Genomic DNA, 56,004 nt, shown 5'->3' with positions numbered 1-56,004 from the left:
ACGACGCTGAGCCCTGTTCAGCAAACGTTGTCGAACGCACTTCAAAGCCAGACCCGCCCCGCCATCAGTGCCCAGGAATGGTACGAGATCGCCCGGCAGGGCTTGCGCAGCATCGCCAACATGCAGCAGGAACTGCTGCGCAGCTCGCGGGACCGTCTCGATCTGGAGCTTGCTCAGTCACGGCGTTCGGTGTTCCTGTGGAGCATTCTTCTGCTCTGCGGTTTCGGGGCCGTTCTCGCCAGTGCTCTCGTCGTGCGCCTGCGGGTCGTCCGGCCGCTGGAGGCTCTGAGCAGCGCCATGCTGCGGCTGGCGGAGAACGACCTGTCGGCTCCGCTGCCTCGCCAGACCCGGTCCGACGAGATCGGGGAGATGAGCGATGCCCTGCGCGTCTTCAAGGCCAATGCGATCCGGCGGCAGCGCTCTCAGCAGGACAAGCAGATGCTGCACGCCCGCCTGAAGGACGCCTACCGTCAGCTGCGAAAGGACCTCGAGGCGGCGGCCGTGATTCAGACGACGATGCTGCCGCCTCCTTCGACCCTGGGAGACGTTCGGTATTGCGGTCTGTTCCGGCCATCGAGCCTGGTTGCCGGCGACACCTACAATGTCGTGCGGCGCAGCGACGGCGGAATCGGCTTCTTCCAGATCGACGTGGCGGGGCATGGAGCGCCCGCGGCTCTCGTCTCCGTCGCGTCGCATCAGATCCTGTCCCAGGCGATCCTGACGAGGCCCGACGGAATGCGCTTGGAGACTCTGGTGGAGCGGATCAATGCCGACTGGCCGGAGGGGCTGCCGTATTTCACCATGGTCGTCGGCGAGATCGACGTTGGCGCGCAACGCGCGGCGATCATTCAGGCCGGACATCCGGCCCCGCTCCTCCTTCGGGCGGACGGGATCGTGGAACCGATCGGCGACGGCGGGTTTCCCGTCGGCATGATCTCTTCGGCCACATACGAGACGCTGGAATTCGACTTCCGGCCCGGCGACCGCCTCCTGGTCTATTCGGACGGCCTCGTGGAGGCCGAGAACCGGGAGGGGGAGCAGTTCTCGGAAGAGCGGCTGCGCGGGCTTGTTCACGAGCATGCCGAAGGGTCGACGGGCATTCTCCTCGACAGCCTCGACCGGGTCTTGCGGAAATGGCGCGGCTCTGAAAGGCTCGATGACGATCTGAGCGTTCTGATGCTGGAACGGTTAAGCGAAAGGACGAATGTCGATGCTCACCTCTGAGCTCCGGAACAATGTGCTTGTCGTCCACGTCACCGAGAAGCGCGTCGACGCCAGCAAGGCACCGCTTTTCAAGGACGAGATGACGAGGTGCATCGACGACGGGCACCATCAACTCGTTCTCGATCTCAGCGGCGTCGACTTCGTCGACAGCTCCGGCCTCGGTGCCATCGTGTCCTGTCTCAAGCGCCTCGGTCCGAGGGGAAGTCTTGCCGTGGCCGGCGCCAAGGGGGCGGTCAGCCGCCTCTTCACCCTCACGCGCATGGACAAGGTCTTCGCCCTGCACGACACGGTCGATGCCGCCGTCGAGCAGCTTTCGGCCTGATGCCTATGTGAGCCGAGAAACCGGAATGGCCCCATCCATCAGCCTTCTGATCGACAGCGATCTCGACAAGGTGGCGCATATCGCTCGCGCCGTCCGCGGAGTCTGCACCGGCCTCCTTGCTGCGGAGGAGGCGGATGCGGTCGAACTCAGCGTCGTGGAGGCGATCAACAACGTCATCAAGCACGGCTACCATGGGCAGCCGGGCCAGGACGTCCAGGTGATCGTCGGCCTTCATCCGGACCGGGTCGTGATCGAGATCGTCGATCACGCGCCGCCGATGCAGGCGGGCCTCATCGAGCAGGCCTCGGAGGACCTGTTCTCGTTCGACGCAACCAATCTCGACGATGTTCCCGAGGGAGGAATGGGGCTGGCGCTCATCCGCATGAACATGGACGAGGTCGAATACAGCGCGGGCAGCGGCGAGAACCGGCTGCGCATGGTCAAGCGGGTCGAGGCGCCCGCAGGTTGAGGCGTTCCCGGGCGCTATGAGGCGGGCGAAAGACGCGCGATGCGGTCCTGCAGCGACGGGAAGGTTGCAGCCGCTAGGCCCAGCGCCGAAACGAGCGAGGCGCTCGATTCGCCACGGTTCTGCTCCATCTCGTCGAGGATCCTCTGGACCTGGGAGAGGGCATCGCCCGGCTCCATCACGCCCAGTTGCACGGCGGCAGCGAAAGACGTGAGCAGTCCGGCCCTGGCCTCGTCGGCGCGGGGCTCCCGCGCGTAGACCTCTTCGGACCGGCGCAGGGCCGACCGGACCGCCGCCTGAAGAGCCGGAGGGGCGGATGCCGAAGCCGCATCGCGTTGCGCCAGTTCGGCGGCGACCCGCGCCTGGATCCGCTGTTCCGTGTCCAAAGCCTCGAGATAGATGATGATGCCAGTGGAAATCGCCAGCGCCAGAACGAAGGTGATCTGTCCGCGCGCCTTGAGAAGACCGTCCTTGAAAGTCACCGTATCGTCTCCACCGGAAGGAGGCTCCGGAAGCCAGGGCAGGGAATTCGGCTGGGATCCCGCAGGCCTTGCCGCCGCTGCGGGGTGGGTAGCATGGCGGAATCGATGTCTCCAGGGTCCGTGACTGGGAAAAGCTCCTGCCGGATCACGATGTTGCTCCCTCCACGATTGCGGCTTCGTAGACCGGGTCCGGCTGCCAGAAGGCGGCTTTGATCATTGGAACCATCGCCAGCGCGTTGCTGATGCCCCATACGGTGTTGGCGATCATGGCCCCGAGCGAATAGCCCTCCCGTCCGGCGGCGAACGCGCTCCAGCCCCAGATCAGGCCGGTCAGGGTCAGCACGACCACCGCGATCTGCCATTTCACGAGGCGGGGATAGCTTCCCACCTGCCGATCCTTGGGCGTGACCGGGAACGAGATCTTCTTGCCCCGGACTACCGTCCACAGAGCCTGGAGGTTCAGCGGGAACATGGCGAGATACCAGGCCCGCCCCTTGGCGTTGGAATTGCCCCACAGCGCCACGAGCTGGGAGAGCTCGTTCAACAGCAGGAACGGCGCGATGTGGATGAAGAAGTCGAGGGAGTAGCCGGAGACGGGCGGGACGCCGGAGAAAAGAAAGACGATCGGCGAGAACAGGAAGACCACGTTCCACAGCGGCGACAGGTACGAGTAGAACGTCGAACCGTACATGAGCCGCTGCGGAAGCGACAGGCCCCCGCGCCGGAACAGCGGGTTGTCGTGGGCCATGATGTCGAGGGTGCCGCCCGCATATTTGAAGCGCTGGATGGTCCAGCTCAGAAGGTCGTTGGGCGACAGCATCCTGGCCTGCACCTTCGGATGCAGGACCGACTTCCACCCGCGCTCGCGGTCGGCGTGGAGCACGATGGAGGTGTAGATGTCCTCCGATACGTGGAACTTGTAGGGCTGGAATTCCTCCTCCAGCGCACCCTGCCAGCGCATCGTGTCGCGGATGGAATCGGCGATGGCCTCCTCGCCGGTCAGGCGGCGGGCGGCGGCCTCGTTGCGTCCCGCGGCTGCGGTGACCTGATCCGACCACTGTCGGAGAGCCGCCTCCATGACGGCTTCGCGCCGATGGATCGATCCGGCCCCGCAGCAGAAGCTGGCATTGGCCCAGTTCCGCCGGCGCAGGATCACGTCGAAGAAGAGCTGAGGGTCGTTGGCGAAGGGGTCCTCTCCGATCTGAACCGGACCGAAGATGCGCTCGAAACCCTTCCCCAGGACGCGTCCGGCGCCGCCCAGCCACCGTTCGAGGGCGGCGGGAAGCGGCACCCCGGGCGGAACGTCGTAGAACCATTGTGGGGTCTGCACCCAGGCCACCTTCGGATCGCGGAAATAGCCGAGGGTCTCTTCCAGGAAGGTCGGAAAGGGCCGCATGTCGGCATCGCAGATCAGGATGAAGTCGCCCGAGGTCGAGGCCATGGCGTTCCTCAGGTTGCCGGCCTTGAACCCCACATTGTCGGAGCGGGTGAGGTAGTTCACACCCTCCTCTTCGGCGACGGCCTGCATGGCGGGCCGCTTTCCGTCGTCCAAAACGTGGATCTGGATGTCGATGGGGTGAGGGTAGGTGAAGGCCTTGGCATCGTGCAGCCCCAGGCGCACCAGCTCGGGATCCTCGCTATAGGTGGCGAAGAACACGTCCACCGTCACCGGCCGGTCGGGCATGTCGGGGTCGTCCGTACAGTCCCGGATGCTCGCGGGCAGAGGGCCGGGCGCCGGAGACTTCGCGGACCACAGGTTGATGGTGAACAGGACAAGGCCCAGGAAGGCCCCTGTCTCCGCGATCAGGAGCGGCACCGAGAACCACAGCGCATCGAAGTTGATCGACCCGAGCCACCGCCATCCGATGTACCAGGTGCCGAACACCAGGCTCGCCGTCGCCAGGAACTGCCACAGGGTTTCGTGCCAGGGCGAATAGGGGAGGGGCGTCCACGGGGTCTGTGTCTGGAAACGCGAGGCGGGGCGGGACAAGCAACAGGTCTCCGGAAAGCGAAAATTCACGAGAGGCCGCCCTCTCCAACGAAGAGGGATATAGGCGCTCTTCAGGTTATGGAAGAAATCTGTCTGGACCAATCGGCAGGGAGAACTAAATTTTACCTGTTATAAGCGCCAATTCCAGATAACTGGAAATCCAGACCTTCCTTCTGCTTCGCGATTCGAGATCCCGATCTATGTTTCCATGTAGGCCCGCCCTTCGCACCCGAATCGCGTGCCTGCTCGTGCTTCTGGGGTTGGGGCTCACGGCTTCCCCGGTCTTCGCGCAGTCTCCCGAGGAGATCGTGGAGGACGCGCGCAGGGCCGCCGGCACGAACGACAACAGGGAGGCCGCCCGGCTTTTCGAGCAGGCCATCGGCCTCGCTCCCGGGCGTCGCGGCGAGTGGCTTGTCGAATATGCGGATCAGCTGGCCTATTCGGGCCGGCCCGCCGAGGCGGTTCCCCTGTACCGGGAGCGCCTGGCCGATCAGGCCCTCGACCAGGACACGCGGCGGAGAATCGAGAAAAGCCTGGCTTTTGCCCTCCTCTGGAGCAGCCAGTTCGAGGAGGCCGTCGAGGCGTGGGAGCGGATCGCCGCCGCCAATCCGGGCGATGCGGAGGCGCGCACCGCCTTGGTGGACGCCGTCATCGGAGCGGCCCGCGCGGCTGCGGAGCGGGGCGAGAGCGGAGAGGCCGTGGCGTCGTTCCGCCGTGCGCTCGAACTCGATCCTGCCAGGCGACAGCAGATCGGCCGCGAATATGCCGACCAGCTCGCTTATTCCGGCGAGCCGCAGCAGGCCGTTCCGATCTATCGTGAAATCCTCGGCAGGCCCGATCTGCCGCCCGAGGAACGGCAGCGCACGACGCGCAATCTCGCCTTCGCGCTCCTGTGGAGCAGTCAGTTCGAGGAGGCGATCCGCGCCTGGGAGCAGATCGTGCAGGCCGCTCCCGGCGACGCCGAGGCGCGCAAGGCGCTGTCGGATGCCTTCGTCGGCGCGGCGCGTCAGGCAGCGGAGCGTTCCCGCAATGCGGACGCCGCCGGATCTTTCCGGCGTGCCATCGACACGGCGCCGCAGCGTCGGCCGGAGCTGCTTCCCGAATACGCGGATCAACTGGCCTATGCCGGCCAGCCGGCTCAGGCGGTGCCGCTCTACCGGGAGGCCCTGTCCCAGGGCAGCCGGTCCGAGCAGGAGCTGCGGCGGATCCGGCGGGGTCTTGCCTTCGCCCTCCTCTGGAGCGGCCAGTTCCCGGAGGCCGCCGCCGCCTTCGAGGAGGTGGTGCGGCAGGCACCCGACGACCCGGAGGCTCGGAAAGGTCTGGCGGATGCGCAGGCGGGGGCGGCGCGACCGCCCGCCACTGCCGGCGGCGGCACCGGGCCGGCTCCGGCAGGTTCCGGAACGCCGGGCGCGACAGCCGACGCGGCGCGAACGCCGTCTCCCGCGCAGCCGACGCCTGCCGAGGCCGCCATTGCCGCCGCACGGGCGGCCGCGGGCCGCGGCGCCAACAAGGAGGCCGTGTCGCAGTTCGAGCGGGCCATCGCCCTCGATCCTTCGAAGCGGCGCGAAATCGCGCGGGAATATGCCGATCAGCTCGCGTATTCCGGCGAGCCGGGCAAGGCGGTCCCGGTCTACCGGGACGTGCTGTCCCGCGGGGATCTCTCGTCCGAAGAGCGTCGGCGGACGACCCGCGCGCTGGCCTTCGCGCTCCTGTGGAGCAGCCCGTTTCAGGAGGCGATCGAGGCCTGGAACGACATTCTGCGCGCGAACCGCGACGATGCCGAAGCGCGCAAGGCGCTTTCCGACGCCTATGTGGGCGCGGCGCGGCAGGCGGCCGAGCGCTCCCGCAATGCCCAGGCGGCGGACTTCTTCCACAGCGCCATCGATACGGCGCCGCAACGCCGGCAGGAATTGCTGCCGGAATACGCGGATCAGATCGCCTATTCCGGGGAGCCCGCCAGGGCCGTGCCGCTGTACCGCGAGGCGCTGCGCTCCGGCGATCGCAGTCCGCAGGAAAATCAGCGCCTGCGGCGCGGTCTCGCATTCGCCCTTCTGTGGAGCAACCAATACCGCGAGGCGATCCCGGCCTGGCAGGCGATCCTGCGTCAGAACCCGCGGGACAGCGAGGCCCGCAAGGCCCTGTCCGACGCTCTCGTCGGGGCGGCCCGGCAGACGGCGGGGCAGGGGCGCAGTGCCGAGGCCGCGACCCTGTTCGAGCGCGCCTTCGCGGTCCTGCCGGCGCGCCGGCAGGAGCTGCTGCGGGAATATGCCGAACAGGTGCTCTATGCCGGTCAGCCGGTGCGAGCCATCCCGCTGTTCCAGGAAATCCTGCAGCGACCGAATCTGGATCCCAAGGAGAGGCGCGACGCGCAGCTCGGTCTTGCCCGTGCTCTTGCCTGGAGCGGCCAGCAGGCTGCGGCGATTCCAGTGTTCACCGAGATCCTCCAGGCCTTCCCGAACGATGTGGAAGCCCTGATCGGCCGGGGCAATGCCCTCAACGACATCACGGAGCACAAGCCGGCGCTGGCGGATTTCGAGGCCGTGCTGCGCCTCCAGCCGGCGAACGCGGATGCGCTCCGCGGCGCTGCGACCGCGGAGCGGTCCATGGGCCGCCCACGGGCTGCCCTGGCGCGCATCGAGCCTCTCCTGGCGGCGGGGGGATCGCAATCCCGCGACGCTCATGATCGCCGCCCAGGCGCGGCGCGAGATGGGGCGTCCGGACCTGTCGCAGAGCTATGCGGAAGCGCTTCTCGCGCGTAAGCCCGGCGACGAGGGTGCCCAGAGACTGCTCGAACAGCTCTTCCTCGAACGCCGCCCGCTGACCACCATCGAGGCATGGCACGCGCGCCGTTCGGACGACCTCGCGATCTCGACCCTGCTGCTCTCTCACGAGCTGACCTTCAACAACGGCCTGACGAAGTTCGGGCCGCAGGGGCGAATCATGCACTTCGAGGGCGGGGACTTTCCCACCGTCGATATCTACAGCATCGGACTGGCCGGGCGGCATCGGTTCGACGATTTCCTCGAGTTCAAGTCGTCGTTCTTCCTGAACCTGGAGGACGAGTCCGACGATCAGGACGTGACGTTCACGCACGAGACGACCTTCAGCCTGATCCCGTCCGATGCCCTCCGGCTCGACATCAACCTGGCCCGGCGCTACCCGGACGAGAACTCGCGTTCCATCGTCAACGACGTGTTTGCGGACGATTTCGAGTTCGCCGTCGACTACACCCCCGACAACGCGTTCCGCGTCAGCGGCCGCGGCATCTACAGCCATTATTCCGACGGCAACGAGCGCCTCTGGGGGCAGGCGGAAATCGCCAAGCGCCTCAGCGCCGATCCCTACCTGTGGATCGGCGCCCGCTACACGGCTTTCGACTTCGCGAAGGTGCTCGACAACGGCTACTGGAATCCGGACCGGTACCAAGCCCTCGAAGCGAGCATTCAGCTCTACGGCACATTGGCGGAGCGCTGGACGTACGATCTTCAAGGGGCGGCCGGCTATGGCTGGAGCGAACCCGGGACCGGAGGTTTCGTCTCGTATGCATCGGCGCGCCTCGCCTACGAATTCGCTCCGCAGGCGTCGTTCGCGCTCTATGCCAACCACACCCTGTCCTATGCCCGCTCCTCGGACAACGACGCTTTCGCCCCGGCGCAGGACGATGAGCCGTGGAGCCGGTTCGCGGTCGGCGCCCAGTTGCGGCTGCGCTGGTAGCGGGAGGCTTGACAGCCCCGTGGCCGCCTGGATGCTAGCCGACTTCGATCACCCGAGGCGGCAGGTCCCATCGTCATGACGAGCGTCAGAGAGCGACTCGAAGAGATTCTCGCGCGGTTGAACCGGCGCGCGTCCGAGGAGCGGGTCTTCCTGCGCATCTACGACGAGGTCGCACGCATTGCCGCCGATGCCGCCGACGCCCGCAGGAGGGCCGGGCTGTCCCTCGGTCCGCTCGATGGCGCCATCGTCTCGATCAAGGATCTGTTCGACGTGGCGGGCGAGGCCACCACGGCCGGATCGATCGTTCTGAAGGACGCCCCTCCCGCGCAGCGGGATGCGGCCATTGTCCGGAGATTGCGGCAGGCCGGCGCGGTGATCATCGGCAAGACCAACATGGTCGAGTTCGCCTTCTCCGGTCTCGGCCTCAACCCGCATTACGGCACGCCCGGCAACGCGGCGGATCCCGACCGGATTCCCGGCGGTTCGTCCTCCGGCGCCGGCGTGAGCGTGGCCGAGGGGACGAGTGACATCTCCATCGGCAGCGACACGGGCGGTTCTGTCCGGATCCCGGCGGCGCTCAACGGCGTGGTCGGCTTCAAGCCGACGGCCCGGCGGGTGCCGCTGGACGGCGCCTTTCCGCTCTCGCCCAGCCTCGACTCCATCGGGCCGCTGGCGCGAAATGTTCAGGATTGCGCCGATGCCGACGCGATCATGGCCGGCGAGGAGCCTCGGACCGTCAAGGCCTTTCCGCTCGCGGGGCTCCGAATCGGCGTGCCGCGCGGCAGGCTCTTCGACGAGCAGGAGCCGATGGTCGGGGATGCCTTCGAGGCGAGCCTGCAGCACCTCGCAAGGGCGGGCGCGAGAATCGTCGAGCACGGCATCGAGGATCTGCTCGCAGCCATGGCGGAGACCACGGTTCACGCCTCGATCGCCTCCATCGAGGCGGCGGAGGTCCATGCCGACTGGCTCGACGAGAGGGCCGAGATGATCGATCCGCGGGTGCGGTGGTGGATTGCCCGAAGCGGCAAGGTCCCGGCGCCCGTCTACATTCGCATGATCCGGCGCCGGCGCGCCCTTGCCGCCGCCATGGACGAGCGGCTCGCTTCCATCGATGTGCTGGCCCTGCCGACGACCACCATCTCGGCTCCTCTGACGGCACCGCTTCTGGATAACGACAAGCTCTACAACCACACCGACTGGCTGGTCCTGCGCAACACGATGTTCGGCAACCAGTTCGATCTGACCGGCATCTCGCTGCCGATCCAGGGCCATGCGCGGCCGGTCGGTCTCATGCTCGTGGCCCGGCATGGCCATGACCATCGGCTGCTGGACATCGCGGCAGGCGTCGAGCGCGAATTGCAGGGCTGATCCGGAGAGACGGGCGCCCGTCGGCCCGGCCCTCCGTTGCTTTTGCTAATGCGTGCGTTCGAGAGCACGGATGATCCCGCGCAGCTCGGCCAGTCCCTTGAGACGGCCGATGGCGGTATAGCCCGGATTGACGCGCCGGTTCGGGTCGAGATCGTCGAGCATGCGATGTCCGTGATCGGGACGGAAGGGCAGGGTCTCGTTTTCCGGCCGGCGACGGTCCTCCGCGAGAAGCGCCTCGATCACCGCCACCATGTCCACGTCGCCGTCGAGATGGTCGGCCTCGTGGAAGCTCAGGCCGTCCGCATCGCGGCGCGTCGCCCGCAGGTGCACGAAGTGAATGCGCTCCGCGAACTGACGCACCATGGCGGGCAGATCGTTGTCGGCGCGCACGCCGAGGCTGCCGGTGCAGAAGCACATGCCGTTCGAGGTGGATGGGACCGCCCGGAACAGCTGGTCGTAATCATCCGCCGTGGAGGCGATCCTGGGCAGCCCGAAGAGCGGGCGCGGCGGGTCGTCAGGGTGCAGGGTCAGCTTCACCCCCAGCCGCTCCGCCGTGGGCGTCACGGCCTCCAGGAAGCCGATCAGATGAGCGCGAAGCCGGTCCGGCGTGATGTCGCCATAAGAGGCGAGGCGGTCGCGGAAGCCGTCGAGGTCGAGAACGTCCGTCGTCCGTCCCGGCAAGCCCGCCGCCATGGTGCTGGTGAGCGTTTCCGCCTCGTCGTCGGTCAGGGCATCGGCGATGACCTTTGCCCGGGCCCGGGTGGCCTCGTCGTAATCCGCCTCGGCGCCTGCGCGCTTCAGGATATGGAGGTCGAAGGCGGCAAGACGGGCCTGATCGAAGCGGAGGGCCGTCGCACCGGTCGGAAGCGGCCAGTCGAGGTCGGTGCGCGTCCAGTCGAGCACCGGCATGAAGTTGTAGCAGACGATCTTCAGCCCGGCGGCTGCCACGGCCTCGAGGCTGGCGATCCAGGTCTCGATGGAGCGGGTGGCGTTTCTGCCCTGGCGCTTCACGTCGTCGGGCACGGGAATGCTTTCGACGACGCTCCAGGTGAGCTTCGTGCGTCCCTGCGGCGTGGCCTCGATCAGGTCGCGGTGGCGTTCGACCTCGGCGCGGGTCCACGCCTCTCCCGGAGGAAGATGGTGCAGGGCCGAGACGATGTCCGTGGCGCCTGCCTGCCGGATGTAGTCGAGTTTCACCGGATCGTCCGATCCGAACCAACGCCATGCCTGCCGCATCGTATCCTCCTTTGTTCACCGGGTTGTTAGCACAGCCTTATTGACTTCCCAAAACGTTTCGGCTGCACTGAAGGCAGGAGATCTGCTCACAGTGTCGAAGCTGAAGCAACTTGCGCAAACGCTGGGTCTGTCGATCACGACTGTGTCGCGGGCGCTCGACGGCTATTCCGATGTGGCTCCCGCCACTCGCGAGCGTGTGCGCGCTGCGGCGCAGGCGATCAACTACCGGCCGAATTCCGCGGCCCGCAGCCTGAGGCGGCGCAGGGCCGAGGCCATCGCGGTCACTCTGCCGCTGGAGCCGGGCCGGTTCGGGCCGGCGGTCTTTCTGAACATGCTCGCAGCCTGCAGCCAGCGTCTGGCGGAGGAGGGGCTCGACCTGATGCTCCTGCCCACGGCGAGCCGCGCGGCGGAGATGGAGACTTACCGACGGCTGATCGAGGGCGGACGCGCGGATGCGGTCATCGTCGTGCGTACCCGTCTCGACGACGAGCGCGTCGCCTTCCTGAAGGAGCGCGGCATTCCTTTCGTCACCCACGGGCGCACGGGCCGTTCCGAGGAACATGCCTATATCGACGGCGACGGCGCGGCCGGGTTCCGCGAGGCGACCCGCCTGCTCGCATCCATGGGGCATCGCCGCATCGCCCATATCGCGGCGCCGCAGGATCTCACCTTCGCTCACCTGCGCCGCAGCGGATGGCTCGCCGGTCTTGCCGAGGAAGGACTGACGGATGCGCTCGAACGCGCCTCCCAGCCGACCGAGGCCGGCGGCTACGAGGCGACCCTGTGGCTTCTGGACCAGCCGACGCCGCCGACGAGCATCCTTTGCGCCACCGACAGCATCGCCATCGGCGCCTTGAGTGCGCTCAAGGACAGGGGCCTCGCCGCCGGACGCGATATCGCCGTGATCGGCCACGACAATCTGCCGTCGGCCGCATTCACGGATCCGCCGCTCTCCACCATGGAGATCGCCACTCCCGATGTGGGGCGGCAGCTCGCCGAAATGCTGATCGCCCGTCTGGGCGGCCGCGACCCGCGCGAGCTTCAGACGATTCTGCCGGTTCGGCAGGTTCCGCGGGCAACCCACGGAACACCGAACTGACGTGAGAGGCTCTCGGCCTCCCGGACCCGGGCCGAGCGCTGCAACGAAGGGGCCGACGGAGGAAACACATGACGCATCAGGTGCCTTTACGCGCCATCGCCGTCGCGGCTGCCTTTCTCGGAGGGCTCGCCGCCGCGCAGGCGCAGGAAACGATCTTCTACTCGACCCAGCTTCGTCCGATCGAGGAAGCCACCAAGGTGCGCGAGGTGCTCCTGGAGGGCCTTTCCGGCAACGTCACCTATGTGGTGGACGAGCCTCCGGCCTTTGCCGTGCGCATGAAGGCCGAGACGCAGGCGGGCAAGCGCACCGCCAGCGTGGTGGGCGCCCTGCACGGCGAGCTCCAGCCGCATGTTCCGGACGACATCCAGCCCATCGACGATGTGGTCGCGAAGGTGGCCGGCCGCGGCATCCCCGCGAGCCTCATGGATCTCGGCAAGCTCGGGACGGGCAAGCAGCAATACATCCCGTGGATGCAGGCGACCTACGTGATGGTCGCCAACAAGCAGGCCCTGCAGTACCTGCCGCAGGGCGCGGATGTGAATACGCTCACCTACGAGCAGCTCCAGCAATGGGCCAAGAACATCGCCGACAAGACCGGACAGCGCCGCCTGGGCTTCCCGGCCGGCCCGACGGGGCTCATGCCGCGTTTCTTCCAGGGATATCTCTATCCGTCCTTCACCGGCGGCGTCGTCACGACCTTCAAGTCGCCCGAGGCCGAGGCGGCCTGGAACGCCATGAAGGAGCTGTGGGCGGTGTCGAACCCCAACTCCACCAACTACAATTTCATGCAGGAGCCCCTGCTCGCGGGCGAGGTCTGGATCGCCTGGGACCACATCGCCCGCGTGAAGGAGGCGCTCACCCTGCAGCCCGACCAATACGTGGCGTTCCCGGCCCCTGCCGGCCCGAAGGGGCGCGGCTACATGCCCGTGATCGCAGGTCTGGCGATCCCGAAGGACTCGCCGAACCGTGAAGGCGCGGTGGCCGTGATCGACCACATGACCAAGCCGGAAACGCAGATCCTGACCGCGACCGAGGTCGGCTTCTTCCCCGTGGTGAAGGCGGAACTGCCGGCCGATCTCGCTCCCGGCATCAAGCAGCTCGCCGCAGCGGTGGACGCGACGCAGAACGCCAAGGACGCGCTCGTCTCCCTGTTGCCCGTCGGCCTCGGCGCCAAGGGCGGCGAGTTCAACAAGGTCTATTCCGACACGTTCCAGCGCATCGTACTGCGCAACGAGCCGGTCCGGACCGTGCTGCAGGAGCAGGCGAAGACGCTCGAAACACTCATGAAGGAGACCGGCGCACCGTGCTGGGCGCCGGACAAGCCGAGCCAGGGCGCCTGCCCCGTCAACTGATCAGCCTCCGGCCCTGGCGGATGCCAATCCGCCGGGGCTTCACCCTGCGGTCGGAGCGGATTCATGCCTGCGCGCACGTCCTGGATACCCTATGCCCTCATCGCGCCGTCGGTCGTCTTTCTCGGCGCGTTTTTTCTCATCCCGCTCGTCCAGACCATATGGCTGTCGTTCTCGGCGGGCGATGAGCTGTCGCTCGCCAATTACGAGCGCATGGTGAACGACCTGAACTTTTCGCTGGCCGTGCGCAACACGTTCCTGCTGACGCTCGTGGTCGTCCCCGTCCAGGTCGTGCTCGCCCTGGCCATGGCGACGATGGTGTCCAAGCTGGAAAAGGGGCGCGACATCGCGCTCTGGATCCTCACCATTCCTTTGGGCATCTCCGATCTGGCGGCGGGCCTCGCCTGGCTCGCGCTTCTGCAGAACACGGGCTACCTGAATTCCGCGCTCTATGCCCTGGGGCTCATTCCCGGACCGGTGGGCTGGCTCTCCCAGGAGACGCCCTGGAGCCTCTTCTTCGCCATCGCGGCCGCCGAAGTCTGGCGCGCGACCGCCATCGTTCTCGTGATCCTGATTGCCGGTCTCCAGCTCATTCCGAAGGAATTCTCCGAGGCCGCCGAAATCTTCGGGGCAAGACCCTGGACGCGCTTTCGCAGGATCACGCTGCCGCTCCTGAAGCCCAGCCTGCAATCGGCGCTCATCCTGCGCACCGTGCTCGCCTTCGAGGTCTTCGCCGTCGTCTACGCCCTCGGCGGGCGCAATTTCCCCGTTCTCGCCGGCGAGGCCTATACCTGGCAGAACGAGAACCAGAACTACGGCGTTGCGGCCGCCTATGCGGTCCTCATCATGGCGATCTCGCTGGCCGCGACCGCCGTCTACCTGCGCGTCCTGCGCACCCGTCCGGAGCAGCTGCCATGACAGCCACCACATCCGAACTTCGGCAGCCCGCATCGGCCCGGGGCGCGACGCTCCCCTCGGCGCGGCGCCTGCTCCTCTGGACCGGGATGGCCGTGCTCCTGGCATGGGTCCTCGTGCCGATCTACTTCGTGGCGCTCGGCGCCTTCGGCGGCAGGCTCGGGGTCTTCCGGTGGCCGAAGACTATCTTCCCGGCCGATTTTTCCGTCGCCTCCATGATGCAGTTCCTCGCCATCGAGGGCGTCCTCAACGCGCTGATCAACTCGCTCATCGCGGCGGGACTGACGGTGCTCTTCTCGGTGCTCCTCGGTGCGCCGGCAGGTTACGCGCTCGCGCGCTACAGCTTCCGCGGTCAGAACGCCTACCGGCTTCTCGTCCTGCTCACCCGCGCCTTTCCCTTGGCGATCCTGGCGCTGCCGCTCACGGTGTCCTTCATCCGTCTCGGCCTGTACGACACGCCTTTCGGCGTTTCCCTCATCCACACGGTGCTGGCGCTGCCCTTCGCGGCCCTGGTGACCCAGAGCCTGTTCATGGGCATTCCGCGCGAATACGAGGAGGCGGCCTGGGTCTTCGGCTGCACGCGGTTCCAGGCCTTCCTGAAGGTGGTGCTGCCGCTGGCCCTTCCCGGGCTCGCCGCCACGGCGATCTTCGCCTTCGTGATCTCCTGGAACGAGGTCTTCGCCGCGTCGATCCTGACCGTGCGCGAACGGACATTGACCGCCTATCTCCTGAGGATCCTCGCCGAGAGCCCGCTGCATTACCGCTTCGCGGGCGGCTTCATTCTCATCATCCCATCCGTGCTCTTCATCTTCGCGGTCAGGAAATACCTGTTCGCGGTGTGGGGCATCGCGAGCAAGTAACGGAGCCTCTCATGGCCGACATCGTCATCGACCGCGTCGTGAAGGAATTCGGCTCCTTCCGCGCGCTTCAGGAAGTCTCCCTCACCGTCCGCGACGGCGAGTTCGTCGCCCTGCTCGGCCCATCGGGCTGCGGCAAGACCACCCTTCTGCGCATCATTGCCGGGCTGGAGAAGCAGAATGCCGGCCGCGTCGTGATCGGCGGGCGCGACGTGAGCGACCTGGCGCCGCGCAGGCGCGGCCTTGCCATGGTGTTCCAGAACTACGCCGTTTTCCCGCACATGACCGTGTTCGAGAACGTGGCTTTCGGCTTGCGCATGCAGAAGGCGCCGCAGGCGGAGGTGAAACGCAAGGTGGAGCGGGCTGCTTCGCTGCTGCATATCGACAGCTACCTCGACCGCTATCCGGCGAAGCTCTCCGGCGGACAGCGCCAGCGCGTGGCGGTGGCCCGCGCCCTCGCCGTCGAGCCCGCGGTGCTGCTCATGGACGAGCCGTTGTCGAACCTCGATGCCCTGCTGCGGCTCGAAATGCGTACGGAGCTGAAGGCCGTCCTGCGCGAGGCCGGCACGACCACGATCTACGTGACCCACGACCAGACCGAGGCCATGGGCCTCGCCGACCGGATCGCGGTGATGTACGGCGGCAAGATCGATCAGATCGGCACGCCCCTCGAAGTCTATGCGACGCCGGCAACCCGGTTCGTCGGAGGCTTCCTCGGCAGTCCGCCGATGAACTTCATCAAGGTGCGCTGTGCGCAGGGAATGGCGCGGATCGGCGAGGCCGCCGTGCCGTGCCCGCCTGCGGACGGAGAGCTGGAACTCGGCCTGCGCGGCGAGGATGCAAGCCTCGACCCAGGCGGCTCGGGCATTCCCTTCGATGTCCGGGTGGTGGAGCCCATGGGGTCGCATCTGCTCCTGACCGGCTCCATCGACGGGCAGCTCGCCCGGATCGTTGCGCCCCCCACCGCCCACGTAACCGCCGGGGAGCGCGTCGCCCTGACCGTCGACCCCTCCCGCCTGACCTGGATCGACGGCGCAACGGGCCGCGCCCTCGCCCGAGCATGAATGGAACGACCATGGACGATATGATCAAGCTCGACAGGGACGAGGCCGCAAGGGCGATCCTCACCCGCAACGATCGCGGCGGCTACACGGTCCCCACCGACCGGCTCTACCCCTTCCAGTGGAACTGGGACTCCGCCTTCGTGGCCATGGGCTTCGCCACCTTCGACGTCGACCGCGCCTATCGCGAGCTGGAGCGGCTGATCGAGGGGCAGTGGGACGACGGGATGATCCCGCATATCGTGTTCCACGCGCCGAGCGACACCTATTTCCCCGGCCCCGAGGTGTGGGGCACGCGGCACCGGATCGCGACCTCGGGCATCACGCAGCCGCCGGTCTTCGGCATGGCGCTTCGCCATGTGCACGAAGCGGCGGTCGAGGCGGGTCTGCCGAATGCGGCGGAGCGCACCCGCAATCTCTTCCAGGCCGCCCTGCGCTCCCACCGCTGGTGGCTGCGCGCGCGCGACCCGGACGGTCTCGGGCTCGTGGCGATTCTTCATCCATGGGAGAGCGGCAGCGACAACTCGCCCGCCTGGGATGCGGCCCTCGCGCGGGTTCCCACCAGCACGACCACGGCCATCCGGCGCAAGGATACCGGCCATGTGGACGCCGCCATGCGGCCCCGGGACGAGGACTACCAGCGCTTCATCCATCTGGTCGATACCTACCGCGAATGCGGCTGGGACCCGCAGCGGCAATGGGCGGTCGCACCCTTCAAGATCGCCGATGTGCAGATGACCGCCATCCTCGCCCGGGCGACCGCCGATCTGATTCATCTGGCCGAAGATTTCGGATGGGAAGCGGAGCGCGCGGAGCTGTCGGAGATGCATGACAGGCTCACTGCAGGCCTCGCCCGCCGCTGGCGGTCCCATCTCTCCCGCTTCGTCTCGCTCGATCTCGTCTCAGGCGAGGATGTGGAGGCTCCGACCCAGGCCTGCTTCATGCCGCTCGTGGCACTGCGGATCGACGATGCGCAGCGCCAGGCCGTTCAGGCCGAGATCGAGCGCTGGCACGAGGGCATGGTCGTGGGCCTGCCCTCGACCGCTCCCTTCTCGCCGGCCTTCGAGCCGAAGCGCTACTGGCGCGGGCCGGTCTGGGCGGTGGTCAACTGGCTCATTGCCGATGGCCTGCGCATGAACGGTCTCGAGAACCTCGCCCAGCGGATCGAGCAGACAACCGTCCGGGCCATCGAGCGGGCCGGCTTCTGCGAATATTTCGATCCCACCACGGGCGAGGGTCTCGGAGGCGACACGTTCTCCTGGACGGCCGCCGCCTATCTCGTGCTGGGCCGGCGCGCGAAGGCGTCCGCCTCGGGAGCGCGCCGATGACGGTCCATGCCCGCCTGAAGGGCCGCTTCGCGCTGATCACCGGTGCGTCCCGAGGGATCGGTCGTGCGGTGGCGGAGCGCTTCGCCGCCGAGGGCGCGACGGTGGCCATCAACCATGTCCGCGACGCAGCCGAAGCCGAGGCCGCCCTCGAAGCCTGCCGGGCGGCTTCGAACGATGCCGGTCATGGGGAGCGGCCCCACGCATTGATCGAGGCCGATGTGAGCTCGGCGACGGCCGTGGATGGAATGATCGAGCGGGCCATCCGCGGCTTCGGGCGTCTCGACATCCTGGTGAACAACGCCGGCATTCAGTCCGAGACCCCCGGCGAGGCCTATGATCCGGCGGTCCTGGAGCGGATCATCGCGGTCAATCTGCTCGGCGCGGCTCACTGCGCCCGGGCTGCCATCCGCCATTTCCTCTCCCGGCCCGGGGGCGGGGTCGTCATCAACACGTCGAGCGCGCACGAGGTCATCCCCAAGCCGGGCTTCCTCGCCTATTCCATGAGCAAGGGCGGCCTGGGCAATCTCACCCGCACGCTGGCTCTTGAATTCGCCGATCGCGGCATCCGCGTGAACGGCGTCGGCCCCGGTGCGACCCTCACGAGCCTCAATGACGCCTGGCGCAACGATCCGGCGCGCCTGAAGAGCGTCGAGAGACACATCCCGATGGGCTATGCGGCGGCGACGGAGGCAATCGCACCGGTCTTCGCCTTCCTGGCCTCGGATGAGGCCGCCTATGTGACAGGCCAGACCCTGTTCGTGGATGGCGGCCTGACGCTTTACGGGGACTTCAAGGAAAACTGGTCGTCGTGATCGGGCCGGTCAGCCTTTATTGACGTTGACACCTCCGGCCCCTGGGCGAAGCTGGTGCGGCTGCGGAGAGCGGGCCGGAACGTTCTCGACGGCTCTGTCGGCCCGGCCTGCCGCTCTTGGCGTTCGCGGTCATTCAGCCAGCGAGGAGACAGCCATGCCGAAATTCGTCATCGAACGTGAAATGCCCGAGGTCGGCCATTTGTCGGACGCGGACTTCAAAGGCGCGGCCCAGAAATCCTGCGACGTGCTGCAGGCCATGGGCCCGGAGGTGCAGTGGATCCAGAGCTTCGTCACCGAGAACAAGATCTACTGCGTCTACCACGCGGCCGACGAGAGCCTCATCCGCGAGCACGCGGAGCGCAGCGGCTTCCCGGCCAGCAAGATCAGCAAGGTCGAGCGCGTGATCGATCCGGCCACCGCCGAGGCTTGACCCAGGGTGGCGGCAGGCCTCTCCCCACGATGGTAGGGGGATCGGAGCGCACCTGCGAACGGAATGCGGCACCTGGTAACGGTGCCGCAACCGCAGTCTCGCAATTTCAGGCGTGACCCCCAACCGCTGCGGCAACCGGAATTGATGCGCGGGCGAAACTGTCCATCTTCGGCTTCGTCTCCACGTCCGTCATCTCCTGTCTGACGCAACGAGAGGAAGGTGCCTCTCAAGTTCCGCAAAAATAGGTGTAGGTGGGTTTCGCAGCGATTCCGCCGACCCTGTGCGAGGTCGGGTGCTTCTGAAAGTCGAACAGGAAAGGTCAGGAAGCCTGCGTGGAACCCTTGCCGACGCCGTTTTGGCCAGATCTTGCGCCGCTGTCGTCGGCTTAGACTGTTCGGCCTAATTGTTGCGCCGCTCGGGATTGGTACATTCGGCCGAACGTAGTTTCTTTCCGAAATAGTTTTCCTGGACGCGCTATGAAGCAGATCATCCTTTCCGGGCGACCGGTTAATCTGCCGTTTGTGCTCGATATGGTTGAGCGTGCAATTGCTGCGGCATTCTTCGGCTTCTTTGCTCTACGATTGCTGAATGCCTATCTGGAAACCGAGACGCCGATTTATCTCCTGTTGCTGTTCTCGGAGTGCCTTGTCGTCGGATTTCTTCTTGTAAGGCGGACGACCAGCGACGTTTCACTGCGCCCTTCCGACTGGTGTGTCGCTGTGGCTGGAACCACCCTTCCACTGCTCGTCACTGCGGGGGGCGAGCCGCTTGTGGACGGCAGCATCTCTGCCGTTTTCATGCTCATTGGGTTGGGCCTCAATATCTGGGCCAAGCTTTCGCTCCGGCGCAGCTTTGGAATAGTCGCAGCGAATAGAGGGGTGAAGACGCGGGGGCCTTACAGCTTCATACGTCACCCGATGTATTTTGGATATGTGGTGACCCAGGTCGGATTCCTCCTTTTCAATCCGACACTCTGGAACCTCATGATCTATGCAGCGGCTTTCATGCTCCAAGTCCTTCGGATCTCGGCGGAAGAGCGTACCCTCTCCCGTGATCCGCAATACGAGGCCTATGCTGAATCGGTCCGATACAGGCTGATCCCCGGCGTTTTCTGAAGGCAGCCTCCATGGAATACCTTCCCGATCTGAAGCGCCTCCTGCTCTTGGTTGTCGTGTTCGTTCCGGCAGAGCGCCTCCTCGCCCTTCGACCAGGGCAGAAGCTCTTTCGGCGCGGCTGGGCGAATGACTTGCTCTACTACGTCGCCAATGGGCCCATCATCGGTCTTGGCATCTCAATCGTTGTTCTCGGCACCATCGTGATGGCCGAGTGGTTGGTTCCTGAATCGATCAGGGAAGCGGTCGCCAGTCAGCCGTACTGGGTCCAGACCCTCGAGGTCATTCTTCTGGCGGATGTGGGCTTTTACGTCGCTCACTTTGCCTTTCACAAAATTCCCTGGCTTTGGAGATTTCACGCAGTTCACCACAGCATCGAGGAGCTGGACTGGCTCGCAGCCCACCGGGTGCACCCGGTCGATCAGATCATCACCAAGGGTGTGTCTCTCCTTCCAATCTTCGCCCTTGGGTTCTCTGGCGTCGCCATCGCCATCTTTGGGCTGATATACGGCTGGCACTCCATTCTGCTTCACGCGAACGTCAAAATTAAATTTGGACCTCTCCGCTGGCTGATCGCCTCTCCGGAATTTCATCACTGGCATCACGCCAACCACCGCGAGGCATACGACAAGAACTTCGCCGGGCAGCTCTCTATCCTCGATGTCGTGTTTCGCACGGCCTATATGCCGAAGGGCAGAATGCCGAGCCGGTACGGAACTGATGATCCGGTACCACATCACTACCTTTCCCAGCTGATCTACCCGTTCGTTCGACGCAAGCCACGCAAGCCGAGCGAGAATATGTCTCCGGTCATCTCGGGCAACAGCCTGCAGCCGGTGAAGGAGTAATCGCGAGGTCTCATGCGTCTGCACGGCAGCATAGGAATGAACGAGGGGCACAGATTGCTTCATCAAGAGTCAATTGAGACTGCTCCTCCTCGCGTCTCATGGGGCGGTAAGCTGCGGTCTCAGCCGTTTTGGCGCGAGTTGCATCGTGAGGTCATGTCGGACCGATGGCTCTATGTGACGATCCTGCTCTACTTCATAGCTGCGCAGCTTCTAGCCGTCGCAACCGGAAATCCCCACAGACTGCGCCCGCTCATGTATTTGACAGGATGGCTGACGACAGTTCTTTCATGCTTGGCGCTGTACCTCCTGGGCTACAGAATCCCGAAGGCGCTCTTGGCTGACCCGCGCCGTCCTTTGAGGGCCATTCTCAATACAGTATCGAGCCTCATGGCGCCCCGTCTGCTCGCTGGCGGGCTGCTCTTGGTCTCCCTCGGAGTGTTCTTCGGCACCTTCACATCGGTCAAGAATCTTCTGCCGGAGATCGTTCCGTTCTGGTCTGATCCTCTCCTTGCCGATATTGACGAAGCTCTACATGGAGGGACAGCGCCCTGGCTCTTGCTCCATCCGTTGATTGGTGATCCTGAAACAACAAGAGCCATCGAGCTGACCTACATGCTTCCCTGGAGCGTTATGATGGCAGGGACCCAGGTTCTGCTTGCCATACATCCGAAGCTGTCCCAGCTCAGGGGGCAATACTACTCGACATACCTGGGGGCCTGGATCCTTCTCGGCAGCGGCCTGGCATGTATCGGCATGTCGGCCGGACCCGTCTATTATGGCGACGTGACTGGCGATAACCACCGTTTCTCAGCCTTGGTGGAGTATCTGTCGTTCAGCGACGGCCTGATCTCCTCGGCTGCGGGGATCCGGAATTATCTCTGGAACGCTTATCAGTCCAAGGATACGTGGCTCTCATCCGGTATTTCCGCCTTTCCAAGCATGCATGTGGCGACCACAACGTTGTTGGCTCTGGCGGGTTGGGTCCTGAATCGGTGGCTGGGTTTCGCTCTGGCGGCATTCTGGCTCGTCATTCTGGTGTCGTCAGTCCATCTGGGCTGGCACTATGCCATCGACGGGTACGTCTCGACCCTCTGCACGATAGCAATTTGGATGGTGGCCGGCCGGTTCTACAGAGGTTCGGAACCCCAAGCAAAAGGTCGTGATCTCTGGTCGCATGCCTAAGTCAAGAGACTGTCGGCCTACCGGCAAAGAAGGATAGTCTGGGTTACGGCTGTAATAGAACCGCGCGAAAGACCGCCTCTTGCTCAAGCGCCGCAGATTTTCAGTGAGTATGGCTATGCTAGAACTGTATCTCCGCTGAATGAGGCGGAAAGACTGAGGCAATCAAAATTATTGTGAAGGATCAACCACTTGAGGCTTGGTGGAGCTGAGGGGATTCGAACCCCTGACCTCTGCAGTGCGATTGCAGCGCTCTCCCATCTGAGCTACAGCCCCGGCCGGTTGTAAACGACCAAGCGGCGGCGTTTTTAGGCCCGCGGGGTTCGGTCTGTCAATCGGAATGCGGTGCATCCGGTCATTCTTTTGCGAGCGGAGCGGTTCGGCTTCATTCCTGGGTTGTTCGGGCCTGCCAGTAACGCTACATGAGCACGGTCCGATCCTGACAGGTTTCCCATGCGCGCACTGCTCGAAGTCATCCTGCTGGCCCTGCAGCTCTACGTCTACCTGATCGTCGCCTCGGCGATCCTGAGCTGGCTGGTCGCCTTCAACGTCGTCAACACCCGCAATGATTTCGTCCGGTCGATCTGGAACTTCCTGGATGCGGTGACGGAACCGGCCCTGAGGCCGATCCGGCAGATCCTGCCCAATCTCGGCGGCGTCGACATCTCTCCGGTCATTCTGATCCTGCTGATCATCTTCATCCAGAAGCTGATCGTGGATTACCTGCTGCCGGCGGCCTTCTGAGGCCTGCCGTGCCTTGGCGGGTGCGCCCGGACGGGCTCGAGCTGCGCGTGCGGGTCACGCCCCGGGGCGGCAGGGACGCCGTCGATGGGGTCGAGACCCTCTCCGACGGAAAGAGGGTTCTGAAGGTCCGGGTGCGGGCCGTGCCGGAGGACGGGGCCGCCAACGAGGCGGTCCGGCGCTTGCTGGCCAAGGCGCTCGGCTGCTCCGCTTCGGCCGTGAGCCTGGAGGCGGGTGCCACGGCCCGGGTGAAGACATTTGCGATTTCAGGCGATGCCCGGGCCCTGACCGGGAGGGTCGCCCTCTTGACGGGACAGGACCCATGAGCGCCACGATCATCGACGGAAAAGCCTATGCGGCGGGCCTGCGGGCCCGGATCGCCGAGGCGGTGGAGGATTTGACGCGCCGGGGCGTGACCCCGGGATTGGCCGTCGTGATCGTCGGCGAGGATCCGGCGAGCCAGCTCTACGTGAAGAACAAGGCGCGTCAGACCGTCGAGGTGGGAATGCGCTCGTTCGAGCACGTGCTGCCGGCCTCCACCGGCGAGGCGGAGCTTCTCGCGCTCGTGGCCCGGCTCAATGCCGATCCGGCGGTGGACGGCATCCTCGTCCAGTTGCCCCTGCCGAAGCAGATCGACGCCCAGAAGGTGATCGAGGCCATCGATCCGGCCAAGGACGTGGACGGCTTCCATCCCATCAATGCCGGCAAGCTGATGACCGGCGTGCCCGGCCTGGTCTCCTGCACGCCGCTCGGGTGCCTTTTGCTCCTCCAGTCCGTGCGCCGGGACCTCGCCGGGCTCGACGCGGTGGTCCTCGGGCGGTCCAACATCGTCGGCAAGCCCATGGCACAGCTCCTCATCGGGCAGAGCTGCACCGTGACGGTGGCCCATTCGAGGACGCGGGATCTGGTCGAGGTCTGCCGCCGGGCGGATGTCCTCGTGGCGGCCGTCGGGCGGCCCGAGATGGTCCGGGGCGACTGGATCAAGCCCGGCGCCATCGTGATCGACGTCGGCATCAACCGGGTGCCCAACCCGGCCGCGGGCGAGGGCAAGACCAAGGTGGTCGGCGACGTGGCTTATGCCGAGGCGGCTGAAATCGCCTCGGCCATCACGCCGGTCCCGGGCGGCGTCGGGCCCATGACCATCGCGTGCCTGCTGCGCAACACCCTTGAGGCGGCTTGCGTCAGGCGCGGCCTGGAGATGCCGTCGCTGGACGTGCGAGCGGCCTGATCGTCAGGCCCCCTTCCGTAAATGCTCCACGAGCTGCCGGGCCGACGGCGGCAGGTCTTTGAGCGAACGGATGCACAGGGTCAGGTCGCGGGCGGCCCAGGGATCCTCCAGGGCGATGGTCGCGATCGCCATGGTCCGGGCGGCGCGCTGGGCCGTGGTCTCGGGCACGATGCCGAGGCCCACGCCTGCCTCCACCATCCGGCAGACCGCATCGAAGCTGCGCAGCTGCACCCGCAGGCGTAAGGGGCGACCGGTGCGGCCCGCCTTTCCGGCGAGAAAGCGCTGCAGGGCGCTTGCCCTGTCGAGGCCGACGAAATCGTGGCCCAGCACCTCGTCGAAGGCGATGGCGGAACTCGCCGCAAGGGGATGGCTCTGTGGCGCGACCAGGACGAACCGGTCGCTGCGGAACGGGTAGGTCTCGAGCCGCCCCGTATCGACCGTGCCGGCCACGATGCCGAGATCGCCCACGCCCTCCGCGATCAGGCCGACGATCTCGTCGCTGAGGCGCTCCTCCAGATCGATGCTGACCTGGGGATGCTCGGCCAGGAAGGCGCTGAGCGCCTCCGGCAGGAACTCGGTGAGGGCATTGGTGTTGGAGAGGATGCGGATCTGCCCGGCCAGTCCGCCCGTATAGGTGCCGAGATCCTCCCGCAGGCGCTCGGCCTGGGTCAACAGGACGCGCGCGTGCTGGAGCAGGGTCCGGCCGGCGGGCGTCGGCACGACACCCTGGCGATTGCGCAGGAGAAGGGGGGCTCCTAGGGATTTCTCCATGTTGCGGATGCGGGTGCTGGCCGCCGCCAGCGCCAGATGGGCGCGCTCCGCCCCATGGGTAATGCTCCCGGCCTCCACCACGTGGCGGAACAGACTGAGGTCGGTCAGGTCGAACTGCATGAATGATCCTTCGTCATCCGCGAAGGTAGATGAGAATAATTACAAATTGCGCAAGGTGCGAGCTTAAAGCACATTTCGCGGCTGACGAAGTGTGTCTGTTGTATCGGATGATCGCAGAACGCCCGTTGCGGCGACGCCGCGCTTCAGATACGAACCGTTCCAAACAAGGCGCAGCCTGCGCCGGCGATCAGGAGCTCATCCCATGGCTGAGGCGAAAGTGGCCCCGAGGCCCTTGTCCCCGCATCTTCAAATCTACCGGTGGTCATGGACCATGGCCATGTCCATCTTCCATCGCGCCACGGGCAGCGCCCTCTATCTCGGCATCGCCCTCTTCGCCGTCTGGCTCGTGGCGCTCGCCTCGGGTCCCGGGCCGTTCGAGACCGTGCAGTGGTTCTTCGGCTCCCCGATCGGGATCCTGATCCTCTTCGGCTATACCTGGGTGCTCATGCACCACATGCTGGGCGGCGTGCGCCATCTGGTCTGGGACTTCGGCCACGGCATGGAGCCGGCCCAGCGGATCAACATGGCCCGCTTCACCCTCATCGGCTCGATCGCGCTCACGGTGCTGATCTGGGTCGTCGCTTTCATCGCTTTCTGAGGAGGCCCGGACCATGGCCGACAACAGGGCTGACACCCGCGTTTCCATGCGCACCCCGCTCGCCCGCGTGAAGGGCCTAGGCGCCTCCGGGCACGGGGTCGAGCATTGGTGGATCCACCGCATGACGGCGGTGTCGAACGTTCCTCTCATCGTCGCCTTCGTGATCATCGTGGCGGCGCTCGCCGGCAGCGACTACCCGCAGGCGCTCGCCATCATTTCCCATCCGCTCACCGCGATCATCCTCATCCTGGCGGTCATCTCGGTGGCGAACCACATGCGGCTGGGAATGCAGATCATCATCGAGGACTACGTCCACGACAAAGGCCTGAAGATTGCAGCCCTCATCGCGAACAATTTCTACGCGGTCATCATTGCAGTCGCCTGCCTCTACGCGATCCTGAAGGTCAGCCTCGCGCGGATCCTGGTTTAGAGCGAAACAGAACGGAAAGAGGAGCACGAGCCCATCGGGGCCTGCTTCGAAGGAGTTTTCACATGGCCCAAGGAACGAACGGCGCCGCCGTCAACGGCAAGGCCTATCAGATCGTCGACCACACCTTCGACGTGGTGGTGGTGGGCGCGGGCGGCGCGGGGCTTCGCGCCACCGTCGGCTGCTCCCAGGCCGGTCTTCGCACCGCATGCATCACCAAGGTGTTCCCGACCCGCTCGCACACCGTCGCCGCGCAGGGCGGCATCTCCGCCTCCCTCGGCAACATGGGGCCGGACGACTGGCGCTGGCACATGTACGACACCGTGAAGGGGTCCGACTGGCTCGGCGACCAGGACGCCATCGAGTATCTCTGCCGCAATGCGCCTGCCGCGGTCTACGAGCTGGAGCACTGGGGCGTGCCCTTCTCCCGCACGGAGGAAGGCAAGATCTACCAGCGCCCCTTCGGCGGCATGACGACCGATTACGGCAAGGGCACCGCCCAGCGCACCTGCGCGGCGGCCGACCGCACGGGCCACGCGATCCTGCATACCCTCTACGGGCAGGCGGTCCGCAACCAGACCAACTTCTTCATCGAGTATTTCGCCCTCGACCTGATGATGGACTCGGACGGCCGCTGCATCGGCGTCGTGGCCCTCAACCAGTCGACCGGCGAAATCCATCGCTTCCGCGCCCACATGACCATCCTGGCCACGGGCGGCTACGGACGCGCCTATTTCTCGGCCACCTCGGCCCATACCTGCACGGGCGACGGCAACGCCATGGTGCTGCGCGCCGGCCTGCCGCTGCAGGACATGGAGTTCGTGCAGTTCCACCCGACCGGCATCTACGGCGCGGGCTGCCTCATCACGGAGGGCGCGCGCGGCGAAGGCGGCTATCTCACCAATTCCGAGGGTGAGCGCTTCATGGAGCGCTATGCGCCCTCGGCCAAGGACCTCGCCTCCCGCGACGTGGTCTCCCGCGCCATGACCATGGAGATCCGCGCCGGACGCGGCGTGGGCAAGAACAAGGACCACATCTACCTCCATCTCGACCACCTCGACCCGAAGATCCTGCACGAGCGCCTGCCCGGCATCTCGGAGAGCGCGAAGATCTTCGCGGGCGTTGACGTGACGAAGGAGCCGATCCCGGTCCTGCCGACCGTGCACTACAACATGGGCGGCATCCCGACGAATTATCACGGCGAGGTGCTGACCCTGAAGAACGGCAACCCGGACACGGTGGTGCCCGGCCTCATGGCTCTCGGCGAGGCGGCCTGCGTCTCCGTGCACGGCGCCAACCGCCTCGGCTCCAACTCGCTCATCGACCTCGTGGTGTTCGGCCGCGCGGCCGGCCTGCGCTGCGCCGAGATCCTGGAGCCGAATGCGCGGCATGCGGATCTGCCGAAGAATGCCGACGAGCTCGCGCTCTCGCGCCTCGACAAGTTCCGCTACGCCAACGGCTCGACCTCGACCGCCGAGCTGCGCCTCCAGATGCAGAAGACCATGCAGAACAACTGCGCGGTGTTCCGCACCGGCGAGGTTCTGGCCGAGGGTCAGAAACTCATCCACCAGGTCTGGAACGGCGCCGCCGACATCAAGGTCACGGACCGCTCGCTGATCTGGAACACCGACCTCCTGGAGACGCTCGAGTTCGACAACCTGATCGGACAGGCGGTCGTCACCATGGAGGGCGCGCTCAACCGTCAGGAATCCCGCGGCGCCCACGCCCGCGAGGACTTCTCCGAGCGCGACGACAAGAACTGGATGAAGCACACCCTCGCCTGGCTCGACGACGCCTCCCACAAGGTGACCCTCGATTACCGGCCCGTGCACACCTACACGATGTCGAACGACATCCAGTACATCGAGCCGAAGGCTCGCGTGTACTAAGGAAGAACGTAAGATGGCTCAGTTCACGCTTCCCAAGAACTCCAAATACACCGAGGGCAAGGCCTGGCCGAAGCCTTCGGCATCCGGCAACGTCCAGGAATTCCGCATCTACCGCTGGAATCCGGACGACGGCGCCAATCCCCGCATCGACACCTACTATGTCGACCGGGACGATTGCGGCCCGATGGTTCTCGATGCCCTCATCTGGATCAAGAACAACGTCGACTCGACCCTGACCTTCCGCCGCTCCTGCCGCGAGGGCATCTGCGGTTCCTGCGCCATGAACATCATGGGCAAGAACACGCTGGCCTGCACCCTCGGCATGGACGATTGCGACGGGGACACCATCAAGATCTATCCCCTGCCGCACATGCCGGTGCTGAAGGACCTCGTGCCTGACCTCACGAGCTTCTTCGCCCAGCACGCCGCAATCGAGCCCTGGCTGCAGACGGAGACCGCCGAGCCCGAGACCGAATGGCGCCAGACTCCCGAGGAGCGCTCCAAGCTCGACGGCCTGTACGAGTGCATTCTCTGCGCCTGCTGCACCACCTCGTGCCCGAGCTACTGGTGGAACGGCGACCGGTTCCTGGGCCCCGCGGCCCTGCTCCAGGCCTATCGCTGGCTCATCGATTCCCGCGACGAATCCACGGGCGAGCGCCTGGACAACCTTCATGACCCGTTCCGGCTCTACCGCTGCCACACGATCATGAACTGCGCCAACACCTGCCCCAAGGGCCTGAACCCGGCCAAGGCCATCGCCGAGATCAAGAAGATGATGGTCGCGCGGGCGGTGTGACGCTTCCTCGCAACACTTCATCGAAAAGGCGCCTCCGGCGCCTTTATTTTTTGGCCTGCCTCCATACTTTGAGGTCCCGGCGCGGACCCGGCTCCTAGGCACACCCTCCAACCTGTGCTTGAAACGTGTCCGCCCATGGGCAATGTCACATACGGCCAAGCATGAGGACGATGATGAAGAGCACCACCTGGATCATGACCGCAACGCTATGCTCCGCATTGGCGCTCGGCGCATGCTCCTCGGCCCGGATCGGCGGCTTCGGATCGTCGCCCGTCCGCAGCGCGAACGCAGCGCCCGTCATGACGCCCGATCCCGTCGAGGCCGTCCCCTCGGGGCCGATCACGTCCTCTCCGCTGCCGCCCATCGACGGCCAGCCGCTGCCTCCTCCGGAAGGCGCGCCCGGAACCATGATGCCCGGCGGGACCGACGTGGCGGGCCTGCCGCCCGCCGCGGCGCCGGCTCCCGCGCCGGCCGCTCCCGCGAGCCGCACTTCCATGGTCGGCGGCTGGACCGCCCGGGACGCCTCCGGCGGAACCTGCCGCGTCCAGCTTTCGAGCACGCCCGCCCTGGATCTCTACCGGGCCTCCACGTCAGGATGCTCCAACCAGGATCTAGCGCGGATCAACGCGTGGGACTACCGGGACGGTGAGGTCTATCTCTACCAGACCGGCGGCTCCGTCGCGGCGCGCCTGCGCGGCTCGTCGGGTTCGCTGAGCGGCGTTCTGGCGAAATCCGGCGCTCCCCTGTCCTTGGGACGATAAGGCATTTGCCCTTGGGGCATGACGGCGGTAACGGTCGTCTTGTGAACGACACCCAGCACCCATCGCCCAGCTCCATCACGGCGCGCTACGAGGCTCTCGTGGCCGCCGAAGCCATCGAGCGCGACCCCGCCCAGGTCGCGCTGCTGCGGCATTTCGAGGCGCTCGCGCAGAGCCTCGAAGGGATGCGGCTGGCGCGCAAGCCCAGCGCCCTGGGCCGCCTCTTCGGCAAGCGCAGTCCGCCGCCCCCTAGGGGCCTCTATGTCTGGGGCTCGGTCGGGCGCGGCAAGACCATGCTCATGGACCTCTTCTTCGAGGCGCTGCCGGTCAGGCGCAAGCGCCGGGTCCACTTCCACGCCTTCATGGCCGACGTCCACGAGCGCATCCATCTCTGGCGGCAGAAGCTCAAGTCGGGCGAGGTGAGGGGGGACGACCCCATCGGGCCCGTGGCCGAGGTCCTTGCCAACGAGGCCTGGGTCCTGTGCTTCGACGAGTTCACCGTCACCGACATCGCCGACGCCATGATCCTGGGACGCCTCTTCACGGCGCTTTTCGCCCATGGGGTGGTGGTCGTCGCCACCTCCAACGTGGAGCCGGACCGGCTCTACGAGGGCGGCTTGAACCGCACTCTGTTCCTGCCCTTCATCGCGCTGCTGAAGGAGCGGATGGAGATCGTCCGCCTCGATGCCCGCACGGATTTCCGCTTGGAAAAGCTGGCCGGAAGCCCGGTCTACTACACCCCCGCCGATGCCCGCTCCCACGAGGCGCTGACCCTGGCCTTCCGCCGGCTCACCGGCCGCCCGCAAGGCGAGCCCGTGACCCTCACCGTGAAGGGGCACCCGGTCGAGGTTCCCCAGGCCGCGGGCGGCGTCGCACGCTTCGGCTTTGCGGATCTCTGCTCCAAACCCCTCGGTGCCGCCGACTACCTGACCATCGCCAACGAGTTCCACACGGTCATCCTCGAGGACATCCCCCGCATGGGGTTCGAGCGGCGCAACGAAGCCAAGCGGTTCATCACGCTCATCGATGCTCTGTACGATGCCCATGTGAAGCTTCTCGCCTCCGCCGAGGCCGAGGCGCCGGACCTCTACAAGGCTGAGACCGGACGCGAGGTGTTCGAGTTCGACAGGACCGTCTCGCGTCTCATCGAGATGCGCTCGGAGGAGTATCTCGGCCAGCCGCACGGTCGCTCGGATACCGGGCACTCGACCGGACTCGTCGAGACATGAAGCGGCCGAGGGGCGGCTCCGCGCGCCTCGCCGAGGCGGCCACCCCGCCCGACAGCCGCCTGCTCGCCATCGCGGCCGATCATCTGAAGCGCTTCGGCCCGCGGCAGATCACCGTGGTCGATATCGCCGACGCCGCCGGCATGACTCATGCCAACGTCTATCGTTACTTCACCTCCAAGGCCGCCCTCATCGATGCGGTCGCCGGGCAGTGGCTCAAATCCCTTGAGGCCCTGATCGCCGGCATCGCCGATGCGCCCGATCCGGCCGACGACAAGCTGGAGCGCCTCATCCATGCCTGGTCCCAGATGCACCGGGACCTCCTGATCGAAAACCGCCACCTTTTCGACGTCTATTGCACCGCCACGGAGACCTCCCGCCCCCTCGTGCGCAAGCACCGGGCGCGGATGCGCCAGCTCATCGAGCGGGTGATCGACGAAGGAATTGCCACGGGCAAGTTCGAGCCGCGCGACCGGGAGCGCGCCATCGGCTTCGTCAGCGACGCCGCTTATCGCTTCATCAATCCCTTGAACGTCAGGCTGGACGTCGACGTCCCGAAGGACATCCTCGACCTGCGTCTGGCGGCCGTCGTGCGGGTCGTCCAGCGGACCCTGTCGCATGGTATCTTGTGACGCGAATGACAAATTAAGGAAATTGTAACACATTAATCCCGACGTGGTTACGATCCCTAACCCCTTGCCTTGCCACGGGAAATTGCCGCGCTCTGCCCGTTCGAAGGGGCCCAGGGGGCGCAAGTCCTTGCGCTTTAACCTTTTGTTGGCTTGAAGCAGACCCATTTCTGAGTCAAACAGCGCCACCCAAACGAGGCTCGCGCCTTCCCCCTACCCAAGGATAAATCCATGGCTCGTCACAAGATCGCGCTCATCGGTGCTGGCCAGATCGGCGGTACTCTCGCCCATCTCGCTGGCTTGAAGGAACTCGGCGACGTCGTCCTGTTCGACATCGCAGAGGGCATTCCCCAGGGCAAAGGTCTCGACATCGCCGAATCCGCTCCCGTCGACGGGTTCGACGCGAAGTACAAAGGCGCGAACGACTATTCGGCCATCGAAGGCGCGGACGTGATCATCGTCACCGCCGGCGTGCCCCGCAAGCCCGGCATGAGCCGCGACGACCTGATCGGGATCAACCTCAAGGTCATGGAAGCGGTCGGCAACGGCATCAAGCAATATGCTCCCAACGCCTTCGTGATCTGCATCACGAACCCGCTCGACGCCATGGTGTGGGCGCTGCAGAAGTTCTCGGGCCTGAAGCCCGAAAAGATCGTCGGCATGGCCGGCGTCCTGGACTCGGCCCGCTTCCGCCACTTCCTGGCTGAGGAGTTCAACGTTTCGGTCAAGGACGTCACGGCCTTCGTGCTCGGCGGCCACGGCGACGACATGGTGCCGCTGGTGCGCTACTCCACCGTGGCCGGCATTCCGCTGCCCGACCTCGTGAAGATGGGCTGGACCACCCAGGAGAAGCTCGACGCCATGGTCGAGCGCACCCGCAAGGGCGGCGGCGAGATCGTCAACCTGCTCAAGACCGGCTCCGCCTTCTACGCCCCGGCGGCTTCCGCCATCGCCATGGCCGAGAGCTACCTCAAGGACAAGAAGCGCGTTCTGCCCTGCGCGGCCTATCTCAACGGCCAGTACGGCGTGAAGGACATGTTCGTCGGCGTGCCGATCGTGATCGGCGAGAACGGCGTCGAGCGCATCGTCGAGGTCGAGTTCTCCGGCGAGGAGAAGGCGATGTTCGAGAAGTCCGTCGCATCGGTGCAGGGCCTCGTGGACGCCTGCAAGCAGATCAACTCGGCGCTGGCCTAAGAGCCTACACTGATAACGGTCCCCGTTTGCCTCGGGCTCTCGCGGGACGACGGAAGAGAAAAGCTCATGAACATCCATGAATACCAAGGCAAAGCCATCCTGAAGGAGTTCGGTCTGCCGGTCTCCGCTGGCCGGGCCATCTTCTCCCCCGACGAGGCCGAGGCTGCAGCCAAGGAACTCGGCGGCCCGCTCTGGGTCGTGAAGTCCCAGATCCATGCGGGCGGCCGCGGCAAGGGCAAGTTCAAGGAAGCCGATGCCGGCGAGAAGGGCGGCGTGCGCCTCGCCAAGTCCGTGGACGAGGTGAAGCTCTTCGCCCAGCAGATGCTCGGCAAGACGCTCGTCACCATCCAGACGGGCGAGGCCGGCAAGCAGGTCAACCGCCTCTACATCGAGGACGGCTCGGACATCGAGACCGAGCTCTATCTCTCCATGCTCGTCGACCGCGCCACGGGACAGGTCGCCTTCGTCGTCTCGACGGAAGGCGGCATGGACATCGAGCAGGTCGCCCACGACACCCCTGAGAAAATCCTGACCTTCTCGGTCGATCCGGCCACCGGCGTCATGCCCCATCACGGCCGCACGGTCGCCAAGGCGCTCGGCCTCAAGGGCTCGCTGGCGAAGGAAGCCGAGGATCTGGTCACGAAGCTCTACACGGCCTTCATCGCGAAGGACATGGAGATGCTCGAGATCAACCCGCTCATCGTCACCAAGGACGGGCACCTGAAGTGCCTCGACGCGAAAATCTCGTTCGACGGCAACGCCCTCTACCGTCACCCGGACGTCCAGGAACTCCGCGACATCACCGAGGAGGACGAGAAGGAGATCGAGGCGTCCAAGTACGACCTCGCCTACATCGCTCTCGACGGCACCATCGGGTGCATGGTCAACGGCGCCGGTCTCGCCATGGCGACCCTCGACATCATCAAGCTCTACGGCGAGGAGCCGGCGAACTTCCTCGATGTCGGCGGCGGCGCATCGGAGGAGAAGGTCACGGCGGCGTTCAAGATCATCACGGCCGATCCGAACGTGAAGGGCATCCTCGTCAACATCTTCGGCGGCATCATGAAGTGCGACGTCATCGCCCGCGGCGTGCTCGCGGCCGTGAAGGCGGTCGGCCTGCAGGTTCCGCTGGTGGTGCGCCTCGAGGGCACCAATGTCGAGGAAGGCAAGAAGATCATCCGCGAGTCCGGTCTCAACGTCATCCCGGCGGACGACCTCGACGACGCCGCCCAGAAGATCGTCAACGCCGTGCGCGGCGGGAAGTAAGGTTTCGAGCTGATGTCCATCCTGATCGACAAGAACACCAAGGTCATCTGCCAGGGCTTCACCGGCAAGAACGGCACCTTCCACTCCGAGCAGGCCATCGCCTACGGCACCAAGATGGTCGGCGGCACCTCGCCGGGCAAAGGCGGCTCGACGCACCTGAACCTGCCCGTCTTCGACACGGTCATGGAAGCGCGCGAGAAGACCGGCGCCGACGCCTCGGTCGTCTACGTGCCGCCTCCGGGCGCCGCGGATGCGATCTGCGAGGCCATCCAGGCCGAGATCCCGCTCATCGTCTGCATCACCGAGGGCATTCCGGTGCTCGACATGGTGCGCGTGAAGCGTGCGCTCGAGGGTTCCAAGTCGCGCCTCATCGGCCCGAACTGCCCCGGCATCGTCACGGCGGGTGAATCGAAGATCGGCATCATGCCGGCCAACATCTTCAAGCCCGGCTCCGTCGGCATCGTGTCGCGCTCCGGCACGCTCACCTACGAGGCCGTGTTCCAGACCACCAACGAAGGCCTCGGCCAGACGACGGCGGTAGGCATCGGCGGCGACCCGGTGAAGGGCACCGAATTCATCGACGTCCTCGACATGTTCCTGTCCGACCCCAAGACCGAGTCGATCGTCATGATCGGCGAGATCGGCGGATCGGCCGAGGAAGAGGCGGCCGAGTTCATCGCCCGCGAGGCCAAGAAGGGCCGCAAGAAGCCGATGGTCGGCTTCATCGCGGGCCGCACCGCTCCTCCCGGCCGCCGCATGGGCCATGCCGGCGCCATCATCTCGGGCGGCAAGGGCGGCGCGGAAGACAAGATCGCAGCCATGGAGGCCGCGGGCATCCGCGTCTCCCCGTCCCCGGCACGCCTTGGAAAAACCTTGGTTGAGGTGCTGAAGGGCCGATAAGGAAAATAGGCCGCCCCGCAAGGCCGAGGCGGCCAATTCGCACATTTGAATCGAGCATTGCCATGGCACGCCAGGACGCCAACGAAACGTTCCTCAACACCGCTTTCCTCTATGGGGCGAACGCGCCCTACATCGAGGATCTCTATGCCCGCTACGAGAAGGATCCATCTTCGGTGGACGCCGAGTGGCAGGCTTTCTTCGGCGCATTGAAGGACGACAAGCAGGCGGTCGAGAAGAACGCCCGCGGCGCGTCCTGGAAGCGGCCCAACTGGCCCATCCCGGCCAACGGCGAGCTCGTCTCCGCCCTCGACGGCAATTGGGCCCAGGTCGAGAAGGCGGTCGGCGACAAGATCAAGGCGAAGGCTCAGGCCAAGGGCGCCGAGATCAGCCAGGCCGACGTGCAGCAGGCGACCCGCGACTCCGTGCGTGCCATCATGCTGATCCGCGCCTATCGCGTGCGCGGCCACCTGCACGCCAAGCTCGACCCGCTCGACATCAATCCGCGCCCGAACGATCAGGAGCTGCATCCGTCCCATTACGGCTTCACGGAGGCCGACTGGGACCGCAAGATCTTCCTCGACAACGTGCTCGGCCTCGAATTCGGCACGATCCGCGAGATCGTCGGAATCCTGGAGCGCACCTACTGCCACACCCTCGGCGTCGAGTTCATGCACATCTCCGACCCCGTCGAGAAGGCGTGGCTCCAGGAGCGCATCGAGGGGCCGGACAAGGAGATCACCTTCACGAAGGAGGGCAAGCGCGCCATCCTCAACAAGCTCGTGGAGGCCGAAGGCTTCGAGAAGTTCCTCGACCTGAAATACACCGGCACCAAGCGCTTCGGCCTCGACGGCGGCGAGTCGCTGATTCCGGCGCTCGAGCAGATCATCAAGCGCGGCGGCAATCTCGGCGTGAAGGAGATCGTGCTCGGCATGGCCCATCGCGGCCGCCTCAACGTGCTGACCCAGGTCATGGGCAAGCCGCACCGCGCCCTGTTCCACGAGTTCAAGGGCGGTTCCTTCGCGCCCGACGACGTGGAGGGCTCCGGCGACGTGAAGTACCATCTGGGCGCGTCCTCCGACCGCACCTTCGACGGCAACAACGTCCACCTCTCGCTCACCGCCAACCCGTCGCACCTCGAGATCGTCGACCCGGTGGTGCTCGGAAAGGTCCGCGCCAAGCAGGACCAGCACGGCTGCACGCCGGAGAACCGCACCCCGGTCATGCCGCTGCTCATCCACGGCGACGCGGCCTTCGCGGGCCAGGGCGTGGTCGCCGAGTGCCTCGGGCTTTCGGGCCTGCGCGGGCACCGCACGGGCGGCTCGATCCACTTCATCATCAACAACCAGATCGGCTTCACCACCGATCCGCGCTTCTCCCGTTCCTCGCCCTATCCGTCGGACGTGGCGAAGATGGTCGAGGCGCCGATCTTCCACGTGAACGGCGACGATCCGGAGGCCGTGGTCTTCGCCGCGAAGGTCGCGACCGAGTATCGGCAGAAGTTCCAGAAGCCTGTCGTGATCGACATGTTCTGCTACCGTCGCTTCGGCCATAACGAGGGCGACGAGCCGTCCTTCACCCAGCCGCTCATGTACCGCAAGATCCGGTCGCACCCGTCGATCGTGGAGCTCTATTCCCAGAAGCTCCTCGCCGACGGAACCGTGACGCAGGCCGAGTTCGACGAGATGAGGAGCGCCTGGCGCTCCAAGCTCGACACCGAGTTCGACATCGCTTCCAGCTACAAGCCCAACAAGGCGGACTGGCTCGACGGCCGCTGGGCCGGCCTCAAGGCGGTGCGCGAGGACATGGACGATCCGCGTCGCGGCCAGACCGGCGTTTCCGTCGAGACCCTGAAGGACATCGCGAAGGCGCTCACCTCCGTGCCGGAGGGCTTCCACGTCCACCGCACGATCCAGCGCTTCCTCGACAACCGCAAGAAGATGATGGAGACCGGCGAGGGGCTCGACTGGGCCATGGCCGAGGCGCTCGCCTTCGGCTCGCTCCTGCTGGAAGGGCACCGGGTCCGCCTGTCCGGCCAGGACGTGGAGCGCGGCACCTTCTCGCAGCGCCACTCGGTCCTTACCGACCAGGAGAACGAGGAGCGCTACACGCCTCTCAACCACATCCGCGAGGATCAGGCCCGCTACGAGGTCATCAACTCGATGCTCTCCGAGGAGGCGGTGCTCGGCTTCGAGTACGGCTACACCCTCTCCGAGCCGAATGCCCTGACCCTGTGGGAAGCCCAGTTCGGCGACTTCGCCAACGGCGCCCAGGTGGTGTTCGACCAGTTCATCTCGTCGGGCGAGCGCAAGTGGCTGCGCATGTCGGGCCTCGTCTGCCTCCTGCCGCACGGCTACGAAGGCCAGGGTCCCGAGCACTCCTCGGCCCGCCTCGAGCGCTGGCTGCAGATGTGCGCCGAGGACAACATGCAGGTCGCCTACTGCTCGACCCCGTCGAACTACTTCCACGTCCTGCGCCGTCAGCTCAAGCGCGAGTTCCGCAAGCCGCTGATCCTGATGACGCCGAAGTCGCTGCTGCGCCACAAGCGCTGCGTCTCGCGCCTCGACGATATCGCGGAGGGCACCTCGTTCCACCGGGTTCTGCACGACGATGCGCAGCGCCAGGCCGAGGGCGTCAAGCTCGTCAAGGACGACAAGATCCGGCGCGTGGTGATCTGCACGGGCAAGGTCTATTACGACCTGTTCGAGGAACGCGAGAAGCGCGGCATCGACGACGTCTACCTGATGCGCGTCGAGCAGCTCTATCCGTTCCCGGCGAAGTCGCTGGCGGCGGAGCTCGCCCGCTTCAAGAAGGCCGACGTGGTGTGGTGCCAGGAAGAGCCGAAGAACATGGGCTCCTGGACCTTCGTCGAGCCCTATCTCGAATGGGTTCTCAAGACCGCAGGCAGCAAGGTGGACCGTCCCCGCTACGTGGGCCGCGCCGCCTCCGCCGCCACCGCCACCGGCCTGATGTCCAAGCACCAGGCTCAGCTCCAGGCATTCCTCGACGAGGCGTTCGCGGCCTGAACGCCGCGAATTGCCTCAAACCTTTTCAACGGGCGAAAGCCCCCGAAGCGATAAGACGATCATGGCGACCGAAATCCGCGTACCCACCCTTGGTGAATCCGTCTCAGAGGCCACCATCGGCCGCTGGTTCAAGAAGCCCGGCGAAGCCGTCAAGGCCGACGAGCCCGTTCTCGAGCTCGAAACCGACAAGGTGACCCTCGAGGTGAACGCCCCGGCGAGCGGCACCCTCGGCGATATCCTGGCCAAGGACGGCGAGACGGTCACCCCCGGCGCCGTGCTGGGCTCCATCGTGGAAGGCGGCGCTGCCGCTGCCCCGGCGGCTGCCCCCAAGGCGGATGCTCCGAAGACCGAAGCGCCCAAGGCCGCTCCTGCCCCGGCTCCCGCAGCTCCGGGCGCCGCGAAGGACCACGGTCCCGCCGTCGGCCGCATCGCGGCCGAGAGCGGCGTCGATCCCTCGCAGGTCCCCGGCACCGGCAAGGACGGCCGCGTGACCAAGGGCGACATGCTGGCGGCCATCGCCACCGGCGGCGCGGCGGCCCAGGCCCCGAGCGCTCCGGCCCAGATGCGCGCACCCTCCGCCCCGACCGACGCGGAGCGTGAAGAGCGCGTGCGCATGACCAAGCTGCGCCAGACCATCGCGCGCCGCCTGAAGGACGCGCAGAACACCGCCGCCATGCTCACCACGTTCAACGACGTGGACATGAGCGCGGTCATGTCGCTGCGCAGCCAGTACAAGGACGTGTTCGAGAAGAAGCACGGCACCAAGCTCGGTTTCATGGGCTTCTTCACCAAGGCGGTGATCCAGGCGCTCAAGGACGTTCCGGCGGTCAACGCCGAGATCGACGGTCAGGACATCGTCTACAAGAACTACTACCACATCGGCATCGCCGTCGGCACCGAGAAGGGCCTCGTGGTTCCGGTGGTGCGGGACGCGGACGACCTCTCGGTCGCCGGCATCGAGAAGAAGATCGCCGATTTCGGCCGCCGCGCCCGTGACGGCAAGCTCTCCATCGACGAGATGCAGGGCGGCACCTTCACCATCACCAACGGCGGCATCTACGGCTCGCTGATGTCGACGCCGATCCTGAACGCTCCCCAGTCGGGCATCCTGGGCATGCACCGCATCGAGGACCGTCCGGTGGTCAAGAACGGCCAGATCGTGGTGCGCCCGATGATGTATCTGGCGCTGTCCTACGATCACCGCATCGTCGACGGCAAGGAGGCCGTGACCTTCCTGGTCCGCGTGAAGGAGGCGCTGGAAGATCCGGCGCGCCTCGTCCTGGACCTGTAAGCCCGACCATCAATTTTCGCGTCGCGGCCGGGCTCCTCCCGGCCCTCCACGCCTTCGAACCCAGAGCCAAGACGTGGATGCCCGGATCAAGTCCGGGCATGACGTTAAGTGGAGACAAGAAATGTCCTACGATCTCATCGTCATCGGCACCGGCCCCGGCGGCTATGTCTGCGCCATCCGCGCCGCCCAGCTCGGCCTCAAGACGGCCGTCGTCGAGAAGCGCAAGACCCATGGCGGCACCTGCCTGAATGTGGGCTGCATCCCCTCCAAGGCGCTCCTGCACGCCTCGCACATGTTCGAGGATGCGCGGGACCACTTCGCCGATCTCGGCATCGGCGTGAGCGCCCCGAGCCTCGACCTCAAGAAGATGCAGGCCTTCAAGCAGGAAGGCGTCGACGGCAACACCAAGGGCGTCGAGTTCCTGCTCAAGAAGAACAAGATCGACGCCTTCGTGGGCACCGGACGCATCACGGCTCCCGGCAAGGTCGAGGTGAAGGCCGAGGACGGCTCCACCCAGACCCTCGAGACCAAGAACGTGGTCATCGCCACCGGTTCGGACGTCACCCGCCTTCCGGGCATCGAGATCGACGAGAAGGTCGTCGTGTCCTCCACGGGCGCTCTCGAGCTGGACAACGTGCCGAAGCGCCTCGTGGTCATCGGCGCGGGCGTCATCGGCCTGGAGCTCGGCTCCGTGTGGCGCCGCCTCGGCGCCGAGGTGACGGTGGTCGAGTATCTCGACCGCATCCTGCCCGGCATGGATGCCGAAGTGGCCAAGCAGTTCCAGCGCATCCTCGGCAAGCAGGGCTTCCAGTTCAAGCTCGGCGCCAAGGTCACGAAGGTCGAGAAGACCGGCAAGGGCGCGACGCTCACCTTCGAGCCCGCCGCCGGCGGCAATGCGGAAACCATCGAGGCGGACGTGGTGCTCGTCGCCATCGGCCGCGTGCCCTACACGGAAGGGCTCGGCCTCGACGAGGCCGGCGTCGCCAAGGACAATCGTGGCCGCATCGTCACGGACGCCCATTTCGCCACCAACGTTCCCGGCATCTATGCCATCGGCGACGTGATCGCGGGGCCCATGCTCGCCCACAAGGCGGAGGACGAGGGCGTCGCCGTGGCCGAGATCCTGGCCGGCAAGGCCGGTCACGTGAACTACGACGTGATCCCGAGCGTGGTCTACACCTTCCCCGAGGTCGCCTCGGTCGGAAAGACGGAAGAGGAGCTTAAGAGCGCGGGCATCGCCTTCAATGCCGGCAAGTTCCCCTTCACGGCCAACGGCCGCGCCAAGGTCAACCGCACCACGGACGGCTTCGTGAAGATCCTGGCCGACGCCAACACCGACAAGGTGCTGGGCGTCCACATCATCGGTCCGGAAGCCGGCAACCTCATCCACGAGGCGGCCATCGCCATGGAGTTCGGCGCCTCCTCCGAGGACATGGCCCGGACCTGCCATGCGCACCCGACGCTTGCGGAAGCTGTGAAGGAAGCGGCGCTCGCCGTCGAAAAGCGCGCGATCCACATGTAGGATCGGCGCATGGCCAAGCTCCACTTCCTCTACTCAGTGATGAATGCAGGCAAGACGACCCATCTCCTGCAGGTTCGCTACAACTACATCGAGAACGGCGGCCACGTGCTGCTGTTCACGAGCCTGATCGACGACCGTTTCGGCGTCGGCAAGGTCAGGTCTCGCATCGGCATCGAGGCCGATGCGATTCCGTTGAGGAAGGATGAGGCCATCGACGCCATCGTGGCGGCCGAGCACGCCAGAAGGCCGGTCACGGCGGTGCTCATCGACGAGGTGCAGTTCATGACGGCGGACCAGGTCCGTCAGCTCGCCTGGATCGTCGACGAGCTCAAGGTCCCGGTCATGGCCTACGGGCTGAAGAACAACGTTTACGGCACGCTCTTCAGCGACGCCATCGCCACCATCATGGCGCTCGCCGACGATTTCCAGGAGATCAAGCAGCTCTGCCATTGCGGGCGCAAGGCGACCATGATCCTCAAATACGACCGCAACGGCGAGGCCGTGCGTTCGGGCGAGGTGGTCGAGATCGGCGGGGAGGGCCGCTACGTCTCCGTCTGCAGGCCCCACTGGACCGCGGGCGAGATCGGGCCCGCCGCCCGGCAGCTGCTCGTTCCGGCGGTGGCGGCGGAGTAGAGGCTAACCCTTCGTCCGCGCCCGGGGATGGGCCGCGTCGAAGGCATCCATCAACCGCGTGGCATCCACCTTCGTGTAGAGCTGGGTTGTCGAGAGCGAGGCGTGGCCCAGGAGCTCCTGAATGCCGCGCAGGTCGCCGCCCCGGGCCAGCAGGTGCGTCGCGAAGGAATGGCGCAGGGCGTGCGGTGTCGCGCTGTCCGGCAGGCCCAATGCTCCCCGAAGCTCCTCGACCGCGAGCTGGATGATACGGGGCGACAGCGGCCCGCCGCGCGCACCGACGAAGAGCGGCCCTTCCGGCGCCAGAACGTAGGGGCACAGGTGCAGATAATCCTCCACCGCCCGCTGAATCGCGGGAATTACCGGCACGCTGCGCATCTTGCCGCCCTTGCCCGTCACCGTGATCGAATCGGTGCCATGGACCGGTGCGTCCCGGCGCTGAAGGCCGAGGGCCTCCGAGATGCGCAGGCCCGCCCCGTAGAGCAGCGCCAGGACGGCCGCATCCCGCGCGAGGATCCAGGGCTTCCGGTCCCCGCCCGCCCGCAGCTCCGTGTCCGTCACCGCGACGGCGGACGAGGCGGACAGGGGGCGCGGCAGGTTCTTGTCCACCTTCGGGGTGCGAATCGCCGCGAAGGCCGAGGCGGTTCCGTGCCCCTCCCGCTCCAGGTGCCGCGCGAAGGAGCGCAGGGCGGCGAGCTGGCGCATGAGCGAGCGGCTCTGAACCGCCTCCATGCGCCGGGCCGCCAGGAAAGAGCGAATGTCGAGGGGCTTGAGCCCCAGAATCGCCTTCACGCCCGGCGGCTCCCCGAGGTGACCCGTCAGGAACGTCAGGAACTGCCGCAGATCCCGGGAATAGGCCTCGACGGTCTTCGCCGACAGGCGGCGCTCCTTGGCCAGGGAGGCCAGCCATTGCATGGCCTCCTGCCGGGTATCCGCCGCGCCGGGCAGGGCGAGTTCGGTCAATTGCGCTTGAGGTTTTGAGTCTGCCACCGGCCCAGGATCTGCTGTATGAGGTTGCGAGGAGACGGCCTCGATAGGCCGGAGCATAACGACGTCAGGACTAACGCTTCTTGAACGCCGTCACCGTGCTTTGCCCAGGGGAGGGGAAATGACCGACGCGACAGGACTGGTCCCGGGGACCGCCGGCTATGGCGACCAGGCCGATTTCCTGGCGGAACAATACGAGAGCGTGACCTTCGACGAGATCTACGGTCCCCTCACGGAATTCATCCCCGGTTCCGGCAGAGCACTCGACATCGGAGCCGGAACCGGCCGTGACGCGGCAGCTCTCGCGGCAAGAGGGTTCCAGGTTCTGGCCGTCGAACCGACGACCGAGTTGCGGGCGCACGGCCAGCACCTTCATCCGGACCCTAAGATCTCGTGGCTCGACGATTCCCTTCCGGAGCTCTCGAAGGTCCGTGCTCAGGACGGTCTCTACGACCTGATCCTCATGACGGCTGTATGGATGCACCTGGATACCGGGGAACAGGACAGGGCCCTTTCGCGGATCTCGTCGCTTCTGGCTCCGATGGGAATCGTTCTGATGTCGGTCCGCCGCGGGACCGTCCCGGCAGGCCGACGGATGTTCGAGGTGCCGGTGGATCCACTGATCGCCAAAGCTCATGGGCACGGGCTGACCCTGCTCGGAAGGCGTGACACCGGGGACATGTTCGGACGCAATGATGTCACCTGGTCAAAGCTCGCCTTCAAAAAGATGAGCTCCGCTCCGTCGTCTTCGTCGCAAACCACACCCATATCCGTACCTTGATGGTTTCAAGAATCGCCGATGTCCTCATCCCGCTGGCGCTCGATACGGCCTACAGCTACGCGGTTCCGGACGGCCTCGCCCTGAAGGAGGGCGATGTGGTGCAGGTGCCGCTGGCCACCCGCGAGGTGGCCGGGGTGGTCTGGAGCCTGCGCGAAGGGCAGGGCGCCAATTTCAAGAAGGTGACCGGCCTCATCGAGGCGCCCGCCCTGTCGCCGAAGATGCGGAAATTCCTGGATTGGGTGGCCTGGTACACCCTGGCTCCGAAGGGCTCGGCCCTCGCCATGGGCCTCAAGCTCGTGGACGGGGAGCGGCCGGAGGTCGTCCGCGTCGGCGTGAAGCTGGCCGACCGGCTGCCCAAGCGCATGACGCCCGCGCGCCAGAAGGTCATCGAGGCGGCACAGGACGGCGTCGTCAGGCTCAAGAGCGAACTGGCCCACATGGCCGGCGTCAGCGCCGGCGTCGTCGACGGCCTCATCGATGAAGGGACCCTGGAGACCGTCGCCCTGCTGCAGGAGCTGATTGCCGAGGCTCCAGATCCTGACTTCCGCGAGGCGGGTCTCTCGGACGGCCAGAGCGAGGCGGCGGCGGCGCTGATAGCCTCCATGGCCGAGGAGCATCCGCCCGTCACCCTCCTCGAAGGCGTCACCGGCTCCGGCAAGACGGAGGTCTATTTCGAGGCCGTGGCCGAAACCGTGCGCCAGGGACGGCAGGCGCTGATCCTGATGCCGGAAATCGCGCTCACCGCCCAGTTCCTCGACCGATTCGCCGCCCGTTTCGGCGTGAAGCCGGCGACTTGGCATTCGGGAATCACCGGCCGCAAGCGGGAACGCCTCTACGGCGCCATCGCCTCGGGGGAGGCGAAGGTCGTGGCGGGGGCGCGCTCCGCCCTCTTCCTGCCCTATGCCGATCTCGGCCTCATCGTGGTCGATGAGGAGCACGAGACCGCCTACAAGCAGGACGACGGGGTCCATTATCACGCCCGGGACATGGCGGTGGTCCGCGGGCGGATCGAGAACGCCCCCGTGGTGCTCGCCTCCGCGACGCCCTCCATCGAGAGCCGGGTCAACGTGCAGCGCGGACGGTACCGGCACGTGCGGCTGCCGGAGCGCTTCGGCGGGCGGCAGATGCCGCAGATCCGGGCCGTGGACCTGAGGCGGGAGACGATCCCGAAAGGCCGCTGGCTCTCGCCGACCCTGAACCTCTCGATCGAGGACACCCTGGGCCGGGGCGAGCAGGTGCTGCTCTTCCTCAATCGCCGGGGCTATGCGCCGCTCACCCTGTGCCGCGCCTGCGCTCACCGCTACGAGTGCCCCAACTGCTCGGCCTGGCTCGTGGAGCACCGGTTCCGCCGCGCCCTCGTCTGCCATCATTGCGGCCATGTGGAGCGGACGCCGCAGGCCTGCATCTCCTGCGGCAGCGTCGATTCGCTGGTGCCCTGCGGTCCGGGCGTCGAGCGCATCGCCGAGGAGGTGGCCGAGATCTTTCCGGACAAGCGCTGCATCGTCCTGTCGAGCGACATGCCCGGCGGCACCGAGCGCCTGCGCACGGAGCTCGCGGCCATCGCGGCGGGGGAGTTCGACATCGTCATCGGTACCCAGCTCGTGGCCAAAGGGCACAATTTCCCGCTCATGACCCTCGTCGGGGTGCTCGATGCCGATATCGGCCTCACCTCCGGCGACCCCCGGGCGGCGGAGCGCACCTTCCAGATGCTCCAGCAGGTGACCGGCCGCGCCGGCCGCGGCGAGAAGCCGGGGCGGGCCCTGGTCCAGACCTGGCAGCCGGACCATCCGGTGATCGCCGCCCTCGTGTCCGGCGATGCGGAGCGCTTCTACGAGGAGGAGATCCGCGTCCGGGAAATGGCCGGGCTCCCGCCCTTCGGCCGGCTCGCCTCCCTCATCGTGTCGGCGGCCGAGCGCGAGGCGGCCGAGGCCCATGCCCGCGCCATGGCGCTGGTGGCGGAACCTCCGCCCGGCGTGACGGTCCTCGGCCCCGCCGAGGCGCCGCTCGCCCTGATCCGGGGACGCTACCGCTACCGGCTCCTCGTCAAGACGGAGCGGGAGGTCGACCTCCAGGCCTACCTACGCGACTGGATGTCCCGCTGCCCCAAGGTCAGGGGCAACACGAAGGTGGCGATCGACGTCGACCCGCAGAGCTTCCTATGAACGAGAATTTTTCCGAGAGCGCCATGACCAAGACCATTCACTGCATCCGCCACGGGCAATCCACCTTCAACGCCCATTACGAGCTCGAAAGAACAGATCCGCTCCATTTCGACGCGACGCTTTCCGAGCTCGGGCACCGGCAGGTGGCGGAGGCGGCGGCGCATGTGCGGGACGTGCCCTACGAGCTCATCGTCACCTCGCCCCTGACCCGGGCGATCCAGACCACGCTCGGCCTCTTCCGGGATCATCCCTCGGCTTCCCTCATCCGGGTCGAGTGCCTCCACCGGGAGCATCTGGGCAACAGCTGCGATGTCGGCCGCTCGCCGCTCGCCCTGATGGAGGACTTTCCCGGCCTCGCCTTCGACCACCTCGACGAGGTCTGGTGGCACAAGTCGGGCGAGGCCGACGAGCGGGGCATCGTGGTCGAGCCGGAGGAGGTTCTGGTCGAGAGGGTGGACCGGTTCCGCTCCTGGCTGGCGGAGCGCCCGGAGTGCCTGATCGCCGTCGTCGGGCACGGAATGTTCTTCTATCACCTGACCGGCCGGCATCTGCGGAATTGCGAGATCGCAACGCTCGAGTTGTGAGTCCTTCCGGCGGCCGTTCGGGCTCTTCCCCGAACTGTTCGGCCGCACCGGGCCTAGCTCTCCTTGCGCCTGCGGAAAACCCATGCTAGTGCACCCCCGCCTGACGGGCGGAGAGACGTCCCGCTTTGGCTCATTTCCACCGACCTGACGGGTTTCCCGACAGCCCCCAACGGACTGCCGGTTTGAGACCCTTAGGATTTGAGAGAGACGATTGACGTGGCGCAAAGCGGTTCGAATGAAGGACCTCTCCTGTCGGGCGTAGCCTTACGCTACGCCACGGCGCTCTTCGAGCTCGCTCGGGAATCGAATGCCGTCGATGCCGTTGCCGACGACCTCGGCCGCTTCAACGAGCTGATCCAGGGCAGCGAGGACTTGCAGCGCCTGATCCGCAACCCCATCTTCACGGCGGAAGAACAGTCGGGCGCCGTCGATGCCATTCTGAACCGGGCCGGCATTTCCGGCCTGGCCGGCAACTTCATCCGGCTGGTCGCCTCCAAGCGCCGCCTCTTCGCCCTTCCCGACATGATCCGCGCCTACCAGGATCGGGTCTCGGACGCGAAAGGCATCGTCCGGGCGCAGGTCATTCTCGCCGAGACGCCTTCCGACGGCGTGATGAACGAAATCAAGGCGGCGCTGCGCGACGTCGCCAAGGCTGACGTCTCCGTCGACGTCAGGATCGACCCGAGCCTCATCGGCGGCCTCATCGTGAAGATGGGCTCCCGCATGGTGGATGCCTCGGTGCGCACCAAACTCAATTCCATTCGTCTAGCGATGAAAGAGGTCCGCTGATGGACATTCGAGCCGCTGAGATCTCCGCGATCCTCAAAGAGCAGATCAAGAACTTCGGCACCGAGGCCGAGGTCACCGAAGTCGGTCAGGTCCTGTCCGTCGGCGACGGCATTGCCCGTTGCTACGGTCTCGACAACGTCCAGGCCGGCGAGATGGTCGAATTCGAGAGCGGCGTGCGTGGCATGGCCCTCAACCTCGAGACCGACAACGTCGGCGTCGTGATCTTCGGTTCCGACCGCGAGATCGCCGAAGGCCAGACCGTGAAGCGCACGGGCGCCATCGTGGACGTGCCGGTCGGCAAGGGCCTGCTCGGCCGTGTCGTCGACGCCCTCGGCAACCCGATCGACGGCAAGGGCCCGATCCAGTCGACCGAGCGCCGCCGCGTGGACGTGAAGGCCCCGGGCATCATTCCGCGCAAGTCGGTGCACGAGCCGATGGCGACCGGCCTCAAGGCCATCGACGCCCTCATCCCGGTCGGACGCGGCCAGCGCGAGCTGATCATCGGCGACCGCCAGACCGGCAAGACCGCCATCGCCCTCGACACGATCCTGAACCAGAAGCCGCTGAACCAGGGCAACGATGAGTCGCAGAAGCTGTACTGCGTCTACGTGGCCGTCGGTCAGAAGCGCTCCACGGTGGCCCAGTTCGTGAAGGCGCTCGAAGAGAACGGCGCGCTGGAATACTCCATCATCATCGCGGCCACCGCCTCGGACCCGGCCCCGATGCAGTTCCTGGCTCCCTTCTCGGGCTGCGCCATGGGCGAGTTCTTCCGCGACAACGGCATGCATGCCGTGATCGTGTACGACGACCTCTCCAAGCAGGCCGTCGCCTATCGCCAGATGTCGCTGCTTCTGCGCCGTCCGCCGGGCCGCGAGGCCTACCCGGGCGACGTGTTCTACCTGCACTCTCGCCTGCTGGAGCGCGCCGCGAAGCTCAACGACGACAACGGCGCCGGCTCGCTCACCGCCCTGCCGGTCATCGAGACCCAGGCCAACGACGTGTCGGCCTACATCCCGACCAACGTGATCTCGATCACCGACGGTCAGATCTTCCTTGAGACGGACCTGTTCTACCAGGGCATCCGCCCGGCGGTGAACGTCGGCCTCTCGGTGTCCCGCGTGGGCTCCGCGGCCCAGACGAAGGCGATGAAGAAGGTCGCCGGTAAGATCAAGGGCGAGCTGGCCCAGTACCGCGAGATGGCGGCCTTCGCCCAGTTCGGCTCCGACCTCGACGCCACGACCCAGCGCCTGCTGAACCGCGGCTCGCGCCTGACCGAGCTCCTGAAGCAGCCGCAGTTCTCGCCGCTGAAGATGGAAGAGCAGGTCGCGGTGATCTATGCCGGCGTGAACGGCTACCTCGATCAGCTTCCGGTCAACCGGGTGCGCGCCTTCGAGGACGGTCTCCTCAGCCTGCTGCGCGGCAAGCACGCCGACATCCTCGAGTCCATCCGTGCCTCGAAGGACCTGTCGAGCGACACGGAAGCGAAGCTCAAGGACGTCGTCCAGTCCTTCGCCAAGTCGTTCTCGTAAGATCCAGCCGGGATACCGGAGAGGGTAGGGCCGCTCGATGCCGAGCTTAAAAGACCTTCGTAACCGCATCGCCTCCGTCAAGGCGACGCAGAAGATCACCAAGGCCATGCAGATGGTGGCCGCCGCGAAGCTGCGCCGTGCGCAGACCGCGGCGGAAGCCGCGCGTCCTTACGCGCAGCGCATGGCCGAAGTGCTCGGCAACCTCGCGTCCGGCATCACCGTCGGGCCCGAGACGCCGCGTCTCCTGGCCGGCACCGGTTCCGACCGCGTTCACCTGCTGATCGTGTGCACCGCGGAGCGTGGGCTCTGCGGCGCCTTCAACTCCTCCATCTCCCGTCTCGCCCGCGAGCATGCCACCCGGCTCATGGCCGAGGGCAAGACGGTCAAGATCATCTGCGTCGGCAAGAAGGGCTACGACATCCTGCGTCGCCAGTTCTCCCAGCAGATCATCGAGTTCGTCGACCTGCGCTCCGTGCGCCAGATCGGCTTCGAACAGGCGGACATGATCGCCCAGAAGGTGCTCGGCCTGTTCGAGCAGGGCGAGTTCGACGTGGCGACCCTGTTCTACTCCCAGTTCCGCTCCGTCATCGCTCAGATCCCGACCGCGCAGCAGATCGTGCCGACGCAGATCGAAGCCACGGGCGCCGCCTCGGACGCCGTCTACGAGTACGAGCCCGAGGAAGGCGAGATCCTGGAGACGCTCCTGCCGCGGAACCTGACCGTGCAGATCTTCCGCGCGCTCCTGGAAAACGCCGCCTCCGAACAGGGCGCGCGCATGAGCGCCATGGACAATGCGACCCGCAACGCGGGCGAAATGATCAAGAAGCAGACGATGACCTACAACCGGTCCCGTCAGGCGATGATCACCAAGGAACTGATCGAAATCATCTCGGGCGCCGAGGCGCTCTGACGACATCCGAGAGGAGCCAATCATGGCCAACACCGCTACCACTGCCGGTAAAGCGACCGGTCACATTACGCAGGTCATCGGCGCCGTCGTCGACGTGCAGTTCGAAGGCCACCTGCCGGAGATCCTGAACGCTCTCGAGACGACGAACGGCGGCAGCCGTCTGGTGCTCGAAGTGGCTCAGCAGCTCGGCGAGAACACCGTCCGCTGCATCGCCATGGACACCTCCGAGGGCCTCGTCCGCGGCCAGGAGGTCACGGACACGGGCGCCCCGATCTCGGTTCCGGTCGGCACCGCCACCCTCGGCCGCATCATGAACGTCATCGGCGAGCCGGTGGACGAAGCCGGTCCGATCGAGGGCGAAAGCCTCCGCGCCATCCACCAGCCGGCCCCGTCCTACGCCGAGCAGTCCACCGAGGGCCAGATCCTCGTGACGGGCATCAAGGTCGTCGACCTGCTCGCTCCCTACGCGAAGGGCGGTAAGATCGGCCTCTTCGGCGGCGCGGGCGTCGGCAAGACCGTGCTCATCATGGAGCTCATCAACAACGTCGCGAAGGCCCACGGCGGCTACTCCGTGTTCGCCGGCGTCGGCGAGCGCACCCGCGAGGGCAACGACCTCTATCACGAGATGATCGAGTCGAAGGTGAACGTGGATCCCCGCGAGGCCGGTTCGGCCGCCGGGTCCAAGTGCGCCCTCGTCTATGGCCAGATGAACGAGCCTCCGGGCGCCCGCGCCCGCGTCGCGCTCACCGGACTGACCGTCGCCGAGAACTTCCGCGACCAGGGCCAGGACGTGCTGTTCTTCGTGGACAACATCTTCCGCTTCACCCAGGCGGGCTCCGAGGTGTCGGCGCTCCTCGGCCGTATTCCTTCGGCCGTGGGCTACCAGCCGACCCTGTCGACCGACATGGGCGCCCTGCAGGAGCGCATCACCACCACCACCAAGGGCTCGATCACCTCGGTGCAGGCCATCTACGTGCCCGCCGACGACCTGACCGACCCGGCTCCGGCCACCTCCTTCGCCCACCTCGACGCCACGACCGTGCTGTCGCGTTCGATCGCCGAGAAGGGCATCTACCCGGCCGTGGACCCGCTCGACTCCACCTCGCGCATGCTCGACCCCCGCGTCGTCGGCGAGGAGCACTACGAGGTGGCCCGCCGCGTCCAGTCGACCCTGCAGCGCTACAAGTCGCTCCAGGACATCATCGCGATCCTGGGCATGGACGAGCTCTCGGAAGAGGACAAGCTGACCGTGGCCCGCGCCCGCAAGATCGAGCGCTTCCTCAGCCAGCCGTTCCACGTGGCCGAGGTCTTCACCGGCTCCCCCGGCAAGCTCGTGTCCCTCGAGGACACCATCAAGGGCTTCAAGGGTCTGGTCGACGGCCAGTACGACCACCTTCCCGAGGCGGCCTTCTACATGGTCGGCACCATCGAGGAAGCGGTCGAGAAGGCCCAGCGCCTGGCCGCCGAAGCGGCATAAGCCTGCACAAGACATTCCCGGAGCGCCTCGCGCGCTCCGGGTTCTCCGACGACCGAACTCCCCAAGCAATCCCGTGCCGCGTCCCGCGGCGGACAGGATGACGAAGAGCTAAGATGGCGACCTTCAACTTCGAACTCGTCTCCCCTGAGCGTGTGCTGTTCTCAGGCCAGGTCGACGCGGTGATCCTGCCCGCCTCCGACGGCGAGATGACGGTCCTGGCCGGTCACGCCCCGATGATGACGACCCTCAAGACCGGCTTCCTCATCATCACCGACACGCCCGGCAACGGCCGGCGCGTCCTGGTGCGCGGCGGCTTCGCCGACGTGAACCCGAACGGCCTCACCGTCCTCGCCGAGCGCGCCCTGCCGGCCGAGGAGCTGACCCAGGAAATCCTGGACCGGGAGATCCTCCAGGCCGAGATGCAGTACGACGCCACCAACGATCCCGCCGCGAAGCACGCGGCCGAATCGGCGGTCGCCCAGCTGCGGGAGGCCAAGGCGGCCCTGAACTTCTGATCCTGAAACAACCCGGCCCAGCCGGGTTTTTCTTTGCCATGACGCCCGACGCGCCGCTCATTCTGACGCTCGCCATCGACGAGCCGTCCTTCGCCTTCTTCCAGGCGCAGCGGCAGCGCCATTTTCCGCCCGAGCGAAACCATATCCCGGCGCACCTGACGCTCTTCCACAAGCTTCCGGCCGACAAGGAAGGTGCGGTTCTGGCCGCCGTCGCGGAAGCGGCCGCAGCTCAGCCGCCATTCCCGCTCGAGGTCACGGGCCTCCGCTCCCTCGGCCGCGGCGTCGCCTACACCCTGGCGTCTCCGACGCTTGCGCAGCTCCGCCTCGGCCTCGCCAGGCAATGGGCCCTCTGGCTCACCCTTCAGGACCGCCAGAAGCACCAACCGCACATCACGGTCCAGAACAAGGTGGATCCCGAGCAGGCCCGCGCGCTGCTCACGCGCCTCCAGGCCGCGTTTACGCCCTTCACCATCGAGGCGGAAGGCCTCCACCTCTGGCGCTATCGGGGCGGCCCATGGGAGCACCTCCGGACCTGTCCCTTCACGCCCGCGAAGGCCTGAGGGGGGAGGGCTACTCCCCCATCGCGATCAGGTTGGCGTTGCCCCCCGCCGCCGCCGTGTTGATCGTCACGGTCTGCTCGGTGGCGAAGCGCAAAAGGTAGTGCGGCCCGCCCGCCTTCGGGCCCGTGCCCGACAGGCCGTGCCCGCCGAAAGGCTGCACGCCCACCACCGCGCCGATCATGTTGCGGTTCACGTAGACGTTGCCGACCGACAGGCGCTCGACCACCTGCTCGACGGTGGCATCGATGCGCGAATGGACGCCGAGCGTCAGTCCGTATCCCGAGGCGTCGATGGCATCGAGAACCTCGGCGAGGCGGCCCGCCTTGTAGCGGACCACATGCAGGACCGGACCGAACACCTCCTCCGCCAGGTCGTGCGGCTTGTTCAGCTCGAAGATGTGCGGCGCCACATAGGTGCCGGCAGCCGGCGCTTCGCCAGCATAATGCACCTTCGCGGCGCGCTTCATGGCGTTCACGTGGGCTTCCAGCTTCTCCTTCGCCTCCCGGTCGATGACCGGTCCGATATGGGTGGAGATCTCACGGGGATCGGCGAGCTTCAGCTCGCGGGCGCTGCCGGCGATCATCTCGATCATGCGGTCGGCCACGTCCTCCTGCACGCAAAGCAGGCGCAGGGCCGAGCAGCGCTGCCCGGCGGACCGGAAGGCCGACATCGTCACGTCGTCGGCCACCTGCTCGGGAAGAGCCGTGGCATCGACGATCATGGCGTTGATGCCGCCGGTCTCGGCGATCAGCGGCACGATGGCCGCGTCCTTGCCGGCGAGGGTCCGGTTGATGATCCGCGCCACCTCGGTCGAGCCGGTGAAGACCACGCCCGCGACATCCCTGTGCTCCACGAGGCGCGCGCCGACGCGGCCGTCGCCCGGCACCAGATGAAGCGCCGTTTTCGGAATTCCCGCCTCGTGCAGGATCCGCACGGCCAAATCGGCGATCAGGGGCGTCTGCTCGGCAGGCTTCGCCACCACCGCATTGCCCGCCATGAGGGCGGCCGTCACCTGCCCGAGGAAGATGGCCAGAGGGAAGTTCCAGGGCGAGATCGCCACGAACACTCCGCGCCCGCGCAGGCGCAGCACGTTGCTTTCTCCCGTGGGGCCGGGCATCGCCTCGCCGGGCCCGAAGAGTGAGCGGCCCTGAACCGCGTAATAGCGGCAGAAATCCACCGCCTCGCGCACCTCCGACAGAGCGTCGTCGAGGGTTTTGCCGGCCTCCGTCTGCAACAGATGGAGCAGGGCGCCGCGGCGGGCCTCCAGCAGATCGGCCGCGCGCATCAGGGCCTTCGCCCGAGCCGGCGCATCCGTGCGGCTCCAGGCGGGGAACCCGGCCCCTGCGGCAGCCATCGCCCTGTCGGCGGTCTCGGGCGAGGCCTCGACCACCTGCCCGACGATAGTCGTGCCGTCGATGGGGCTCACCACCGGGCGCGTCTCGCCGGAAGCGGCCCTGCCGTCGATCAGCGGCTCCGCCCTGTAGGTCTGCCGTGCCCCCTTGGCGATCTCGGCGAGCAGGGCATCGAGAGCGGCCTGGTGGCCGAATTCCACGCCCTTCGAGTTGGCGCGCTCCGGGCCATAGAGGTCGCGGGGCAGCGGCAGTTTCGGGTGCCGGGCATGATCGGCGGATACGATGATGTCGGCCGGGCGCTTGAGGAGCGATTCGACCGGCACGGACGGGTCCGCCGCCACCGACACGAAGGACGAATTCGCCCCGTTCTCCAGCAGGCGCCGCACCAGATAGGCCAGGAGATCCCGGTGGCCGCCGACCGGCGCATAGGCCCGGCAGGCGAGGCCCGGCTCGTCTTCGAGCAGGCGCCCATAGAGCGCCTCGCCCATGCCGTGCAGGCGCTGGAACTCGTAGCCGTCGCGACCGCCGGCCCGCTCGATGATCGAGGCCACGGTCAGGGCGTTGTGGGTGGCGAATTGCGGATAGATGCGCGGGCGAAGCGCCAGCAGCTTCTCGGCGCACGCCATGTAGTTGAGATCCGTCATCGCCTTGCGGGTGAAGACCGGATAATCGTCGAGCCCCCGCTCCTGGGCGCGCTTCACCTCGGTGTCCCAATAGGCGCCCTTCACGAGGCGCACCATCATCTGCCGGTCATAGCGCTCGGCCATGGCCGCGATGGCGTCGATCACGGCGCCGGCGCGCTTCTGATAGCCCTGGATCGCCAGGCCGAAGCCGCTCCAGCCGGCCAGCGACGGATCGGCCAGGACGGCCTCGATGACCTCCAGAGACAATTCGAGACGATCCGCCTCCTCGGCGTCGATGGTGAAGTTGAGGTCGTAGGACTTCGCCTTTTGCGCCAGCTCGACCACGAGGGGCACGAGCTCGCGCATGACCCGCTCGCGGCTCGTGGCCTCATAGCGCGGGTGGAGCGCGGACAGCTTGACCGAGATCCCCGGACGGTTCGGCAGCGGCTCGTTGCCCGCGGAGCGGCCGATGGCGTCGATGGCGGAGGCATAGGAGTCGTAGTAGCGCCGCGCGTCCTCCGCCGTGCGGGCGCCTTCGCCCAGCATGTCGAAGGAATAGCGATAGATCCGGCCCTTGGCAGACCCGGCCCGCTTCAGGGCCTCCTCGATGGTCTGGCCGAGCACGAAGTGGTTGCCCATCACCCGCATGGCTTGGCGTGTCGCCGTGCGCACGGCGGGGAGGCCAAGCCGCTTGGTGAGCTGGCGCAAAATCCCTTCCGGCGTCTCGCCCGGCTGGATCACCCGTGCGGTGATGCCGAGCGCCCACGCGGAGGCCGAGACGAGGAAGGCGTCGGACTTCGCCTCGTGACCGGCGAAATTGCCCTGTCCCAGCTTGTCCTCGATCAACCGGTCGGCGGTGGCGGCGTCGGGCACCCGCAGCAGCGCCTCGGCCAGCACCATCAGCGCAAGCCCCTCCTTGGTGGAGAGCGCGTATTCCCGCAGCATCTCCTCGACGCCGCCCAGGCCCCCGCCCTTGGCGCGGATCGCCTCGATCAGGCGCGTGGCGCGGTGGTCGATCCGCTTCTCCCGCTCCGCCGACAGGCGCGAGCCGGCGAGGAGGCGGGCGGCGATGGCCTCGTCGGCCTCCGCATAAGGTGGGTTGAAGGGCACGGGGTCGGCGGGCTTCAGGCTCATGACGTTCTCCGGAACTCCGGAGAATATAGGAGGCAGGCAACCGTGATTCGATAGCAATAATCGCCGCCTTGCCTTAGATTGCGCGGCAGAACAGCTGAAGATCCGTGAAAATTGTCAGAGATCGACCGAATAGATCGAAAGATCCTGAAGCTCCTCCAGAGCGACGGCCGGATCGCCGCCGTGGATCTGGCCGAAAAGGTGGGCCTGTCTCCGACCTCGACCAGCGAGCGGATGAAGCGTCTGCAGCGGGAGGGATACATCGCCGGGTTCGGGGCGCGGCTCGATCCGCACCGCCTGGGGCTGGAGCTTCTGGTCTTCGTCGAGGTCTCTCTCGACAAGACCACGCCGGACGTGTTCGAGAAATTCGCCGAGGCCGTGCGGCGCGCCCCCGAGGTTCTGGAGTGCCACATGGTGGCCGGGGGGTTCGACTACCTGGTCAAGACCCGCGTCGCCGACATGGCGGCCTACCGCCGCTTCCTCGGCGAGACCCTCCTGGCGCTTCCGGGCGTCAAGGAGACCCGCACCTACGCGGTGATGGAGGAGGTCAAGAGCGACGGGGATCTGCCGGTCTGACCGGCAACGAAAAAGGCGGCTTTCGCCGCCTTTTCCTTGGTCGCATCGTTGGGGCGCTTTAGCCCGTGATGGCCGCCTGTTCGTTCTTCGTCTTCCAGAGGGAGAAGACGACGCCGCCGGCGATCAGGGCGAGCGTGACGCTCAGGGAGATCGTCGGGTCCAGCTTGCCCACGAGCTGGTTCCAGAAGATCTTGCCGCCGATGAAGACGAGCACGAGCGCCAGCGCGTATTTCAGGTAGTGGAACCGGTGCACCATCGCGGCCAGGGCGAAGTAGAGGGCGCGCAGGCCGAGGATCGCCATGATGTTCGCCGTGTAGACCACGAAGGTGTCCGTGGTGATGGCGAAGATCGCCGGAACCGAATCGACCGCGAAGATCAGGTCGGCGATGTTGATCACCACGAGGGCGAGGAAGAGCGGCGTCGCCCAGGTGACGAGCCTGCCGGTCTTCGGATCGGGCTCCCGCACGAAGAAGTGCTGCTCGTGGAGCCGGTCGGTCACCCGCATGTGCTTGCGCAGGAAGCGCACGACGGGGTTCTTCTCGATGTCGGGATCGCTCTCGGGCACGATCAGCATCTTGATGCCCGTGATGATCAGGAACGCGCCGAACACATAGAGAAGCCACGCGTATTCCTGCACCAGCGCCGCGCCGAGCGCGATCATGATGCCGCGAAGCACGATGACGCCGATGATGCCCCAGACCAGGGCACGGTACTGGTATTTCCTCGGAATCGCGAAATAGCTGAAGATCAGCGAGATCACGAAGACGTTGTCGATCGAGAGCGACTTCTCGATGAAGAAGCCGGTGAAGTAGGCGATGCCGGCATGGCTTCCATCCTGGGTGACCAGGAGGCCCGCCTCGAACGCCCACCAGATGTAGGCGCCGAAGAGCACGGCGATGCCGATATAGAAGGCAGAAAGCAGGAGGCTCTGCTTCACGCCGAGCTCTTTATCCTTCCTGTTGAGGATGCCGAGATCGAAGGCGAGCAGAAAGACGACAAGGCTCAGGAAGGCCGTCCACATCCAGACGGGCTTTCCCAGCCATTCCATGAGCAGGAATTCTGGCATAACCGGACCTATGATTGCTGTTTCACGAGCATCGGCTCCGACATCACGGGCGCATGTCGCGTCCCGTCAGAGGGGCCCGGTCACCGATAAGGTGCAGGTAGGGACGACCGTTTTGGGCGTCAAGACCCCAACTTGAGCAGCCGATGTCGTTTTCTTGTTCA

52 protein-coding genes and 1 tRNA gene (1 of these 53 only partly in view) are annotated in these 56,004 nt (G+C 66.2%); 44 read left to right on the top strand and 9 right to left on the bottom strand.

What is annotated here, in order from left to right; genetic code table 11:
- The 3 genes in view from LGR44_RS04880 to LGR44_RS04870 are tightly spaced (at most 25 nt apart) and all read left to right on the top strand, a layout consistent with a single transcriptional unit that may run on beyond the window.
- Positions 1 to 1,224 carry the 3' portion of a SpoIIE family protein phosphatase gene (locus LGR44_RS04880; protein WP_226737833.1) on the top strand. Its footprint begins 771 nt before the window's first position, so the window shows 1,224 of its 1,995 coding nt (coding positions 772-1,995); the start codon falls outside the window, past its left edge; the stop codon is at positions 1,222 to 1,224.
- Positions 1,211 to 1,546, top strand: coding sequence for an STAS domain-containing protein (locus LGR44_RS04875; RefSeq protein ID WP_226737831.1), 336 nt, complete (start codon positions 1,211 to 1,213; stop codon positions 1,544 to 1,546). The genes LGR44_RS04880 and LGR44_RS04875 overlap by 14 nt, the downstream gene beginning before the upstream one ends.
- A gap of 25 nt (positions 1,547 to 1,571) precedes the next feature.
- Complete coding sequence (locus tag LGR44_RS04870; protein ID WP_226737829.1) at positions 1,572 to 2,015, top strand: ATP-binding protein; 444 nt, start codon at positions 1,572 to 1,574, stop codon at positions 2,013 to 2,015.
- A 14-nt stretch (positions 2,016 to 2,029) separates the two neighbouring features.
- On the opposite strand, the gene LGR44_RS04865 is transcribed toward LGR44_RS04870, so the two are convergent.
- Positions 2,030 to 2,494, bottom strand: coding sequence for a hypothetical protein (locus LGR44_RS04865; protein ID WP_226737827.1), 465 nt, complete (start codon positions 2,492 to 2,494; stop codon positions 2,030 to 2,032).
- A gap of 145 nt (positions 2,495 to 2,639) precedes the next feature.
- Positions 2,640 to 4,484: a glycosyltransferase gene (locus LGR44_RS04860; protein ID WP_226737825.1), complete on the bottom strand. Its 1,845-nt coding sequence runs from the start codon at positions 4,482 to 4,484 to the stop codon at positions 2,640 to 2,642.
- 200 nt (positions 4,485 to 4,684) lie between these two features.
- Between LGR44_RS04860 and LGR44_RS21730 the strand changes: the two genes are divergently transcribed.
- The 3 genes from LGR44_RS21730 (at position 4,685) to LGR44_RS04840 (ending at position 9,566) form a co-directional block, all read left to right on the top strand.
- Complete coding sequence (locus LGR44_RS21730) at positions 4,685 to 7,243, top strand: tetratricopeptide repeat protein (RefSeq protein WP_264196328.1); 2,559 nt, start codon at positions 4,685 to 4,687, stop codon at positions 7,241 to 7,243.
- Positions 7,164 to 8,198: a PgaA family protein gene (locus LGR44_RS04845; RefSeq protein ID WP_226737821.1), complete on the top strand. Its 1,035-nt coding sequence runs from the start codon at positions 7,164 to 7,166 to the stop codon at positions 8,196 to 8,198. The genes LGR44_RS21730 and LGR44_RS04845 overlap by 80 nt, the downstream gene beginning before the upstream one ends.
- Positions 8,199 to 8,273: 75 nt before the next feature.
- Positions 8,274 to 9,566: an amidase gene (locus LGR44_RS04840; protein ID WP_226737820.1), complete on the top strand. Its 1,293-nt coding sequence runs from the start codon at positions 8,274 to 8,276 to the stop codon at positions 9,564 to 9,566.
- A gap of 45 nt (positions 9,567 to 9,611) precedes the next feature.
- Here the strand turns inward: LGR44_RS04840 and uxuA are convergent, their stop codons facing one another.
- Positions 9,612 to 10,802 (bottom strand): mannonate dehydratase, encoded by a 1,191-nt coding sequence (gene uxuA / locus LGR44_RS04835; protein ID WP_226737817.1) that lies wholly within the window; start codon positions 10,800 to 10,802, stop codon positions 9,612 to 9,614.
- A 91-nt stretch (positions 10,803 to 10,893) separates the two neighbouring features.
- Between uxuA and LGR44_RS04830 the strand changes: the two genes are divergently transcribed.
- The 11 genes from LGR44_RS04830 (at position 10,894) to LGR44_RS04780 (ending at position 21,795) form a co-directional block, all read left to right on the top strand.
- Entirely contained in the window at positions 10,894 to 11,901 is a 1,008-nt protein-coding gene (locus tag LGR44_RS04830) for a LacI family DNA-binding transcriptional regulator (protein WP_226737814.1), read from the top strand.
- Positions 11,902 to 11,969: 68 nt separating this feature from the next.
- The gene (locus LGR44_RS04825; RefSeq protein ID WP_226737812.1) at positions 11,970 to 13,253 is read left to right on the top strand and encodes an ABC transporter substrate-binding protein; all 1,284 of its coding nucleotides are present in this window, start codon (positions 11,970 to 11,972) and stop codon (positions 13,251 to 13,253) included.
- 63 nt (positions 13,254 to 13,316) lie between these two features.
- Positions 13,317 to 14,168, top strand: coding sequence for a carbohydrate ABC transporter permease (locus LGR44_RS04820; protein WP_226737809.1), 852 nt, complete (start codon positions 13,317 to 13,319; stop codon positions 14,166 to 14,168).
- Positions 14,165 to 15,025, top strand: coding sequence for a carbohydrate ABC transporter permease (locus LGR44_RS04815; protein ID WP_226737807.1), 861 nt, complete (start codon positions 14,165 to 14,167; stop codon positions 15,023 to 15,025). Before LGR44_RS04820 ends, LGR44_RS04815 begins: the two co-directional genes overlap by 4 nt.
- 11 nt (positions 15,026 to 15,036) lie before the next feature.
- The gene (locus LGR44_RS04810; RefSeq protein ID WP_226737805.1) at positions 15,037 to 16,086 is read left to right on the top strand and encodes an ABC transporter ATP-binding protein; all 1,050 of its coding nucleotides are present in this window, start codon (positions 15,037 to 15,039) and stop codon (positions 16,084 to 16,086) included.
- 20 nt (positions 16,087 to 16,106) lie between these two features.
- Complete coding sequence (locus tag LGR44_RS04805) at positions 16,107 to 17,411, top strand: MGH1-like glycoside hydrolase domain-containing protein (RefSeq protein ID WP_226737951.1); 1,305 nt, start codon at positions 16,107 to 16,109, stop codon at positions 17,409 to 17,411.
- The gene (locus LGR44_RS04800; protein WP_226737803.1) at positions 17,408 to 18,223 is read left to right on the top strand and encodes a glucose 1-dehydrogenase; all 816 of its coding nucleotides are present in this window, start codon (positions 17,408 to 17,410) and stop codon (positions 18,221 to 18,223) included. Before LGR44_RS04805 ends, LGR44_RS04800 begins: the two co-directional genes overlap by 4 nt.
- A gap of 154 nt (positions 18,224 to 18,377) precedes the next feature.
- Positions 18,378 to 18,653 carry a DUF4242 domain-containing protein gene (locus LGR44_RS04795; protein ID WP_226737801.1) on the top strand — a complete coding sequence of 92 codons (276 nt, stop codon included), beginning with the start codon at positions 18,378 to 18,380 and terminating at the stop codon, positions 18,651 to 18,653.
- 476 nt (positions 18,654 to 19,129) lie between these two features.
- On the top strand, positions 19,130 to 19,768 hold the full coding sequence (locus LGR44_RS04790; RefSeq protein WP_226737799.1) for a methyltransferase family protein: 639 nt from the start codon (positions 19,130 to 19,132) through the stop codon (positions 19,766 to 19,768).
- An 11-nt stretch (positions 19,769 to 19,779) separates the two neighbouring features.
- Positions 19,780 to 20,613, top strand: a complete 834-nt coding sequence (locus LGR44_RS04785) for a sterol desaturase family protein (protein WP_226737796.1) — start codon at positions 19,780 to 19,782, stop codon at positions 20,611 to 20,613.
- Between the two features lie 174 nt (positions 20,614 to 20,787).
- Positions 20,788 to 21,795, top strand: a complete 1,008-nt coding sequence (locus LGR44_RS04780; protein ID WP_226737794.1) for a phosphatase PAP2 family protein — start codon at positions 20,788 to 20,790, stop codon at positions 21,793 to 21,795.
- Between the two features lie 197 nt (positions 21,796 to 21,992).
- On the opposite strand, the gene LGR44_RS04775 is transcribed toward LGR44_RS04780, so the two are convergent.
- Positions 21,993 to 22,068 (bottom strand) — tRNA-Ala (locus LGR44_RS04775).
- 177 nt (positions 22,069 to 22,245) lie between these two features.
- On the opposite strand from LGR44_RS04775, the gene LGR44_RS04770 reads away from it, so the two are divergent.
- The 3 genes from LGR44_RS04770 to folD are packed head-to-tail and all read left to right on the top strand — an operon-like array spanning position 22,246 to position 23,761.
- On the top strand, positions 22,246 to 22,536 hold the full coding sequence (locus tag LGR44_RS04770; protein WP_226737792.1) for a YggT family protein: 291 nt from the start codon (positions 22,246 to 22,248) through the stop codon (positions 22,534 to 22,536).
- An 8-nt stretch (positions 22,537 to 22,544) separates the two neighbouring features.
- A complete protein-coding gene (locus LGR44_RS04765) occupies positions 22,545 to 22,859 on the top strand; it encodes a DUF167 family protein (protein WP_226737790.1) in 315 nt (104 codons plus the stop codon).
- Positions 22,856 to 23,761 carry a bifunctional methylenetetrahydrofolate dehydrogenase/methenyltetrahydrofolate cyclohydrolase FolD gene (gene folD / locus LGR44_RS04760; RefSeq protein ID WP_226737788.1) on the top strand — a complete coding sequence of 302 codons (906 nt, stop codon included), beginning with the start codon at positions 22,856 to 22,858 and terminating at the stop codon, positions 23,759 to 23,761. Before LGR44_RS04765 ends, folD begins: the two co-directional genes overlap by 4 nt.
- 3 nt (positions 23,762 to 23,764) lie before the next feature.
- Here folD and LGR44_RS04755 read toward each other — a convergent pair whose 3' ends face one another.
- Entirely contained in the window at positions 23,765 to 24,652 is an 888-nt protein-coding gene (locus tag LGR44_RS04755; RefSeq protein WP_226737785.1) for a LysR family transcriptional regulator, read from the bottom strand.
- A 202-nt stretch (positions 24,653 to 24,854) separates the two neighbouring features.
- Between LGR44_RS04755 and sdhC the strand changes: the two genes are divergently transcribed.
- From sdhC to LGR44_RS04735, 4 genes are all read left to right on the top strand, one after another.
- Positions 24,855 to 25,250 carry a succinate dehydrogenase, cytochrome b556 subunit gene (sdhC, locus tag LGR44_RS04750; RefSeq protein ID WP_226737782.1) on the top strand — a complete coding sequence of 132 codons (396 nt, stop codon included), beginning with the start codon at positions 24,855 to 24,857 and terminating at the stop codon, positions 25,248 to 25,250.
- Between the two features lie 13 nt (positions 25,251 to 25,263).
- Positions 25,264 to 25,680, top strand: coding sequence for a succinate dehydrogenase, hydrophobic membrane anchor protein (gene sdhD / locus LGR44_RS04745; RefSeq protein WP_226737780.1), 417 nt, complete (start codon positions 25,264 to 25,266; stop codon positions 25,678 to 25,680).
- A 62-nt stretch (positions 25,681 to 25,742) separates the two neighbouring features.
- Positions 25,743 to 27,566, top strand: a complete 1,824-nt coding sequence (gene sdhA / locus LGR44_RS04740; RefSeq protein WP_226737778.1) for a succinate dehydrogenase flavoprotein subunit — start codon at positions 25,743 to 25,745, stop codon at positions 27,564 to 27,566.
- 13 nt (positions 27,567 to 27,579) lie between these two features.
- The gene (locus LGR44_RS04735) at positions 27,580 to 28,362 is read left to right on the top strand and encodes a succinate dehydrogenase iron-sulfur subunit (RefSeq protein WP_226737776.1); all 783 of its coding nucleotides are present in this window, start codon (positions 27,580 to 27,582) and stop codon (positions 28,360 to 28,362) included.
- Between the two features lie 145 nt (positions 28,363 to 28,507).
- On the opposite strand, the gene LGR44_RS21915 is transcribed toward LGR44_RS04735, so the two are convergent.
- Entirely contained in the window at positions 28,508 to 28,663 is a 156-nt protein-coding gene (locus LGR44_RS21915; protein ID WP_319004811.1) for a hypothetical protein, read from the bottom strand.
- Between LGR44_RS21915 and LGR44_RS04730 the strand changes: the two genes are divergently transcribed.
- The 10 genes from LGR44_RS04730 (at position 28,662) to LGR44_RS04685 (ending at position 40,804) form a co-directional block, all read left to right on the top strand.
- Positions 28,662 to 29,123 carry an AprI/Inh family metalloprotease inhibitor gene (locus LGR44_RS04730; RefSeq protein WP_319004810.1) on the top strand — a complete coding sequence of 154 codons (462 nt, stop codon included), beginning with the start codon at positions 28,662 to 28,664 and terminating at the stop codon, positions 29,121 to 29,123. The two genes, LGR44_RS21915 and LGR44_RS04730, sit on opposite strands and share 2 nt — an antisense overlap.
- Before the next feature lie 41 nt (positions 29,124 to 29,164).
- Positions 29,165 to 30,349 carry a cell division protein ZapE gene (zapE, locus tag LGR44_RS04725; protein ID WP_226737772.1) on the top strand — a complete coding sequence of 395 codons (1,185 nt, stop codon included), beginning with the start codon at positions 29,165 to 29,167 and terminating at the stop codon, positions 30,347 to 30,349.
- On the top strand, positions 30,346 to 30,978 hold the full coding sequence (locus tag LGR44_RS04720) for a TetR/AcrR family transcriptional regulator (protein ID WP_226737770.1): 633 nt from the start codon (positions 30,346 to 30,348) through the stop codon (positions 30,976 to 30,978). Before zapE ends, LGR44_RS04720 begins: the two co-directional genes overlap by 4 nt.
- A 228-nt stretch (positions 30,979 to 31,206) precedes the next feature.
- Positions 31,207 to 32,169 carry a malate dehydrogenase gene (mdh, locus tag LGR44_RS04715; RefSeq protein WP_226737768.1) on the top strand — a complete coding sequence of 321 codons (963 nt, stop codon included), beginning with the start codon at positions 31,207 to 31,209 and terminating at the stop codon, positions 32,167 to 32,169.
- Positions 32,170 to 32,235: 66 nt separating this feature from the next.
- Positions 32,236 to 33,435 carry an ADP-forming succinate--CoA ligase subunit beta gene (gene sucC / locus LGR44_RS04710; protein ID WP_226737766.1) on the top strand — a complete coding sequence of 400 codons (1,200 nt, stop codon included), beginning with the start codon at positions 32,236 to 32,238 and terminating at the stop codon, positions 33,433 to 33,435.
- A 12-nt stretch (positions 33,436 to 33,447) separates the two neighbouring features.
- Positions 33,448 to 34,335 carry a succinate--CoA ligase subunit alpha gene (gene sucD, locus LGR44_RS04705; protein WP_226737764.1) on the top strand — a complete coding sequence of 296 codons (888 nt, stop codon included), beginning with the start codon at positions 33,448 to 33,450 and terminating at the stop codon, positions 34,333 to 34,335.
- A gap of 62 nt (positions 34,336 to 34,397) precedes the next feature.
- Positions 34,398 to 37,358, top strand: a complete 2,961-nt coding sequence (locus tag LGR44_RS04700) for a 2-oxoglutarate dehydrogenase E1 component (RefSeq protein WP_226737762.1) — start codon at positions 34,398 to 34,400, stop codon at positions 37,356 to 37,358.
- Positions 37,359 to 37,419: 61 nt separating this feature from the next.
- Positions 37,420 to 38,649 carry a 2-oxoglutarate dehydrogenase complex dihydrolipoyllysine-residue succinyltransferase gene (gene odhB / locus LGR44_RS04695; protein WP_226737760.1) on the top strand — a complete coding sequence of 410 codons (1,230 nt, stop codon included), beginning with the start codon at positions 37,420 to 37,422 and terminating at the stop codon, positions 38,647 to 38,649.
- 121 nt (positions 38,650 to 38,770) lie between these two features.
- Positions 38,771 to 40,171 (top strand): dihydrolipoyl dehydrogenase, encoded by a 1,401-nt coding sequence (lpdA, locus tag LGR44_RS04690; protein ID WP_226737758.1) that lies wholly within the window; start codon positions 38,771 to 38,773, stop codon positions 40,169 to 40,171.
- Between the two features lie 9 nt (positions 40,172 to 40,180).
- Entirely contained in the window at positions 40,181 to 40,804 is a 624-nt protein-coding gene (locus LGR44_RS04685; protein ID WP_226737755.1) for a thymidine kinase, read from the top strand.
- 3 nt (positions 40,805 to 40,807) lie between these two features.
- Here the strand turns inward: LGR44_RS04685 and LGR44_RS04680 are convergent, their stop codons facing one another.
- Positions 40,808 to 41,716: a tyrosine recombinase XerC gene (locus tag LGR44_RS04680; protein ID WP_226737949.1), complete on the bottom strand. Its 909-nt coding sequence runs from the start codon at positions 41,714 to 41,716 to the stop codon at positions 40,808 to 40,810.
- Positions 41,717 to 41,909: 193 nt separating this feature from the next.
- Here LGR44_RS04680 and LGR44_RS04675 point away from each other — a divergent pair, with 193 nt between their 5' ends.
- From LGR44_RS04675 to LGR44_RS04635, 9 genes are all read left to right on the top strand, one after another.
- On the top strand, positions 41,910 to 42,569 hold the full coding sequence (locus LGR44_RS04675) for a class I SAM-dependent methyltransferase (RefSeq protein ID WP_226737753.1): 660 nt from the start codon (positions 41,910 to 41,912) through the stop codon (positions 42,567 to 42,569).
- On the top strand, positions 42,569 to 44,731 hold the full coding sequence (locus tag LGR44_RS04670; RefSeq protein WP_226737947.1) for a primosomal protein N': 2,163 nt from the start codon (positions 42,569 to 42,571) through the stop codon (positions 44,729 to 44,731). Before LGR44_RS04675 ends, LGR44_RS04670 begins: the two co-directional genes overlap by 1 nt.
- A gap of 23 nt (positions 44,732 to 44,754) precedes the next feature.
- Positions 44,755 to 45,315, top strand: coding sequence for a histidine phosphatase family protein (locus tag LGR44_RS04665; protein ID WP_226737751.1), 561 nt, complete (start codon positions 44,755 to 44,757; stop codon positions 45,313 to 45,315).
- Between the two features lie 216 nt (positions 45,316 to 45,531).
- Positions 45,532 to 46,104 carry a F0F1 ATP synthase subunit delta gene (locus LGR44_RS04660; protein ID WP_226737945.1) on the top strand — a complete coding sequence of 191 codons (573 nt, stop codon included), beginning with the start codon at positions 45,532 to 45,534 and terminating at the stop codon, positions 46,102 to 46,104.
- Complete coding sequence (gene atpA / locus LGR44_RS04655) at positions 46,104 to 47,633, top strand: F0F1 ATP synthase subunit alpha (RefSeq protein ID WP_226737748.1); 1,530 nt, start codon at positions 46,104 to 46,106, stop codon at positions 47,631 to 47,633. Before LGR44_RS04660 ends, atpA begins: the two co-directional genes overlap by 1 nt.
- Positions 47,634 to 47,670: 37 nt before the next feature.
- Positions 47,671 to 48,543 (top strand): F0F1 ATP synthase subunit gamma, encoded by an 873-nt coding sequence (locus LGR44_RS04650; protein ID WP_226737746.1) that lies wholly within the window; start codon positions 47,671 to 47,673, stop codon positions 48,541 to 48,543.
- Positions 48,544 to 48,565: 22 nt separating this feature from the next.
- A complete protein-coding gene (gene atpD, locus LGR44_RS04645) occupies positions 48,566 to 50,020 on the top strand; it encodes a F0F1 ATP synthase subunit beta (RefSeq protein WP_226737744.1) in 1,455 nt (484 codons plus the stop codon).
- A gap of 113 nt (positions 50,021 to 50,133) precedes the next feature.
- Positions 50,134 to 50,535, top strand: a complete 402-nt coding sequence (locus LGR44_RS04640; protein WP_226737742.1) for a F0F1 ATP synthase subunit epsilon — start codon at positions 50,134 to 50,136, stop codon at positions 50,533 to 50,535.
- Positions 50,536 to 50,573: 38 nt separating this feature from the next.
- Positions 50,574 to 51,095 (top strand): 2'-5' RNA ligase family protein, encoded by a 522-nt coding sequence (locus LGR44_RS04635; RefSeq protein ID WP_226737741.1) that lies wholly within the window; start codon positions 50,574 to 50,576, stop codon positions 51,093 to 51,095.
- A 10-nt stretch (positions 51,096 to 51,105) separates the two neighbouring features.
- Here the strand turns inward: LGR44_RS04635 and putA are convergent, their stop codons facing one another.
- Positions 51,106 to 54,204, bottom strand: coding sequence for a bifunctional proline dehydrogenase/L-glutamate gamma-semialdehyde dehydrogenase PutA (gene putA, locus LGR44_RS04630; RefSeq protein WP_226737739.1), 3,099 nt, complete (start codon positions 54,202 to 54,204; stop codon positions 51,106 to 51,108).
- A 111-nt stretch (positions 54,205 to 54,315) separates the two neighbouring features.
- Here putA and LGR44_RS04625 point away from each other — a divergent pair, with 111 nt between their 5' ends.
- Positions 54,316 to 54,777, top strand: a complete 462-nt coding sequence (locus tag LGR44_RS04625) for an Lrp/AsnC ligand binding domain-containing protein (protein WP_226737737.1) — start codon at positions 54,316 to 54,318, stop codon at positions 54,775 to 54,777.
- Positions 54,778 to 54,835: 58 nt separating this feature from the next.
- Here the strand turns inward: LGR44_RS04625 and LGR44_RS04620 are convergent, their stop codons facing one another.
- Positions 54,836 to 55,843 (bottom strand): TerC family protein, encoded by a 1,008-nt coding sequence (locus LGR44_RS04620; RefSeq protein WP_226737735.1) that lies wholly within the window; start codon positions 55,841 to 55,843, stop codon positions 54,836 to 54,838.
- Positions 55,844 to 56,004 lie beyond the last annotated feature (161 nt).

The organism is Microvirga lenta (assembly GCF_020532555.1).
In the GTDB taxonomy this organism is placed as follows: Bacteria; Pseudomonadota; Alphaproteobacteria; order Rhizobiales; family Beijerinckiaceae; genus Microvirga; species Microvirga lenta.
Note: the sequence above shows the minus strand (reverse complement) of the source record. Positions and strands in the feature narration are given on the sequence as shown.

What these genes read in the sequence shown, in the direction of transcription:
- LGR44_RS04665 (WP_226737751.1), top strand. Translation starts at nt 44,755, where the DNA reads ATGACCAAGACCATTCACTGCATCCGCCACGGGCAATCCACCTTCAAC.
- LGR44_RS04820 (WP_226737809.1), top strand. Translation starts at nt 13,317, where the DNA reads ATGCCTGCGCGCACGTCCTGGATACCCTATGCCCTCATCGCGCCGTCG.
- LGR44_RS04770 (WP_226737792.1), top strand. Translation starts at nt 22,246, where the DNA reads ATGCGCGCACTGCTCGAAGTCATCCTGCTGGCCCTGCAGCTCTACGTC.
- uxuA (WP_226737817.1), bottom strand. Translation starts at nt 10,802, where the DNA reads ATGCGGCAGGCATGGCGTTGGTTCGGATCGGACGATCCGGTGAAACTC.
- sdhC (WP_226737782.1), top strand. Translation starts at nt 24,855, where the DNA reads ATGGCTGAGGCGAAAGTGGCCCCGAGGCCCTTGTCCCCGCATCTTCAA.
- LGR44_RS04870 (WP_226737829.1), top strand. Translation starts at nt 1,572, where the DNA reads ATGGCCCCATCCATCAGCCTTCTGATCGACAGCGATCTCGACAAGGTG.
- atpD (WP_226737744.1), top strand. Translation starts at nt 48,566, where the DNA reads ATGGCCAACACCGCTACCACTGCCGGTAAAGCGACCGGTCACATTACG.
- sucC (WP_226737766.1), top strand. Translation starts at nt 32,236, where the DNA reads ATGAACATCCATGAATACCAAGGCAAAGCCATCCTGAAGGAGTTCGGT.
- LGR44_RS21730 (WP_264196328.1), top strand. Translation starts at nt 4,685, where the DNA reads ATGTTTCCATGTAGGCCCGCCCTTCGCACCCGAATCGCGTGCCTGCTC.
- LGR44_RS04675 (WP_226737753.1), top strand. Translation starts at nt 41,910, where the DNA reads ATGACCGACGCGACAGGACTGGTCCCGGGGACCGCCGGCTATGGCGAC.
- LGR44_RS04735 (WP_226737776.1), top strand. Translation starts at nt 27,580, where the DNA reads ATGGCTCAGTTCACGCTTCCCAAGAACTCCAAATACACCGAGGGCAAG.
- atpA (WP_226737748.1), top strand. Translation starts at nt 46,104, where the DNA reads ATGGACATTCGAGCCGCTGAGATCTCCGCGATCCTCAAAGAGCAGATC.
- LGR44_RS04635 (WP_226737741.1), top strand. Translation starts at nt 50,574, where the DNA reads ATGACGCCCGACGCGCCGCTCATTCTGACGCTCGCCATCGACGAGCCG.
- LGR44_RS04800 (WP_226737803.1), top strand. Translation starts at nt 17,408, where the DNA reads ATGACGGTCCATGCCCGCCTGAAGGGCCGCTTCGCGCTGATCACCGGT.
- lpdA (WP_226737758.1), top strand. Translation starts at nt 38,771, where the DNA reads ATGTCCTACGATCTCATCGTCATCGGCACCGGCCCCGGCGGCTATGTC.
- LGR44_RS04730 (WP_319004810.1), top strand. Translation starts at nt 28,662, where the DNA reads ATGACGCCCGATCCCGTCGAGGCCGTCCCCTCGGGGCCGATCACGTCC.
- LGR44_RS04825 (WP_226737812.1), top strand. Translation starts at nt 11,970, where the DNA reads ATGACGCATCAGGTGCCTTTACGCGCCATCGCCGTCGCGGCTGCCTTT.
- LGR44_RS04640 (WP_226737742.1), top strand. Translation starts at nt 50,134, where the DNA reads ATGGCGACCTTCAACTTCGAACTCGTCTCCCCTGAGCGTGTGCTGTTC.
- LGR44_RS04620 (WP_226737735.1), bottom strand. Translation starts at nt 55,843, where the DNA reads ATGCCAGAATTCCTGCTCATGGAATGGCTGGGAAAGCCCGTCTGGATG.
- LGR44_RS04815 (WP_226737807.1), top strand. Translation starts at nt 14,165, where the DNA reads ATGACAGCCACCACATCCGAACTTCGGCAGCCCGCATCGGCCCGGGGC.
- LGR44_RS04680 (WP_226737949.1), bottom strand. Translation starts at nt 41,716, where the DNA reads ATGCAATGGCTGGCCTCCCTGGCCAAGGAGCGCCGCCTGTCGGCGAAG.
- LGR44_RS04700 (WP_226737762.1), top strand. Translation starts at nt 34,398, where the DNA reads ATGGCACGCCAGGACGCCAACGAAACGTTCCTCAACACCGCTTTCCTC.
- LGR44_RS21915 (WP_319004811.1), bottom strand. Translation starts at nt 28,663, where the DNA reads ATGACGGGCGCTGCGTTCGCGCTGCGGACGGGCGACGATCCGAAGCCG.
- putA (WP_226737739.1), bottom strand. Translation starts at nt 54,204, where the DNA reads ATGAGCCTGAAGCCCGCCGACCCCGTGCCCTTCAACCCACCTTATGCG.
- LGR44_RS04805 (WP_226737951.1), top strand. Translation starts at nt 16,107, where the DNA reads ATGATCAAGCTCGACAGGGACGAGGCCGCAAGGGCGATCCTCACCCGC.
- sucD (WP_226737764.1), top strand. Translation starts at nt 33,448, where the DNA reads ATGTCCATCCTGATCGACAAGAACACCAAGGTCATCTGCCAGGGCTTC.
- sdhD (WP_226737780.1), top strand. Translation starts at nt 25,264, where the DNA reads ATGGCCGACAACAGGGCTGACACCCGCGTTTCCATGCGCACCCCGCTC.
- LGR44_RS04785 (WP_226737796.1), top strand. Translation starts at nt 19,780, where the DNA reads ATGGAATACCTTCCCGATCTGAAGCGCCTCCTGCTCTTGGTTGTCGTG.
- sdhA (WP_226737778.1), top strand. Translation starts at nt 25,743, where the DNA reads ATGGCCCAAGGAACGAACGGCGCCGCCGTCAACGGCAAGGCCTATCAG.
- LGR44_RS04810 (WP_226737805.1), top strand. Translation starts at nt 15,037, where the DNA reads ATGGCCGACATCGTCATCGACCGCGTCGTGAAGGAATTCGGCTCCTTC.
- LGR44_RS04650 (WP_226737746.1), top strand. Translation starts at nt 47,671, where the DNA reads ATGCCGAGCTTAAAAGACCTTCGTAACCGCATCGCCTCCGTCAAGGCG.
- odhB (WP_226737760.1), top strand. Translation starts at nt 37,420, where the DNA reads ATGGCGACCGAAATCCGCGTACCCACCCTTGGTGAATCCGTCTCAGAG.
- LGR44_RS04845 (WP_226737821.1), top strand. Translation starts at nt 7,164, where the DNA reads ATGATCGCCGCCCAGGCGCGGCGCGAGATGGGGCGTCCGGACCTGTCG.
- LGR44_RS04670 (WP_226737947.1), top strand. Translation starts at nt 42,569, where the DNA reads ATGGTTTCAAGAATCGCCGATGTCCTCATCCCGCTGGCGCTCGATACG.
- folD (WP_226737788.1), top strand. Translation starts at nt 22,856, where the DNA reads ATGAGCGCCACGATCATCGACGGAAAAGCCTATGCGGCGGGCCTGCGG.
- mdh (WP_226737768.1), top strand. Translation starts at nt 31,207, where the DNA reads ATGGCTCGTCACAAGATCGCGCTCATCGGTGCTGGCCAGATCGGCGGT.
- LGR44_RS04840 (WP_226737820.1), top strand. Translation starts at nt 8,274, where the DNA reads ATGACGAGCGTCAGAGAGCGACTCGAAGAGATTCTCGCGCGGTTGAAC.
- LGR44_RS04720 (WP_226737770.1), top strand. Translation starts at nt 30,346, where the DNA reads ATGAAGCGGCCGAGGGGCGGCTCCGCGCGCCTCGCCGAGGCGGCCACC.
- LGR44_RS04790 (WP_226737799.1), top strand. Translation starts at nt 19,130, where the DNA reads ATGAAGCAGATCATCCTTTCCGGGCGACCGGTTAATCTGCCGTTTGTG.
- LGR44_RS04875 (WP_226737831.1), top strand. Translation starts at nt 1,211, where the DNA reads ATGCTCACCTCTGAGCTCCGGAACAATGTGCTTGTCGTCCACGTCACC.
- LGR44_RS04685 (WP_226737755.1), top strand. Translation starts at nt 40,181, where the DNA reads ATGGCCAAGCTCCACTTCCTCTACTCAGTGATGAATGCAGGCAAGACG.
- LGR44_RS04755 (WP_226737785.1), bottom strand. Translation starts at nt 24,652, where the DNA reads ATGCAGTTCGACCTGACCGACCTCAGTCTGTTCCGCCACGTGGTGGAG.
- LGR44_RS04795 (WP_226737801.1), top strand. Translation starts at nt 18,378, where the DNA reads ATGCCGAAATTCGTCATCGAACGTGAAATGCCCGAGGTCGGCCATTTG.